This is a genomic window from Pseudocalidococcus azoricus BACA0444 (genome assembly GCF_031729055.1).
Taxonomy (GTDB): domain Bacteria; phylum Cyanobacteriota; class Cyanobacteriia; order Thermosynechococcales; family Thermosynechococcaceae; genus Pseudocalidococcus; species Pseudocalidococcus azoricus.
On record NZ_JAVMIP010000005.1, the window covers coordinates 57,672 to 115,342 of the forward strand.

The following is a 57,671-nucleotide window of genomic DNA, read 5'->3' on the forward strand; positions in this document are numbered from 1 at the left end:
AAGCTACCCGAGTCCAAAATGCCCGAATTGAACAAGCTGTAACCATCGCCCAAGGGGAAATTGATGATATTGGGGTCAAGATTGCCTTGGGGAAAGCCCAGTTTACGTCGGAGTCAGCATTTACGGCGGTACTTCCTCCTGTCTCGACCGCATCTAGCCTTAATTCTCAAGCACCTCCAACCACGACCCAAACCTGTAGCATTATGCCCACCTCAGCCACAGTGGGTTGTATTCGCACCCTCGGTAGTCAAGAATATGTGGTGCAACAATTCCGCACGGCTGGAACGGCAACAAGAGACTTTAGTAACTTTAATATGCAGGTTCGGGTTTATAGCCGCCGGATTTTCCAAACAGGAGGAGTTGGGGCAGCAACCACAAACCCTGGTACCCCGATGAAAGCAACCTTTACTGCCTATCCCGATGCGTCTGGCCGCCCCCTAGTAACCCTGACTACTACCCAAATTCAAGGGAGTTATTGCAACGACAGTTCTTCGAGTACCGCCTGCTTGCTTCAATAACCTATCACAAACTAATTTTAACCATCATCCCTGTAATATGACTAATTATCAGCCAAACCGTTTTAATAAGATTTCTTTCTATCTGGTTATGCGGAGTAAATCTGGCTTCACCCTTGTGGAGTTGTTGGTGGCAATTGTGATTGGTTTATTGATAACCGCAACATTGGGATCTATTTTAGTTAATATTCTCAGTTCAGATAGTAGCCAAACTGCAAGGTCAGAAGTGGAGCAGGATGTTCAGTCAACCGTTAGCTTTATTATGTCGGACTTGAGCCAGGCCAGTTATGTGTATGATGGCAACTGTATGCAGGGGCAGGGTAGTGCGTCCAGTTCTAACTCGACTAATTTTTGTCCAGGCCTGGTCAATCATATCCCCAGCCTTGGGACTGGCATTACACCCGTTTTAGCCATGTGGATTTTGGAGCCAGTTCCCTATTACGGCACAACCACGCAAATTCCAACAAGCTGCTCGGGCCTGGGGGCATTACAGCAAGATTGTTCCAGCCTACAAAGCTCTCGACGCGCCTATAGCTTAATTGTCTATTACTTAGACACAACAACTAATTCTCAATTTGGTGGCTTGGCTCGCTTACGGAGATATGTTTTACGCAAATATACAACTCTCACTAGCAGTTCAATGTCAATTACAACAGGTTACGTTGATCCATTCCCCAACGATTCCAAAATTGCTCTCTTTCGCCGCTGGCCCTATGATGGTGCTGACAGTGCAACTAATCAACAATCTTCTTTGCCATCGAATAATTTGAGTCTCGCTCCTGTTGTAGCTGATTATATTGATGCGAATTGGACAGGGGTTGCTGCGACCCCTATTGCCTGCCGGACTAATCCTGACTATATTCGTACTCCCTTAACCTCCTCTGCCAATAGTTTTTATGCCTGTGTATTAAACAAATCTGATAGTACAACTGGTACTCAGTCTCCCGGTAAAAATACATCTACATTTGTTTATCTTCGGGGTAATACCCAGGGTAAATCAGGTTTTACAATTAGTACTGGAACCCAGGTTCGTCCGGTTGTGACTGCCATTGTCTTAAGTAAAGGGGTTTCAGATAATGATCCCTACTAAACTAGCACCACTTTAAGCGTTTTGGGGTATTGACGATCAATCTAGCTTCTAGGGTATTGAAGGTCATTTTAGTGGTTCATCCAGTTATAAATAAGGCATAGGTTCTGATGCGCAAGCTTAACTCTCAAAACTCTGGCTTTTCTGTTGCTGAGATATTTGTAATTGCTGCAATTATTGCGGTTCTCGTTGCAATCGGAGTTCCTAGTTGGTTAAGCTTCTTAAATGGACAAAGAATGCGAGTTGCCCAGGTTGATGCTGCCTCTGCTTTACGTCTTGCCCAGGCCGGGGCGCGCCGGGAAAATCTTCAATGGATTGCGGCATTTCGGACTAATAATAATCGAGTTCAGTGGAGTGTGAATCGGTCTAGTACGCCAACAAGTCAATGGAGCTGGGTTGATTTGGCAGGGAATAGTGCTGATCAGATTCAAATTAGTTCTACAGCCACAAACTTTACGACCAGCAGTGGTATTTACCAATTTTCCTTTGATTATGATGGCCGGGTGAGTGCTTCTAATTCGATTCCAGCCCGTATCACGTTTCAGCCTCGTAATATTACAACAGCCGCCCAGCAGCGTTGTGTTCGCATTTTAACTCTTTTGGGAGCATTAAACTTAGATAAGGGATCCTCCTGTAACAGTTAGATACTTAACAACTTCTCGTGAGACTACTATTTGTAAAGTATCACTATAGTTTTATTGTTAACCTATTACTTACAGAACATGAATGATCAAGAGCTTTTTACTGCCTTTATTCAAGCCCTACTTCAAGGAGAATCTACCCTTATATCCAATCCTAGTTATCGGGTTGAATCGGCCTTTGGGACACTGCAATTAGTGGATAATAAGTCTGGTGTGATTGCCACGGTAAAGCTTGGGGAAAACCCAATTAAACTATCGGTTAAACGCCATATTAATTGTTGGGACGAACTCCGGCAAACCTTGGGACAATTCTCGTTCTTTCCCGATGTCAAGGCCCTGAAGACTCCCTTAGTTCCCTTCATCCAAATTGCGATTCCGGAGGGAGATCAGTTGTATGAATCTCTAGCCAGTGAAGTTTGGCGGAGTTGGCGGCGGGGGGCAGTCAAAGCGGTCAAGATTTTAGTAGAGGGGCAATGGCACACTGTCCAAGATATTACCTGTAGCAGTGGCGTGGTTTTTTTTATTCTTGATGCCGGGCCTGGGGAAGTGCAGACAACAGGGAATACTCAACTGGCCTGGTTGGGGCAAGCCACTGAATCATAGAGGCCGAGGTGAAGACTGATCAGCTATTCTATGGGACTTTTCTATTCCAGACTTGTTTGATTAGGGAATTGATAGCTGGCCTGGCAGATGATTGTGTTTTGAGTCCAGCGCGCCCATTGTCAAAGAATCGGAATATCCCACTGATGGAATATCTAGTTTGGCAGTGATGCTCCAGAATTGCCGTTGGTATTTATTTCACTAACCTGCTGGGACTAGATCCTTAATTAGTTGACAATACCAGGCCCCCAAATCCGCCAAGGCCCGATCTCGATAGGCTCCATAGCGTTCCTGTTTAGCGCGAATTCGTTTTTCTAAGGGTGGCATAATCCCAAAATTCGGCGGCATCGGTTGGAAATGTTTAACATCGGCCGTACTAATGTAGTGAATTAAGGCCCCGCTCATCGTGGTTTCCGGTAGGGTCACAGGTTCAAGATTTTGGGCCAACCGCACAGCATTGGCTCCCGCCAACCAGCCTCCTGCCACCGCTGCCGTATAACCCTCGGTTCCCACTAATTGCCCCGCCGCGAGCCAATGGGGTTGATCTTGAAATTGCAGGGTTGCCGTTAGGAGTTTCGGCGCATTCAAGAACGTATTCCGGTGCATCACCCCCAAGCGGACAAATTCAGCATTCTCCAGGCCTGGAATCAGCCGAAACACTCGTTGCTGCTCACCCCAACGTAAATTGGTTTGAAAGCCAACTAAATTCCAGAGTTGCCCGGCTTTATCTTCTTGCCGCAGTTGTGCCACGGCGTAGGGCCTGGGTTGTTCAGGATAGCGAGGATCACTCAAGCCCACTGGTTTTAAGGGGCCAAAGGTCAAGGTTTCCATCCCCCGGCGGGCTTGTTCTTCAATAGGTAAGCAGGCTTCAAAAAACTTGGCTGTCTCGCGATCAAAATCCTTTAAGGGGGCCTGTTCCGCAGAGTTTAGGGCTTCCCAAAAAGCTTGATACTCGGCCTGGGTCATTGGACAGTTCAAATAGGCAGCTTCCCCCTTGTCATAGCGAGAGGCCAAAAACGCAATCTCCCGGTTAATGGTTTCCCCCACCACAATCGGACTAGCCGCATCAAAGAAACTGAGGTAGTCCAGGCCTGTGAACCGTTGTAAATCTGCTGCCAACGCCGGACTAGTCAAGGGGCCGGTACACAAAACCACAATCCCAGCGCGGGGAATTTCGGGAAGTTCTTCACGACGCAATTCAATTAAGGGATGTTCAGCTAAAGTTGCCGTTAAATCCTGACTAAACTGCCCCCGATCCACTGCCAACGCGCCCCCAGCCGGAACTTGATGTTGATCCGCCTTGGCAATCACCACCGAACCCAGTTGCCGTAATTCCTGATGCAATAACCCCGCCGCCCGATCACTGGCCATCGCCCCAAAGGAGTTACTACAGACCAGTTCCGCCAGATGTTCGCTGTGGTGGGCCGGGGTTTGCTGAGTTGGGCGCATTTCCCATAAGATCACCGGCCATCCTGCACGGGCAATTTGCCAGGCCGCCTCAGTCCCCGCTAACCCCCCGCCGATCACATGAATGGGTTGTTGTGTTGACATAATCAATTAATTTTTAACCATCCAAAAACTTGTTGGGCTGTGAGTTCTAAATCTACTTCTTCTAATACTGGCAACTTACACCCTTCCCGGCAAACAGTAGGTTCTTGGTGGGGGGTAAAGATGAGGACAGAGTAATCATCCGGATCAAGCATCCACCCCAACCGACAGCCATACTTTAGGCAATGTAACAGGTTATCAATAACACGATTCGCCTTCTGAGCCGGTGACAGGATTTCGATTGACCAATCAGGGGCTGCCATAAAATTATCTTCTGGCTCTCCAACCTCGTTGACTTGAATTTGACTCCAAGGGATGACGGCAATATCAGGCACAACAGAACGTCCAGCAAATGTACAGCGTAGCTCTGGCAAGGCGGTGTGAGTTTCACTATGACGATTAATCTCAGTCAGCAGGCGCATCTGGAGAAGCAAGTGTCGAGTTTTTGGCATTGGCTTTTGAATCGCCACCCCATCAATGTATTCCCAGGCCGGAGATTCTTCGATATATGGAAGTTCAAGAAATTCTTCAATCGTTAGAACTCGAGCGAGAGAGGCAGTCATGGTTTTAATAAAGGGCTGAGCTTTTGCTATCAGTATAGGAGATTGCTCTGGTTGTCTCATCGTTGAGTGGAAAGCATTAGCTCATCACTCATCTTTCGATTCACCTTTGAAGCCAGCACTTGACTTCCACCTCTTCAACTAATACTATAGTATTCAAATTCAAGAAGACAGATGTTCTACTACTACGGCAGAAAAAAGCAAATAGCCAAGCACTACCCCGCTCCTAATTTTGAAGCTATCATTGAGCCGTTTGCAGGTTCAGCTTCTTATTAACTACACGGAGAAAATTGGAAAAAAATATCTTCTTGGTGGAGAGAGACGAGCGTGTCTCCGCAATTTGGAAATGGTTAGTTGATGAAGCAACGCCACTTGTAATCAAGAATTTACCCGACTTAGCGATCGGCGAAAAAAGCTCCGAATTTCTTCACATTATTCATGCTGCCACGAAAATGGCATTTCACTATAAAACTATTAAAGTGACTCCTGTTCTTGCTAGAAACTGGGAGATTAGTAAACAATATATGTCTGAAAATTTATTTAAGATTAAACACTGGAACATTATCTGTGGAGATTACACGTTAGCCCCCGATATAGAAGCCACTTGGTTTATCGATCCACCCTATAAAGAGGATGCTGGAAAAGGTTATCGCTATGGAAGCAAACTTATTGACTACAGAAAATTAGCACAATGGTCGAGGAAAAGGAAGGGAGAAGTGATATTTTGTGAAGGTCATTATGGTGATTATTTGCCATTCAGATCATTGCTAGATTTAAAGGGTGTAGCAGGAAAAACCAGCAAGGAATTTATCTACTACCAATCCGATAGAGCCAATAAGCAACTTGAACTTTTTCAATTTTTAACTAAATAGGGAATTTCATGATCTTCTGATAAGTCTGTTTGTACAAATGAACATTAATTAAAGCTACCCAGCCTTTTCCCATCTTCTCTTTACCACTTACTTTCATGCCTGTCACTTTAGTATTCCGACCTTCTGTTCCACTAATATTCCCCCAATCACTTGTAATCAGACTATTTGCGTAGAAAATAGCTGTGACTTTGGGATTGTTAAATTCATGTTCACTTTTTACAAAATCCCAGACTAATCCCAACAATTCTTTGACTTCTTGATGATAGGACTGCCAAGTAATTCCTTCTAAAGCATTAATTCTTGGTTCTCCTGCTCTGAGATTTGTACCTTTAGTGATATTTCCAACCGTACATTTAATCTCTAGACCGACAGGATAATTACGCAATTCTTCCTCCGATGAGTTTTCACCTCCCTTGGGGATAACATCAGGATGACCTTTCTCTATGGGGTTAACTATTGCTTCTGTCACTCCTGCTATAGAATGGCAAAACATTGAGCCAACAATCGAACTTGTAGTTTTATAATCAATATTTTTGTAAACAGTCGGAGGAATAGTTTCTAGAAATTCATTTGTTTGATTTAGTGGAGACTCTATATGTTTAGTATTCACTTCAAATCCGCAAAAAATATTAAAATTAGGATTAATAATGTATGTCATTTAATGCCTGCTCAACTTCAGCTATCAAAATACTGGCAGTAGTGTTTAGAGATGTTGAGACCTGAAACAAGACGGACAACGTGGGCGATTTTAAGCCACGTTCTATCTGACTGACATAGGTACGATGTATACCTGCTCTGTCAGCAAGCTCTTCTTGCGAAATCTTCGTTAGTGTTCTGTATTTAATCAGAACCTGCCCAAGAGCCTTATTAATGTCTGTCATTTAAAAATCGTCTCAGAAAAAGAGACCCTGAGTCTACAGACAATAGTATTCGAGAAGTTCTGAAGCCTGAATAAAGCTTCCTGAATAGAGTAAATTTGCTCCTGGGCTAGATACTTGTGAGTACGTCTAAGCTATTGAATAAACAGGAAACACAAAAAACAACAGCAAGTGAGCTTAGAAGTTTTGCTGATGCCGTACCAAGTTGAGAAATTCTTCGCGGGTTTTTTGGTCTTCCCGGAATACACCCAACATCGAACTTGTCACCGTCCACGACCCAGGCTTTTGCACCCCTCGCATCACCATACACATATGGGAGGCTTCCATGACCACAGCCACACCTTGGGGTTCGAGGACTTCATTCACCGCTTCGGCAATTTGGCGAGTTAGGCGTTCTTGGACTTGGAGGCGGCGGGCATACATCTCGACAATCCGAGCCAATTTACTCAGCCCGATCACCCGTTGATTGGGAATATAGGCCACATGAACTTTGCCAATAAAGGGCAGCATATGGTGTTCACAAAGGCTAAAGGCACTAATATCGCGCACCAGTACCATCTCATCATGGCCTTCATCAAATACCGCCCCGTTGACCAATTCTTCTAGGGATTGTGAGTATCCGCCTGTGAGAAACTGCATTGCCTCGGCCACCCGTTTGGGGGTTTTTAGCAGGCCTTCCCGCTCCGGATCCTCCCCCACACTCAGAAGCATGGTTTTGACAGCGGCCATCATTTCATCCTTGGCCACATCAACCGGTGGGGCTTGAATGAGGGGTTCTTTGCCTTGATGGGTATTCCGGTCGGGGAGGATGGGAGCCGTAGTCGGGCGTTTTCCGTTGGCAGGGGGATCGGGCAAATTAAGCGTGTTGGTAGAAATCGTCATGGCGATGAAATTAGTGAAAGGAATAGGTTAAACAATCAACAAGCGCGGTCAAAGCTTTATCCGTCCGAGGGGACAGTCAGAGGGTTCCGCCCAAGGGCATTAAGACGAGTTCTTCCACAAGGGCCTGGGGCGGGAGTTGAATGGCATAGAGAATAGACTGGGCTACGCTTTCCGGCGACAACATGGACGTGCGGTCAAAGTTTCCGACAATCGTTCCTTGATCCCAGATGGGAGTATCCACAGCACCCGGACAAAGGGCAATGACCCGAATTCCATGTTGGCGTTCTTCAGCGGCTAAGGTTTTTGTGAATCCCATCAGGGCAAATTTACTAGTGCAGTAGGCTCCCCAGTTGGAAAACACCTGTTGCCCGGCAATAGAAACCACGTTTATTATCGTACCGCACCGCTGGGATCGCAGGGAGGGGATGAGGGCCTGGGTACATTGCCAAATGCTGGTGACATTCAGGTTAATAATGGCTTGCCAGTCTTCTAAGGACATTTCTGCAAGGGGGGCGGTTTGAGCAATGCCAGCACTATTAATCAGAATTTGCACCGGCCCCACCTGATCTAGAACCTTTGTGATTTCAGCTTTGACATTGGGGATGTCCGCTAAATCAAGGCTAAAGGTGGGGGCTTTGACACCGAGGGCGATGGCCTTTGCCGCTACCTGGGCCAACTTTTCTTGATTACGCCCTACGAGAACTAAGTTAATCCCGGCCTGGGCCAGGGCTAGGGCAGTGGCAGCACCAATTCCACTACTGGCTCCAGTAATGAGGGCGCGTTGGGGTGAGGAGGGTAACATAAACTGGGGGATTGTAGTGAATGAATGGGGTAGTTTAGCTGGCCTGGGTAAAGACTCCCATGCGGCGGAATTTTTGATAGCGTAATTCGCGGCGTTCGGCTCCACTCATGGCCTGGAGTTCGTTTAAGTGGCGCAGAATGGCTGTTTTGAGACTGTCAGCGGCCTGGACGGGATCACTGTGGGTGGCACCAACGGGTTCAGCCAGAATTTCATCAATAATTCCCAACCGTTGCAAATCCGTAGCCGTAATTTTCAAACTTTCTGCGGCCTGGGGCGCTTTTTGGGCATCTCGCCAGAGAATAGCTGCACAGGCCTCAGGGGGAGCAACACTATAGACGGAGTGCTCAAACATTAAGACCCGATCCCCAACCCCGATGCCCAAGGCTCCACCAGACCCCCCTTCCCCGATGACCGTACAAATAATTGGCACATTCAGGCGAAACATTTCCCGCAAATTACAGGCGATCGCCTCTCCCTGGCCAAATTTCTCCGCATCGACTCCAGCCCAGGCCGCGGGGGTGTCAATAAAGGTCAAGATGGGCATCCCAAACCGGTCGGCATGATCCATTAACCGCATTGCTTTCCGATAACCACCGGGGGAGGCCATGCCAAAGTTCCGCAAGACATTATCTTTGGTGTCCCGGCCTTTTTGATGGCCTAACAACACTACGGGCTGTCCATCCACACGACCAACCCCCCCCACAATGGCTGGATCATCGGTACCCCGCCGATCGCCGTGAAGTTCCATCCATTCATCGCTGATGGCCTGGATATAGTCGAGGGTGCTGGGGCGGCGGGGATGGCGCGCGACTTGGAGCTTCTGGCCTGGCGTGAGTTGGCTAAAAATTTCTCGCCGGACTTGGGCGGCCCGTTGCTCCAGTTGCCGGACTTGCTCGGCCACATCTACCCCTAACTCAGAGGATTTGTCGCGGACTTGTTGAATTTGGGCTTCGAGTTCGACCAAGGGTTTTTCAAACTCCAATAAGAGGCGGCGTTCAGGGGTAGCCATGTCTTGAGTTTCCTTAGAATTTATATATTAGTCATAACAATCGGTCTGATAGAGTCAGTTCTCAACACTATTGGGGGTAAAGCGGCCAAAACTTCCCAACCACAAACCAGGCCCTGCGCCTAAATCCCTAACAACAGCGGTACGAATCCATGTTTTTGAGAAACGTCACCAATTTTCTGCATCGCCTCGACCGTAATTTGATTCCGTCCCCAAGAAAAATTAGTGTGCCAACCTTCAAATTCTAAGAGCATCGCTTCAGCAAAACAGGCAAACATCTGCCGGGATGGAACATCCATATTCACAATGGACATAATGCGCCAATCAATATCTAAGCTGTGCTCAACGATGCCGCCATTAAGGACATAGACCCCAGGCCGTTGGAGTTTTGTCCCTAGATTTTTCGGGTAGCCACCATCAATCATCAAACAGGTTTCCTTGAGGGTCTCGGCTTGAATTTCTACACCCTTGGGCATACTGGCGACCCAGACTACAATATCGGCTAGGGGTAAGGCTTCTTCTAGGGGTAAGACTTTGCCGCGACCGAGTTCATCTTGGAGGGACTGAAGGCGTTCGGAGTTGCGGGCCACTAACAGCAGATCAGCCACATCTAACTGACTATCTAACCAGCGACAGACGGCACTACCGATATCCCCCGTTGCCCCACAAACCGCCACTGTGGCCTGGGATAGGTCAATACCCAGTTGGGCCGAGGCTTGTTCAACCTGTCGGCAGATGACATAGGCGGTGTGGGTATTGCCTGTGGTGAATTTGCTGAAGTCGAGTTCAACATTGCGAACTTGAGGCATCTTCTCGAGGTTGAAATTCTCAAAGATAATCGAGGAAAATCCCCCTAAGGCTGTGATGTCAATTCCATGTTTTTGGGCGTGGGCCATGGCGTTAATAATTTTACGGGTTGCAGCTTTCATCCGTTGTTGGGCCAGCATTTCCGGCAAGAAGCAGGATTCGACATATTTTCCCTGAATGGTTTTGCCCGTGATGCTGGTCACCGTAATCTCATCCACAATCTGGGGCGGGGCCATACACCAAAATTCCAGGCCTTGATCTGCATATTCGGGATAACCTAAGTCTCGGGCAACAGATTGAGCATGATCGAGGCTGGTGAGATGACCAATAAGTCCAAACATGGGCAGTTGATGAGGGGAATATAAAGGAAGATAAAGAAAACTATCAGAACAAAATATATGGCTGATACGTTAGAGTCTAACTTAGTCCTTGCAGTTTTGAACCAGACCGGGGCAAGTTGGGGATCAATCTCTGGCGGATCGGGGTTAGAGGGGAAGGGATAAACTAGAGGAGTAGGGCTGTTGAAGCCAAGCTAAGTTTGCCAAGTTATATGGATAGGTTGGGCCATTCATGACCGTTTCCCCGACTCTTAAGCCTAAACTCAATCAACTGAAAACCCTGTTTGCGGAAATGGGCCGGGCCCTGGTTGCCTATTCCGGCGGGATTGATAGCTCTTTGGTGGCCAAGGTGGCCTGGGATGTTCTTGGAACCGAAGCCTTAGCGGTGACCGCAGTTTCCCCCTCCTTACTGCCGGAAGAATTAGTCGAAGCAGAAGATCATGCCTTAGACATTGGCATTACCCATAAATTAGTGGAAACCCAAGAATTAGCCCGGCCCGGCTATGCGGCTAATCCCGTCAATCGGTGCTATTTCTGCAAAAGTGAACTCCACGACACCTTAAAACCCTTGGCTCAAGCCCTTGGCTATGACTATGTGGTGGATGGGGTGAATGCCGATGACCGCCAAGATTATCGTCCGGGGATTCAGGCGGCCAAAGAACGGGGGGTGCGTTCGCCTTTGGCAGAAGTGGGAATTTCCAAGTTAGAGGTGCGGCAGTTAGCCAAAGAACTCGGCCTGGCCTGGTGGGATAAGCCGGCCCAACCCTGCTTAAGTTCCCGGTTTCCCTATGGCGAAGAAATTACCCTGGAAAAATTGCAACGGGTGGGGCGGGCCGAACAATACCTCCGCAAATTAGGCTGGCGAGAATTACGGGTGCGCTCCCAGGCCACCACGGCCCGCATTGAACTCCCCCCTGGACAAATTAAGCAATTTATTGCCGAAACAGATTTAGAAGCCCTCGTCCAGGCCTGGCAAGAATTGGGCTTTACCTATGTGACGTTGGACTTAGAAGGCTTTCGCAGCGGCAAATTGAACCAAGAATTACCCTTGGCAGCCCAGGTTTCTTAACGGGGGTTTACCGTCCTTTGGGGCGAATTTGCTGGCACTCAGCCTTGGTTAAGGGTCGCCATTGGCCTGGGGTGAGTCCCGCTATGGATAGGTTCTCAATTTGGCAGCGGATTAAGCGCAAGGTTGGCAAACCCACGGCTGCGGTCATCCGTCTGACTTGGCGATTGCGACCTTCTCTAAGGGTTAACTCTAGCCAGGCCGTTGGAATTTTGGCTCGATGGCGAATCGGGGGATCACGCTCTGGTAAATCGGGAGAAACTGGAAGATGGTGAACCAGGGCTGGACGAGTAAAATAATTTTGAATTTTTAAGCCCCCTTGGCGCAGTTGTTGCAGTTGAGCCGCGGTGGGTTGCCCTTCAACTTGGACCCAATAGGTGCGGCGGTGCCCGTAGCGGGGATCACTGAGAAAGTGTTGCAATCGCCCATCATCGGTCAGGAGTAACAAGCCTTCGCTATCGTGATCTAAACGCCCGACTGGATAGACATCCGGGATGGGAATAAACTCCTTCAGGGTGGGGTGGGAAGCCCCTGGTTCTGGGCTAAATTGGCTGAGCACCCCATAGGGTTTGTAGAAAATTAGATAATGCTGGGGCAAGGCTATCCCTGATTGATTCCGGCAAGCACGGTATTATCCTACTGTGTCCAAAGTTATCTATGCTGGAAGGTAGCGATTGGATACGTTCATGACCCGCCTGGCACTTCTCAGCACCTCCGATAAATCTGGCCTGGTTGATTTGGCTCAAACCCTAGTTGCAGAATTTGGGTTCCAACTCCTCAGCAGTGGTGGGACAGCTGCAACCTTAGCCGCTGCCAATATCCCGGTCACGAAAGTTTCAGACTATACCCAATCTCCAGAAATTCTGGGGGGGCGGGTCAAAACTCTCCATCCGAAAATTCATGGCGGCATTTTAGCTCGGCGAGACTTAGAGGCGGATTTAGCAGACCTAGCTGCCCAGGCCATGGAACCCATTGATTTGGTGGTGGTCAATCTTTATCCCTTTCAGGCCACCATTGCCAAAGCCGATGTCTCCTTTGGGGATGCGATTGAAAATATTGATATTGGTGGGCCAACGTTAATCCGCGCCGCCGCTAAAAATCATGCCCATGTCACGGTTCTCTCCAATCCCAGTCAATACGCTGCCTATCTCCAGCAGTTGCGGTCAGCAGGAGCCAGACCTACTCCAGAATTTCGCTTGCAATGTGCCCAGGCCGCCTTTGCCCACACCGCCGAATATGACCAGGCCATTGCCAATTATCTCCTGACCGCCGCTGACTCGAACCCAGATCAACCGTTGCCGGCGACGTTTACCTTGAGTGGTGTAATTCAGCAAACCCTACGCTATGGTGAAAACCCCCATCAAGCCGCGGCCTGGTATCGGACTGGGACAACTCCTACGGGTTGGGCCGCTGCCGATCTCCTCCAGGGCAAGGAACTCAGCTATAACAATCTCCTAGATTTGGAAGCGGCCCGCTCCTTAGTGGCGGAATTTTCCGATCAACCCACCGCCGTCATTGTTAAGCACACAAATCCCTGTGGGGTTGCCACTGCTTCAACGCTCAAGTCAGCCTATGAGCGCGCCTTTGCCGCCGATAGTGTCTCCGCCTTTGGGGGCATTGTGGCTCTGAATCGCCCCTTGGATGCAGAAACTAGCGAACTATTAACCCAAACCTTTTTAGAATGTGTGGTTGTCCCAGGTTGTGAACCCGCCGCCGTGGCCCAGTTAGCCCATAAGCCCAAAGTCCGAGTTTTAGTGGCTCCAGATTTGACTGTCGGCCCCCCCTTGCCCATTCGCACGATTGCTGGGGGTTTTTTGGCCCAAGCCGCTAGTGAACAAGCCCCCAGCCCAGATCAATGGGAAATTGTCACCCAGTCCCAGCCCACTCCAGAGCAGTGGCAAGATTTAATCTTTGCCTGGAAAGTCGTGAAGCACGTCAAGTCCAATGCCATTGTGGTTGCTAAAGAGTTACAAACCCTCGGCATTGGGGCTGGGCAAATGAATCGGGTTGGTTCGGTGCAAATTGCCTTGGCCGATGCTGCTGCGGCTGCCCAAGGGGCTGTTTTAGCCAGTGATGGCTTTTTCCCCTTTGCAGATTCTGTCCAAACCGCCGCCGCCGCCGGAGTTAAGGCCATTGTTCAACCAGGGGGCAGTTTGCGAGATCAAGAGTCCATCCAAGCGGCTAATGAGCTTGGCCTGGTGATGGTCTTCACGAATCGTCGCTATTTCCGGCATTAGAGCCTCGGTGGCCATCATGGTGCGTTTTGGCATTATTAGTGATCCCCATATTGCCCTACCGGAAACCCTGCCCGAGCCGAGTCGCCGCTTTCCCCTCGTGGAATTTAGTATTCCGGCTTTTGAAGTTGCCTTGGCTGATTTAACCCAGTTAGGGATTGATTTTCTCCTATTACCCGGCGATCTAACCCAGCATGGAGAGCCAGAAAATCATCGCTGGTTGGGGGAGCGTCTCCAAAAACTCCCTTTCCCCACCTATGTCATCCCCGGAAATCATGATTTGCCCGTGCCGGAACCGGATGGTCGCTCCATTGGCTTTGCTGAGTTTCCCCTGTTTTATCCCCAGGCCGGCTATGTGGATCCCCATCAGCATTACTATTGTTGCTACCCGGCCCCAGGCTTACGCTTAATTGCCCTCAATTCCAACACTTTTAATGACCAGGGGAAGCAAATTGGCTATCTGGAGTCAGCACAATGGGCCTGGCTAGAGGAAATCTTAGGGAATTCTGTCCCGGAGCCGACCCTGACGATGGTGATGATCCACCACAATGTGATTCCCCATTTACCTGATCAGGCCGAGCATATCCTCAGTCGGCGTTATATTTTGGCCAATGCGGCTCCTTTGCGACAACTCCTGAAACAGCACCAAGTGCCTTTATTAATTACCGGACACCTCCATGTGCAGAATATTGCCTATGCCGAGGGATTGTATGAAATTACCACTGGTTCCCTAGCTAGTTATCCCCATCCCTATCGCCGCGTTGAAATCCCCCAGTTAGACGCTCTCGAACCGGAAGTCAAAATCACCACCCACTATGTCCAAGCCGTCCCCACGGCCCCAGATTTACAGGCCCATTCTCGCCAGTGGTTAGTTAATCGCAGCTTGGGGTTTATGGCCTGGTATTTGACATTGCCGCCCTTAAGTTTGGATCAAGTCCAGGCAGATCGTCTTGCCCCCCAACTGCAAGAGGTTTGGGCCCAGGTTTCGGCGGGGGATGCGAGAGTGGAACTACCGGACTTACCTCAACCTGTGCGGGCCTATTTTGAGAATTTTAGCCACGTCTCCCCGACAGGCTGCCCAGAACTCAGGGATAACAACACGCAGTTTCGCCTTCAGGCCCGCTCTCTTGCCGCCAGCAAGGTTGACCCCCATGGCCTCCGATAAAATATATCCTCCGACTTCAGGACGGGGAGTGTCAATGCCCTTAGCAACCCTTTGTCAAACAACCAATGCCCAACAACTTCTGGAAATAATTGCCACTGAACTTCAGCAAATCCCCACTCCAACTGGGCGAGCACAACTGATGGCCTGCTGTGATGTCTTGGCTGGGCTACGATTTGAGAAAGACCTGATTCATGCCATCTTTCGGGAGGAGGTTATGCAGGAATCCGTCACATATCAGGATATTTTGCAAAAGGGAGTCACCCAAGGGATTCAACAGGGGGTACAGCAGGGAGAAGTAACGGTGGTCTTGCGTCTCCTCCAGCGTCGTTTTGGTGAGGTTGCCCCAGAGTTATTAGGAAAAGTCAGGGCCTTGTCTGTGACCGAATTGGAGGCCTTGGCTGATGCGTTGCTGGATTTTGCTGATCTTGCCGCCTTCCCGGCCTGGTTGGGGTAGAGGATTTTTGTTTACATCCTGGAGGAAGATTTCATGAAAACAGTGGCCGTGATTGATTACGACATGGGCAATTTACACTCGGTTTGTAAGGGACTGGAGTTTGCCGGAGTGGAGCCAATCGTCACGGATCAGGCCAAGGATATTCTGGATGCCGCAGCGGTCGTGTTACCCGGGGTGGGGGCCTTTGATCCAGCCATGGCCCATCTCCACAAGCGAAACTTAGGCGAACTCCTGCCCCAAGTGATTGCCCAAGGAAAGCCATTTTTAGGCATTTGCCTCGGCTTGCAGATTTTATTTGAAAAAAGCGAGGAAGGACAGTCCCCCGGCCTGGGTATTTTTGCCGGCACCGTCAATCGCTTCCAGGCCGAACCCGACTTAACCATTCCCCACATGGGCTGGAACCAACTTCACCTCAGTCAACCCCAACACCCCCTTTGGCAGGGCTTGGAACCAGAACCTTGGCTCTATTTTGTCCACTCCTTTTATGTTGCGCCTACCCATCCTGACCTGACTGCCGCCACTGTCACCCATGGCCAACAGACCGTCACTGCCGCCATTGCCCAAGATAACCTGATGGCCGTTCAGTTCCACCCGGAGAAATCCGCAACCACTGGCTTAACCATTCTCAAAAACTTTGCCAGCCTCTTCTAAAGAGGAAAGTCTATGGGTAGGATATTCATGATGCAGGGAAAAGATCGTGCCGTTTTCTGATTTACCAAACGCTGCCGAGATTTGGCAAAATACCTTGGCCTGGCAACCGAATGAACAACAACAGCAAAAATTTGCCGCCTTTTACCAGGCCATGCTGACGGCCAACTCCCAATTCAACCTGACCCGCATCACCGATGCCAAGGACTTCTGGGAAAAACATCTTTGGGATGCCCTCAGTGGGATACAACCTTGGTTAACGGATCTGGCCCTAAATCCGGGCGCATTGGTGGTGGATATTGGCAGTGGGGCTGGTGTGCCGGGCATCCCCGTGGCCCTGGCCCGACCTGATTGGCAGGTTACGCTCCTAGAGGCACGCCGCAAAAAGGTCAGTTTTTTGGAATCCTTGCCCCAACTCTTAGGTCTGACCAATGTGAACGCGGTTTGGAGTCGGGCCGAAGACTATCACCCCCAGGCCAGTTTTGATTTCGCTTTGGTACGAGCGGTGGGGAATATTCAGCAATGTTTGCATTTCGCCCTACCCTTAGTTAAACCTGGGGGCTTAGTCATCCTTTATCGGGGCCAATTTCAAGCGAGTGATAACCATGATCTGGAAAAAGAACTCAGTCATGGGCAGGCAACTTTAGAACAGGTTCTGGCTTGGCAAACCCCCTTGACTGGTGGCACTCGCCATTGCCTGTTGATTCGCCGCCCTGGCCATGCCCCCCGCCCCCATTGAATTTAACGAGTGAAAGAGCTTATCTTACCCAGAGATGGCCAGTCTCAACTCGAGTGATCCCCCGACATAAAGGGGTATCTCCACTGGCCTGGTTCAATTTTGTGAGTCATGTCTCATGTTTGGTTTAGCCTTGCCCCTCCCTTGCCCGTTGGCCATGCATATTCCCGATGGCTATCTCTCTTGGCCGGTGAGTTTAGTGAATTGGGTCATTGCCTTGGGCTTGATTGCAGTTTCACTGCGGCAGGTCAAGGAGAGCTACCAAGACCGGACTGTTCCCCTGATGGGAGTGGTGGCGGCGTTCATCTTTGCCGTTCAGATGATTAATTTTCCGATTCCCGGTGGCACCTCTGGGCATTTGCTGGGGGGGACCTTAGCGGGGGTACTGGTGGGCCCTTGGGCCGGGACATTGGTGATGACGGTGGTCTTTATTGTTCAAAGCGTGTTTTTCCAAGATGGGGGGCTGACGGTTTTGGGTGCCAACATTGTCAACATGGGCTTAATTGGTACCTTCGGTGGCTATTATGTGTATTTAATTTTACGGCGAATGTTTGGCTTCCAACGCTGGCGGGGGATGGCCATTGGGGCGGCGGTGGCGGGTTGGCTGAGTGTGGTGGTGGCGGCCTTAGTGGTGGCTTTGGAGCTGGCCCTATCGGGAACGGTGCAATTACAGGTGGCCCTGGTGGCGATGCTGGGGTGGCATATCGTGATTGGGATTGGAGAAGCCATTATTACGGTCATGGCCCTGAGCTACATCTGGAAAACTCGTCCGGATCTCTTCTTTGATCCCCCCCATCGCCCCAAAAAAGCCTTGCAGTATGAATAATTTCTGTAATTTCCGGGGAAATTTTCTGGGGCTTTCTAAGCTATTCTTACGGCCTCCGGTCAATCCAGCTATCGCCAGCCCCATCCTGCCATCTCAAAAATCAGCCCGCAAAAACTGATCAATCGTTAGGTCTTAGGTTTCTATTTGTTCAGGACAGTTTGTGTAACGCCCTATGACTCCATCTGATCCTCCGCCTAAAAATCGTCTCGTCTGGTTAACCGGCCTGGGGACGGCTTTGGTCATTGCTGTGTTTATTTCTCCCTTGGCCAGTGGAGATCCCGATGGCTTAGATCGGGTGGCCCAGGATTTGAAGTTTGATCGCCAGGCCCATGAAAACCCGCCCGCCCGTCAGTTACCCTTTGCCCAAGTCTTTGATGAATATGCCCTACAGGGTGTCCCCACAGGCCTAGCAACGCCCTTAGCCGGTTTAATTGGGACTCTTATTACCTTTGGCTTGGCTTGGGGCCTGGGAAAACTGGTGATTCCGAGTCAAAAATCTCCCGCTGACCCTCCTGAAAGCTAAACTGTTCTGGCTGTCGCCCATGCTCCTCCACATTCATTCGGTTTTACCAATCCAGGCCGCCGTAAATTCAACCCCCTGGCAAACCTTAACGCCTCCTGGTCGGATTTTATGTGCTGGATTGGGTGTATTTGCCATTGCCTTGACCCCCAATGGCCAATGGCTGACTTGGTTAGTGTACGGTTTGGCTGTCCTTGGCCTGGTGATCTTGAGCCAGATTAACCTGGGGGAGTTGGGGAAGCGGCTGGTGGTGGAGTTGTTATTTTTGAATGTGATTATCCTCGGGACGCTCTTTCGCAGTGGCGGGGATGTGGTTTGGAGTTATGGGCTAATTCGCATTACCAGCCAAGGCCTGGTGATTATGGGCAGTGTGGCCGCCAAGATGCTTTTATCCCTGATACTTTTGAATATTTTGACCCTGACAACTTCCGTCAGTGATTTAATCCACGGCCTGGCCCGCCTCAAGGTTCCCCCCTTGCTGATTGGAGTTTTAGGGGCGATGTATCGCTATCTGGGATTGCTAATTTCAGAATTTCAAGCGACCCATCGCGCCGCCCAGGCCCGGAACTTAATGACAACTCCTGGAACAATCCGTTTAGTAATCAGCCATAGCATTGGAAGTTTGTTTATTCGTACCTATGAACGGGGAGAACGGATTTACCAGGCCATGGCCGCCCGCGGGTCTGGAATAGCCCATAATTTTGCAGTTTCCCCCTATGATCCGACTGATTCCCGCCCAGATTGTTACGCCCTGATGGTCACAGTCCTGATTGCCGTTGCGGGGCAAGTATCTCATTATCTCTAGGCTGAGGCTCAGTTTATGAGTCCGTCAATGTCCCCAAATGGCTTGCCCTATCCCCGATACACCGGCAACGTAAACTGAAAATTACTGCCTTGTCCAGTTGAATCAACCCAAATTTGCCCATAGTGGGCCCGAATAATTTCCCGACATAGGGATAAACCAATGCCATAGCCATCAACTTCCGGGTTGGCATGGAGGCGATACTGTTCCTCAAAAACCTTCTCCTGCTGTTCTCGGGGGATTCCAGGCCCGGTATCGGAGATACTAACTTGTACTTTTTGAGTGGTGCGATGGAGCGCGCTGAGGTGAATCTGCCCCCCTTCCGGCGTGTATTTATGGGCATTATCTAGAATATTGACTAACACCTGGCGCACCCGATCCCGATCCGCATGGACTGGGGGAATATCACTGGGGAGGTCGGTGGTGATTTTCTGTTTCTTTTGGATGAAACTATCCCGTAAATCTGCTAGCACGTCCCGACAGAGATGATTGAGATCTAGTTTGCGGGGATGAATATGCAAGGTTGAGCTACTGCCACGGGCGGCCAAGAGTAGATCTGTGATCATGTGTTCAATCACCGTGGTCTGATAGCGGGCATGGTGGAGCAGTCGATCCAGGGTGGCTGGTTCCATTTTGCTGGCGACGGTTTCTGACTCTGGATGCCAATAGTTATCTAAGGTTTCCAGGGCTAAACTCACCGCAGTTAAGGGATTTCGCAATTCATGGGCCAACAGACTAATAATCCGATCCTTAAACTTAAGGTGATCCCGGAGGCTTTCAATGTCCTGGGTAAGTTGGAAAATTTCATCGGCCATCCGCATAAATTCAGTGGTGTAGCTCAAGGACGCGGCTATCGCGCCTGTTTCCGCACGGCCTCGATTAGCCTGGCTCTCTAGTTCCTGTTGCCAGCGGGGCCACCAATGATCGACTTTTTGCAGGAGTTTTTGCCCTGCTAGGGTTTGCCGGGGTTCTGGGCTAATTTTTACCAAGGCGGGGGTGGCAATTAACTTGAAATGTTCAACCAAGTAGGGATGCTCACAGACTGAGATCACCTTGAGGTCAAAGCCATAGGGGGAGAGCAAAGAATGGAGGTGGGCTTGAATTTCTTGCACCCGCTCCTTCATTCCTGGCCGTTGATCGACAAACAACAACAACTTAAGGGGAGATTCAGCCCCATCGACAGCAGCAGAAAACAAGTCAGGCGAGGACAAAACTCTAACCTAAAGACGACTAGCTAAAGATGCCGAGGAGTAACAATCGCCTTAGCCATCCTAATGGAGAACAGGGGACAATCAGCCAGGTTTGAGATTTCCCTCTCCCATAAGTCTCATTGCGAATATGAAACGGGATCAGGGTCAGAGGATGGACTGAGTCTTTGATTCACAGTTAACTCAGTTTATCTCTGACCTGGCCCCTATCACAACGACCCGATACACCCCTTAACTCCAGAGTAATCGGCAGGGCTATCCCTCTCCAGAAGCCAATGGGCCAGTGTAGTCAGTAAACAAGTCAGTGATGTCTCCCTAAACCTGGGTCGGCACATCCACAGGGGCGGCGGTTAAAGCGGCGGGAACTGGTTGACTGAGGGCGGCGGCTAGTTCTGGAGGTGGGGCTTGGCGACTGGCGGCATTGAGATATTCCCCAGTTAAAATTGGGGCAACGGCTTTCATTTCGTGCTTAACCGTAAATAGACGTTGGGCCTGTTGGAAATTTCCCCGCTCGTTGAGATGCTCGTTGGCAATTTTTTTCCGCAGTTTGACAATAGCATCCATAATTGCCTCTGGGCGGGGGGGGCAACCAGGCAAATACACATCCACGGGAATCAGCTTATCAACGCCCCGCACGGCCGAGTAGGAATCCGAGCTAAACATCCCCCCAGTAATGGTGCAAGCTCCCATGGCAATCACATATTTGGGTTCAGGCATTTGGTCATAGAGGCGGACAAGGGCTGGGGCCATCTTCATGGTGATCGTCCCGGAGGTAATGATTAGGTCGGCCTGGCGGGGACTGGATCGGGGAACTAAGCCAAAGCGGTCAAAGTCGAACCGAGAGCCAATCATGGCGGCAAATTCAATAAAACAGCAGGCTGTGCCATAGAGGAGGGGCCATAAACTAGAAAGCCTGGCCCAGTCATAAACATCATTCAAGGAGGTGAGGATGATATTCTCCCCTAGCTCTTGGGGAATTTCCGGGCGAGAGATCGGATTCTGAATGGTTGGCACAGGGGTATTGGTCATGGGTGTTCACTCAGCTAAGGAAAGGGAGAGGCAGAAATGAAGTCAGAGGCTAATCACAGAATATAACGTTACAGAGACTGTTCTAAGACCAGAGACCGGGTATGACGATTGCCGATATGCCGCGAGGAGGGGCCATACCACCAACTCAATTCTAGAACGACCCTGAAACAGCCTTAAACGAGCTGGTGCTATCCAGTGAAGTCATTTTCGGCCGAGATCATCTCTAGGGGCTGTTCTCTTCAAGGGGGATGGGGACAATTCTCCGACATCTACGGAGATGAGCGTTCCCCAGGCCTGGAATCGTTTGCCCAGAGCCATAGTAACAAATCTATTTGACCTGACTTCATGTTTGAGATTGATAAATCTTTGGCCTGGGTTTAGGGGGACTTATGTCCAGATCAAATAGAGGTAGATTATGGTAAAAACTACTATAATTAAAAACAGCTAATTTTACCCACCCCCACTCCTGTGTTTGCAACCCTTGCTCCCCCCAGGCCAACCCTCGATCCCCCGGCCTTAGTTGCGGCGATCCAGGCCCTGAAGACAGAACTCAATGCGGTGATTTTGGCCCACTACTACCAGGAGCCAGGCATTCAGGATGTGGCGGATTACATCGGGGATTCTTTGGGGTTATCCCAACAGGCTGCCCAAACCTCAGCTCAGGTGATTGTCTTTGCCGGGGTACACTTCATGGCTGAGACGGCCAAAATTTTGAATCCTGATAAACAGGTGTTACTTCCCGATTTAGATGCCGGTTGTTCTCTGGCGGATAGTTGTCCGGCGGCAGAATTTGCGGCCTTTAAGGCGGCCCACCCCAATCACCTAGTCATTTCCTATATCAATTGCACGGCAGAGGTGAAAGCCCTCAGTGATATTATCTGCACCAGTGCCAACGCCGTTAAAATCGTCCAGCAGATTCCCACGGATCAACCGATTATTTTTGCCCCTGACCGTAATTTAGGCCGCTATGTGATGGCCCAAACCGGGCGAGAGTTGCTGCTTTGGGAGGGCAGTTGTATTGTCCATGAAACTTTTTCCGAAAAACGGATTATTGCACTGGGCCTGGACTATCCTGATGCCAAACTGATTGCCCACCCTGAATGTGAACCCGCCATTCTGCGCCATGCGGACTATATTGGCTCAACGACTGCTCTGCTGCACTATACCCAAACTAGCCCGGAACAGACCTTTATTGTCGCCACTGAGTCAGGCATTATTCATCAAATGCAGCGGGCTAACCCTGAGAAAACCTATATTCCGGCCCCATCCATTAGTAATTGCAATTGTAATGAATGTCCCTATATGCGGCTGAATACCCTGGAAAAGCTCTATTACTGTATGGCGAACCAGTCTCCAGAAGTTACCGTTCCCCCAAACATTGCCGCGGCGGCCCGCAAACCGATTCAGCGTATGTTAGAACTGAGTCGCACTTGATGCCCGGAATCTAAACGTTTGTGGCCATAACATCTCGAGATCGGTTAAATCAACTTGACCTGTTGCAATTGGAGAGGTGGGCAGAATCCGTTCAAGGTAAAAAACTTTCCGGAAAAATACTCGAACGCTTACCCAGTGATCCCCAAGAAGCCACTGTTGCCGTCGCCAGCCTCGATGATCATCACTTGGCCTGGGGCACTACTGGGGCAACCTTTCCGCTGATGAGTGTGGTCAAGCCATTTTTATTACTCTACTTACTGGAAACCTTAGGGGCTGAAGTCGTTTTTCAAAAAGTTGGGATGCAGCCCTCAGACCGGCCCTATAACTCGGTGGTGGAATTGGAAATTGATCAGGGCTGGCCCCGTAATCCGATGATTAACAGTGGAGCTATTTGTCTGGCGAGTTTATTGCCGGGGGAGTCCGCAACTGCCAGATGTGAAGCCTTCAGGCAATGGCTAAATCAGGTCTCTGGGGCCCAACTCGTCCTTGATCAGCAGGTTTTAGCCCAAGTCAATGCCCATCCCAACTGGCAAAATCGGGGAATTACTCACCTGTTAAATTTGGCGGGTCATTTTGAGCATCCCCAGTTAGTCTTGGATAGTTACAATCAAATTTGCTGTTTACGGACAACGGTAACCGATTTAGCGGCCCTTGGCCTGGTTCTGGCGGGAAAAAATCCCCAGATTGGCCCCAAACATCGGCAGTTAGTGAATGGGATTATGCTCACCTGCGGACTGTACGAAGACTCGGCCCAAATGATGGCCCAAATTGGCCTACCCATGAAGTCAGGGGTGAGTGGAGCCATGGTTGCTATTATTCCCCAGGCCGGTGCCATAGCTGTGTATAGTCCTCTCTTGGATGAGACGGGTAATTCTGTCTGGAGCTTGGCCCTATTGGAAGAAATCTCACAGAGCTTGGAGTTGAGTATTTTAGGCTAACTTCCCCGATGATTTTCTGGTTAAGGCATGGATTCAAGCAGCCTATTTTTCTCTCTCAGGAATTCACCAATCAAATAAAGAGACCCCGTTAAAACGAGGGGCTGGGGTGTGGGGTGTGGGGTGTGGGTGGCCTGGAGGGCAGTGGCTAAATCAGGATGGGTCATCACCACGGGCAAATCATGGCCAATCGTTTCGGCTAGGGTTTTTAACTCCATTGGGTTGAAGGCATCATGGCCTGGGATGGGAACGAGATGAAGATGATCCTGGGGGCGTAAGAGGGCGGTGAGAAGGGCTTGGGCATCTTTGCTGGCGAGAATTCCGATCATCCAGGTGACGGGAGCGAGGCCCTGTTGATCTAAATATTGCCGGAGTAGGTGGGCGGCTGGTTCGTTGTGGGCCCCGTCTAGGAGGATTTGTCGTCCCCGCCAGACCAGCCATTGTAACCGTCCTGGCCAGCGAGTTTTGGCCATCCCCGTGGTGACGGCCTGGTCAGAAATCTGCCAACCTTGAGACTTTAAGCAGTCAATCGTGGCTAGGGCTAAGGCCGCATTCACCAGTTGCACATCACCCGCTAAGGGGAGGGGGAACCGATAGTCGCGCCACATTCCCCAGGCCTGTTGCGTAAAAATCCCACTCAGATATTCGGCTGGTGCAGGGGTGAGGATCGGACAATGGAGGGCCTGGGCGCGTTCGAGGATCACACTTTGGGCCACAGTCGGCATGGGGCCAATGATGGCAGGGCGGTGGGGCTTAAGAATGCCAGCTTTTTCTGTCGCAATTTCCGCCAAGGTATGGCCTAAACGCTGCCAATGATCCCGACCGATCGAAGTAATTACAGTCACAAGGGGCAAATCACACACATTGGTCGCATCTAACCGCCCCCCTAGTCCCACTTCAATGACAGCAATATCTACCTTTTGGCGGGCAAAATACAGCCAGGCCACAGCCGTAATGATTTCAAACTGGGTCGGACTTTCCTCTAAGGCAGTGGTAGCAGCAATTACATCCTCCAAGAGCGTGACCAAATCCTTGGAAGCAATGGCCGCTTGATTCAGGCTGATCCGTTCTGTCCAATCCACCAAATGGGGGGAGGTATAACAACCCACGCGATAACCGGCTGCGGTCAACATGGCCGATAGATAGGCACAAACCGACCCTTTGCCATTTGTACCCGCAACATGAATGATCGGCACATGGGCCTGGGGATTGCCAAGTTCCTTGAGGAGGGCCTGGATGGTTTCTAACCCCAAGCGCACCCCAAACCGCCCATAGTTGCCCAGCAATTGATCAACAATTTTTTGGCTCACAAATATATCCGCACCTTGGGTGATTAATGTGATCGTAAGCTAGGATGCACAACCGATTAAGTCCCAACCCATTCATGGCTCCTATTTCCAAAGCTGTTACTGCTGCTGATATCCTCCAGGCCAGTCATCGCCTCCAATCCATTGCCCATCACACCCCTGTCATCACCTCCCAAACCGTTGATACCCTGACCCAAGCCCAAGTTTTCTTTAAGTGTGAAAATTTTCAACGGACAGGTTCCTTCAAATTCCGAGGAGCTTACAACGCCCTTTGTCAACTGACTGACAGCCAACAACAACAGGGAGTTTTAACCTACTCATCTGGAAACCATGCTCAGGCCCTTGCCCTTGCCGGAAAACTCTTAGGAATCCCCATCACCATTGTCATGCCTACCGATGCCCCTGCTGTCAAATTAGCTGCAACTCAGCAATATGGAGCCGAAATTATTCTCTATGACCGCAACCAGACCACCCGTGAAAGCCTTGGACAACAATTGGCTAGGGAACGCAACCTGACCATCATTCCGCCCTACGATCATCCCCATGTCATTGCGGGACAAGGAACCACGGCCCTAGAGCTTTTGCAATCCGTTGATGCTTTAGATGTAGTTTTAATCTGTTGTGGGGGTGGCGGACTCCTGTCTGGCTGTGCCATTGCCTTAAAGGAGTTTGTCCCAACCTGTCGCGTGATTGGCGTAGAACCCAAATTGGCTGATGACGCGACCCGTTCCTTCTATAGTGGTCAACTTCAAACCGTGTTGAATCCCCCCACAATTGCCGATGGAGCCAGAACCCCTAGCTTAGGAACCTATACCTTTCCCATTGTTTTAGAAACCGTGGATCAGATGTTAACCGTATCAGAAGCGGTCATTGTCCAGGCCTGGCGCTTTCTGGGAACCTATCTGAAACTGGTTGTTGAACCCACCGGAGCCTTAGCCACCGCTGCCCTCCTAGAACTCGCTACATCTGGGGCCTGGGCTGGACAACGAATTGGAGTCATTTTAAGCGGTGGTAATGTAGATTTATCCGACTGGTTCGGTCGTAACTCCCTGTCCTAACGTTGCAGCAGTTGACTATGGCCAGACTTCTCCTTGGTGAACCCGCCCCCTGGTTTACCTTACCCAGTTCCGTTAATCCCCAATACAACATTGATACAGTGGGCGGTCATCGGACAATTTTGCTGTTCTTAGGTCATTGCAGTGCGCCAACCATCAAGCGGGTTTTAGAAGGGTTTCTGACTCTCCAAACCGAACTAGCCACCGAGCGCATCCCTCTTTTTATCATCAGTATTGACCCCCATGATCAGCCCCTCCAGTCCCTGGTTGATCCTAATGGCTATTGCAAATTTCTTTGGGATTTTGAGCAAGATGTGAGCCGCCTATATGGGGTGATTCAAACCGATAAAAAAGGGCAAGACCAATATCATCCTCAAGCTTTTATCCTGAGTCAACGGCTGCAAATTGTCGGAATTTTTCCCATCCAAGGCCAAGCCAATTTTCCAGCCCAAATTGTTGATCTTGCCCGGAAACTCCCCCCAGACCCGCCCTTAACTATTGCCACGCCCCAGGCCCCAGTTTTATTTGTCCCCCATGTTCTTGAACCTAGCCTTTGTCAAAAACTAATTGCCCTCTATGAAGCGGATGGCGGTCGGCCCTCTGGATTTATGCGACAAGTGGATGGCAAAACTGTAGAAATTATGGATGATGGCTTTAAGCGGCGACGAGATTTACTGATTACGGATGAACAATTGCTGGCCCACCTCAATGCCTTAATGGCCCGCCGTCTGCGCCCGGAAATTCGCAAAGCCTTTCAGTTTGACATAACCCGCTTTGAACGATACCTGGTGGCCTGTTATGAGGAGGAAAGCCAGGGATTTTTTAATCGCCATCGAGATGATACTACCAAAGGCACCGCTCACCGCCGTTTTGCCATGACCCTCAATCTGAACACGGGTGACTATGAAGGGGGGTATCTGCGGTTTCCCGAATTTGGGCCTCACCTCTATCGGCCTGGCGTTGGTGAAGCTGTGATTTTTTCCTGTTCCCTCCTCCACGAAGCTACCCCTGTCACCCAAGGCCGCCGCTATGTCCTCCTCAACTTTTTCTATGATGAACCTGCTGCCCAAATCCGTTCACAAAATCTTGAGTTTGTTCTACTTTCCGATTTACCTCCTTCCCCAGCCACTAAGCCAGAACAATAAGAAAACAGATGTAAAACTAGAAACTTAATCGATTCCCATCTGTCTGTAGGGCTGGTCAAAATGGGGATAGCAGTTGTTTGAATTGCAACAGGGCAAAGCACCACTATGAAACGCCGTATTGATACGCTCTCGTCCAAAGCAGGACTAGGGTATAAGTTTTCTAGGGGTTAACCGTAACCGTTGTAATTTGAGCAATGATGTCATCAAAGTCCTGATCACCACCACCAGGCAAATCCTCAAAGCCAAACACGCCACTTCCCAATAGACGAATGTGGTCTATTCCATCCTGATTAAGACTTAGGAAGGGGATGTACATATTGCTGAAGTCAGCGTTAGGTGTTGTGCCATTGGAAATGATAAAGGGCAGAATCAGGTTGCCAAAGGCAAGATTTTGGAGACTAATGTCCAGCTTGCTCTCGTTAAGGGGCGCATTGAAACTAGCAACGGCATTATCAAAAGCAGCCTGAGCATAAGCAAGAGGATCGCCTGTGGGAAGAACTCCATTAACCGCACCCGTAACAGCATCCGCAATATAAAAGCCAATCAAGTTATCGTAAGCAGCTTCTCGATAAAACGTTAGCCCAACATTAGCTGTTCGACCAGTCAGGTCATCTGCGATGCCATCTCCATTGGTATCAAAGTTCAAGTTCACTAAATCGATTGCCTCAATAGTTGCACCATTGATAGCCACGTTACGACCTACTCGATCAGCTTCATTCGCTAGATTGATCGTGTTATCAAAGTTGGAGGTGCTGACATTAAAGATGAGGTCATTAGAGCTACTACCACCTTCACCAAATACCAGGGAAAATTCGTTGTTGCTCAGGTCAGTTAATTGCGCCTCATCTTGGGTAGAGAGGAGAACATCCCGATCCTTCCCTGCCCTCAGATCATCCAAAGTGCCACCAACCACCAGCATAAAACCGAGTCTGGCGGCAGAGTCAAGCAAGAGTTCACTGCTCAAACCCTCCAAATTCCCAAACGCACTGAGGAAGTCATTGGGTAAATCATCTGAACTGTTGAGGGATGAAAGGACAACCCTGGTCGTGTTGGCATTGAGAATAGCTGCTAAATAGTTTCCCTGATCATCAGGACTAACGATACTGCCATCACCGTTGGCAACCCGACCTTGACTATCCTCAACCTTGAAGACCACTAGTTCATTCACAAAGGATGTGTTGGTCGTAATTGCTTGGAAGCTCAGGAGTAAAGGACTGGTGAGAGCAATGACTCCCTTCTCTTCATTGCTATTTTCCAAATCAATTTCCGCAGTTCCCTCGAATACCGTATCTGCCCGGAAGTTGAGGTTTTGAATCCGATCGTCTAACTCAGGGCCAACATCTGCTTGATCAAAGGCCGTGTCAACCGTAGCAAAGTTGTCCAGCAGGTATTCTGCCAGGGCATCTTGTTCCGTACCATCAATAGCGAAGGTGGCGTTACCTGTTTTGATTCCTGCGGCATCCAGTTCCACCAAGTTAACCCGTTCAATCACAGCAGGATCGCCAAGAGCACCCTTAGTCGGGTCAGTGTTCAAGTTTGGGAAGGGGTAGCTATCCCCGCCGCCGATAAAGTTGCCATTGCTATCAAAGTTAGAGGCCGCAAGGAAGCCTAGGGTGACAATACGGAAAGTTTCCTCCGGATCACCGACCAGTAGTCCATCTCGCAGCAGTTCAGCCACCAGGTTATCTTCATCGTCAAAGATACCTGCATTCTGAATCTGATTTCCTTGCTCTTGATCGGGGTCAAAGGAGAACTTCACACCAGCGATTTGGGGAAAGCGACCGTTAGCACTCGGCAGCGCAGCGACACCATGCTCTAGTATGGCGAGTAACTCTGTTTTGGTCAGGGTCAGCAGCACTAGGTCATTATTGAAGGCCAGGGCAGACTGTACATCCGTTTGACTGATACCGCCTTCGGGCTTGATAACATTGCCTTCACTATCCACTAGTTCTGTGTTGGGGCCACGCACAGCAGCAGTTCCACCGGGAGGAACAATAATTTCACCAATTGAGTCCCGAATCCCACCCCCGTTCTTGATGGAAACAATAACTGTCGGATCGGTTTTCTTCGCTTCTGCTAAATTAGCATCGGCGGTCAAATTTCCTAGGTTGGTTTCTTGGGTACGAATCCCGTCCGGATCAGTGCTGGTGCCAGTACCGGAGCGATTACCGTTGAGGAACACATCCGCAATTCCGAGAGTGTTAGATTCGGTGGTGATGATCTGGGCTTCAATCGCTTCGACAATTGCTTGAATCTCCGGATCAACCAGATCTTCAGCATTAAGAGCAGCTACCCCTTCTGCATCTGTGGCATAAGCACCAGAAACCGTGGGGTCATAGCTTGTAGGGATGATGTTACCCGCAGCATCAAATTCAATGACTAAACGGCCTACATACTTATAGCTGCCATCGGTGTTGACTACAGCGGTTTGAGTGCCGCCCGCATTAGCAATGAAGCGAGGATACTCACCTTGGTGGCTATCTCCAGGCCGGATGCGATCATTCTCATCAAATAGACGGGTATTAGACCCACCCGCCACAATAATGTCCACGTTCTCTAGGAGTTGAGCCAGACGAAATTCAATCTCGATCTGCTGCATGTGGGATAACAGCACAATCTTGTTCAGTCTGGGATTCGCTTCCAGTAGGGTATCCACTTCAAGCTGAATCTCTGCGGCCAGAGCAGCAATTTGCTCATCTGTGGGTGTGGAGTTAAACGGACTGGGTGTAATAGTGAGACCGCCCGGAGAAGAGATGCTAGCTAGGGTAGGGGTAGTAGCTCCGATCACCCCAATATTTTCTCCATTGACATCAATGATCACTGAGGACGTGACTGTATTGGCCTGGGGAGCTTGCCCACCTGGTACGACCAAAGGCGCAAGGCTAGGGTCGGTAGAAAAATCGAGGTTGCTAGAGAGGTAGGGGAAGTTTGTCCCGGTAAAGTCAGCCCCAAAAAGACTACCCGGTGTAGAACCGCTGATCAGGCCAGCAATCGCTGCGGTACCAAAGTCAAATTCGTGGTTCCCAAAAGCAATTGCGTGAAAACCCAGTTCATTTTGAATCTGAATATCGGCAATCCCACGCGAGCCGAAGACGGGGCCGGAAGCATCATAGAACAGTCCCGGAATGATGGCATCACCGGAAGAGAGGCGTAGGGTGTTGGTATAGTCCGCCGCACCATTTCCATCTGCATCCTGATTTTCCAGAGCATTAAGGACTGCTGACAGATTGGTGATATTCGAGTTAGGGGTTGTTGCCTCCTGATCCGTGACGTGGAGCAGTTGCAGGGTAAACGGAGACGGAGGAGGGTTGAACTCCATTACACTCACCGTCTTACTAACTTCATTGGTGACGACTAATAGGTTTTCACCATTGGGACTGTCCGCAGCAGGAATGAACAATAATCCTTCCGGGCCGGAGTCGGTCGCACCGGATTCAGGGTCTGCTGTAAAGTCTCGATTGTTGAGATACTGCACAAATATAGGGGCGGTAGGATCGGTTACGTCATAGACCATGACCCCGCCAATCCGTTCCAAGCCAATGAAGGCATAGTTACGTCCACCGACCGCTCCGACTGTAACTCCTTCGGGTTCTGGCCCTTTGTTGTCACTCCGATTATCGAGGGTGTTGTTGCTATTGCTCGCGTTGAAGAAGTCAGGGAAAGCAGCAGCCGTAATTTGTTCAAAGTCATCACCACTGTCAAACACCAGGTTTCCATTACTGTCCCAGATCGAGAAGGAACGGGCACCGTAGGAATAGAGTTGGTCAAAGTCTCCATCCCCATCGATATCGCCTTGGGTGTTGGTAATGTTAATGCGCCCTAAGTTGATATTTCCCTGTAGGGTCTCGGCGTTGGGGAAAGCTGTAGGGTCAAGGGTTACATCACGCACTCTAATTTCTTCGTTGAAAATATCCCCTTCTTCCAGACCTAATAAGTCGAGGGCTGCTTCATTATCTGTCGGGCGAATCCGGGCATCTCCTTCGTTAGCGGTGACATAGTAGGTTTGCCCGCCCAGGGTATAGGACGCGATTGCATCGGGTTGATACATTCCCAAAAGGGGCCAATTTTGGATATTGATCTTTCCCCCCGCCCCACTACTGCCATCCACATCCCGATCGCTGGCATCCAGGCCATTGCCCGGTAAACTATGGTCTTTAAAACCTAGGGGGATAATCTGCTCTACGGTTGCCGTGACAATATCCACTACAGCAAAGGCATTGTTTTCCTGCAACGTTACCCAAGCCTTAGTGCCATCTCCATTGAAGGTGATGTATTCCGACTCTACATCTTCTGCAACTGTAGAGTCACGGACTACTTCGCCTGCATCATTAAAAATCTGCCCAAAAATACGAATCCCGGCGGCTTCTAGGCTGGCCTGTTGGGCATTAAAGGCCATGAAGGTTGCATTTTGTACGGTAGCTGTTGCGATGCCACCAGAAATGTCAATAATGCTAACGGAACCTTCGGGATCGCTGGTGTAGGTTTCGTTCGGTTCTCCTTCATTGGCAGTTAACACCCTAGTACCATCGGGGGTGAAGGTCACCATATCAGGCAAATATCCTACGGACTCCTTGCCCAAGAAACTCCCATCTGACGCTCGGAAGAACTGTACTTCTCCGGCCTGTTGGTTATTCAGGGTATCCCGGACTGCCAGGGCAACCGCCACAATTCCTGCGCTGATAGTGCCCACTTTACCCACCGCGACACTGTTGGGAACAAGGTTAAATCCGCTGGGTAATGTGCTGGTATCTAGAGCTAAATCAGTAGTTTTGCTGGGATTGGTGGGATCCGCCAGGTTAATAATTTCCACCCCGTCCCCAGCTACCACAAAAAGACGATCGCTGCCCGGATCAAAGGCGGCAATTTCGGCCCCACTGCTGCTAACATAGCCGCCAATTTTCGTTAAAGCGTCTGCCATAACCTGAGGTATCTCCTATAAATATCCGAGGTCAAAACCAAGGGAAACTAAAGAAAATTCTATTTCCCCATTGCAAAGGATAAGTTTAGAATTTTGGCCAGCGAAAGCATCTAAATCCCTATCAAGCAAGATTCTTTCTAGATTTCTCTGGCAAATAGCTTAAATACAGTTAAAGCCAACCTTGAGAAATATTGCCACTTAAAGACCCTACAGGATTTCAACTGATCTTTGGTTCAAGATATGGTTAGGATTAGGTTAAGTTTAGGAACAACTTGAAACTTAGCTGAAATAATTAAATTGGGTGTTGGGAAAAGGCCTGGCCAGTAAATTCTACACGTGTAAACCTAGCCGTAGAGTTTGATGCTTTTACTGATGACGCAAAAGACAGGAATCACCTTCAATTTTCAATTGCACTGCTACTTGCTCTATGCTCATAAGTATTGAAAGTGAGTTAAGAAGATTAAGAAATAGCAAAGGTTTCATACCCTAACTGATTAAAGACTCTTTACAGCACTTTCGGCATCTATTTGGTACATTCAAGCCTTGAATCTAATTCAAAACAGGGGTGTAGCACCTTAAGCTGTACCAGTCCAATATCGAATCCGCTGTATGACTTGATTTTCCCTGATCCCAAACTTAGGTTACCTAGGCCGTATCGAAAGTTGAGAAAGATTAAAAGACTCCATCCTTGCAAGATTAGCTATAGGGTTATGGATGAAAATCACTCGGATAAAACCAGAGATCTGATCATGATAGAATTCTTAAAAAGTGAATATGAATCTAATATTAACTATGACAAGATTGATCTTATAAACTGCTGGAAATATATTTCATGATTATGATCCTAAGAAATGGTTAAAAAACCCCGTGATTGGAAGATTTCTTTAAGTTTTAGATGCAGATTTCCTCTCTAGGGTATAACCAAAAAGAGGTAGGTGTGATGATTAGTTAGTTTCATTGCTATTTCTCCTCTGGTTTAGTCCCTTGTTCCTCACTTAGGCTGGTAGTTTTATGACCTCACTCATTCCTGAAGGTTGCCCCATCGTTGCCGTTGAGGATGATCGGACTGGGACAAGCTTGGAAACTCTCAAACGGGCAATTATGGATAACTTGTTTTATCTCCAGGCCCGCTTTCCCTCGGTTGCCTCCCGCAATGATTTTTATATGGCCTTGTCTTACACCGTGCGGGATCGCCTGCTTCAACGCTGGATTTCTACGGCGGAAACCTATTTACAGCAGGGGAGTCGCACTGTTTGCTATTTCTCGGCCGAATTTCTCCTCGGGCCCCATTTAGGCAATAACCTGATCAATCTCGGGATCCGTCAGGAGGTGGAAGAAGCTGTCAATGAACTGGGCCTAGATATTGAAGAACTGTTAAACCAGGAAGAAGAACCCGGCCTGGGGAATGGAGGCTTAGGACGGCTAGCCGCTTGCTATTTGGATTCGATGGCTACCCTCGAAATTCCCAGTTTTGGCTATGGGATTCGCTATGAGTTTGGCATTTTTGATCAAGAAATTCGCGATGGCTGGCAGGTGGAGGTTACAGATCGTTGGTTACGCTATGGCAATCCTTGGGAAATTCCCCGTCCAGAAGTGCGGATGCCGGTGAAATTTGGTGGACATACCCGTAGCTACACAGACAGCGATGGCCATTACCGGGTGATTTGGGATGCCCATCATGTGGTGGAAGGGGTCGCTTACGATACGCCAATCTTGGGTTACCGGGTCAATACGGCCAATACGCTCCGGCTATGGCGGGCCGAGGCGGTTGAGTCCTTTGATTTCCAGGCCTTTAACACAGGCAACTACTATGGGGCGGTTCGGGATAAAATCACCTCGGAAAATATTACTAAAGTCCTCTATCCCAACGATGAACCTCTACAGGGGAAAGAACTGCGGCTGTCCCAACAATACTTTTTTTCCTCCTCTTCGTTGCAGGATATGATTCGGATTTATCTCCAACACAATCCAGATTTATCGAAGTTCCATCAAAAATTCACGGTGCAGCTAAACGATACCCATCCAGCTATTTCTGTCGCCGAGTTAATGCGGCTGTTAGTGGATGATCATCATCTGGATTGGAATACTGCTTGGAATGTAACCCAACACACCTTTGCCTATACCAATCACACCCTGTTACCGGAAGCTTTGGAAAAATGGCCCATTGCTCTGTTTCAGTATTTATTACCGCGACATCTAGAAATTATTTTTGAGATTAATCAGCGTTTCTTGGATCAAGTCCGGCTGCATTACCCTGGCCAAAGTGATCCCCTCGCTCGGCTGTCCATCATTGATGAATCAGGAGAACGCTATGTGCGGATGGCCAACTTGGCCTGTGTCGGCAGTTATGCAATTAATGGCGTGGCCGCTCTGCACACAGAATTACTGAAAGCCACGGTTTTACATGACTTTTACCAACTTTATCCCGAACGCTTTAGTAATAAAACCAATGGGGTAACGCCGCGACGGTGGGTTGTCCTCAGTAATCCAGGCCTGACTGGGTTGATTTCGGAGCAGATTGGGGATGGCTGGATTAAGGACTTAGATCAACTGGGGCAACTAGAACCCCTCGCCAATGATCATCATTTTCGCGCCTGCTGGGGTAAGACCAAACATGACAACAAAGTAGCTCTTGCCGAACATATCCAGGCCAAAACGGGGATTATCGTTGATCCCAACTCCCTCTTTGATATTCAAGTCAAGCGCATCCATGAGTATAAGCGGCAACACTTAAATGTTCTGCATATTATTACGCTCTATCAACAGATTAAAGACAATCCCCACTTGGATATCACCCCGCGGACTTTTATTTTTGGCGGCAAAGCAGCACCCGGCTATTTCACGGCCAAGTTAATGATTAAGCTGATTACGGCGGTGGGGGATGTGGTTAATCGGGATCCGGATGTGGCTGGACGATTAAAGGTTGTCTTTTTGCCCGACTATAACGTCACCTTTGGGCAACGGGTTTATCCAGCTGCAGATCTATCGGAGCAAATTTCTACGGCTGGCCTGGAGGCATCAGGAACAGGGAACATGAAATTCTCCATGAATGGGGCCTTAACCATTGGGACACTGGATGGGGCGAACGTGGAAATTCGGGAAGAGGTGGGGGCCGAAAACTTTTTCCTCTTTGGTTTAACGACCCCAGAAGTCCAGGCCTTGGGGGCAAAGGGTTATCAACCTTGGGACTATATTCAGAGTAATCCGCAACTAAAACGAGTCTTGGATTTAATTGCCAGCGGTCACTTTTCCCATGGGGATACTAATCTCTTTCAACCCCTCCTGAGTGGACTGTGGAATCAAGATAAATATTATCTGATGGCAGATTATCAGAGTTATATCGATTGCCAGCAGCAAGTCAGCCAGGCCTATCAAAACCGTGAACAGTGGTTAGCCATGTCTATTTTGAACACGGCCCGGATGGGTAAATTTTCCTCGGATCGCTCCATTCAAGACTACTGCCGGGATATTTGGCACGTCAGTCCAGTCATCATTAAGCTCAATGGTGGGTATCAGTAGTCCTGAGGTTGCTTGTGTTAATCTCTCACATCTGCTAGGAAGCCAAAGGAGTCTTAAACTGTTGCGCTGTTACTATCTGATTTCGCCCTTGACGTTTAGCTTGATAGAGAGCCTGATCAGTTGCGTTAAAGAGGACGAGGGGAGATTCTTGGGGAGCCGGTAGTAGGGCAGCAATTCCAAAACTGAGGGTGAGATAGGGTTTAACTAAAGAGGCTTGGTGGGGAATTTGCTCGGTGTAGATGATCTGACGAATATTCTCAGCAATTAACGCCGCCCCTTGAATATCAGTGTTGGGTAGAACAATCACAAACTCTTCCCCACCATAGCGAGCCACCAAGTCTCGGGGCCGATGGACAGCCTCTTGAATAACCCGCGCGACCCGTTGCAAACAGATATCTCCAGCATGATGTCCATACTGATCGTTGTAGAGCTTGAAAAAGTCCACATCAGCCAAAATCATGGCCAAGGATGTTTTTTCCCGAATTGCACTTAACCATTCTTGACTGAGGACGGCATCAAAATGGCGGCGATTGGCTAAATCCGTCAAGCTATCAGTAATAGACAAGCGCATGAGTTCCTGATTCGCCCGTTCCAATTCTGCTGTACGCGCCGCAATAATTTCCGATTGTTCCTCAACCAGTCGCTTGAGTTCTTGGTTAGCTTGGGCTAGTTCTTGGTTGAGTTGCATCAAGCGATAGTTCTGCTCATCAATCTTGCGATCCTGCAAGTAACTATGGACAGCATCTAAAACCGTTAATTTTAAGTCCTCTGGATTCCACGGTTTAGAAATATAGCGATAGAGTTTTGAGAGTTTAAGGGCATTACTCACTGCTTCTAAATTGGCCTGTCCCGTGAGCATGATTTTTAAGGTATTGGGGGACATCTGATGAATCCGGCCGAGTAACTCATCGCCCTTCAAATCCGGCATGATGTAGTCGGAGAGCACTAGGGCAATCTCACAGTCATCCTGACGCAGTTCTTCCATTAAAGACAACGCGTCTTCGGCCCCTTCCGCGGTTTCAATCACACACTCATCCCCCAAAGCTCGCCGGAGTTCAATCCGCAAACTTTCTAAAACCGCTGGCTCATCATCAACACAGATGACAACTGGCTTTGGGGTGTGGGGGTGTGGGGCAGACAAGGGTAAGTTCCAATGGGACAAAAAACTAAAGGCTCAGTCTATCCAACATCTTAGGGGCTAGTCTATCAAACGACTACCGCAGATTTACCGAAAATACCGCCCTCAAAACGGCTGTGGTCCCAGGCCCGAAATAATCGTCTCTACCAACTCCTCACTATGCCAGGGTTTACTTAAACAACGGTGAAGATTAGCTTGCTCAAGGGCCCGTTGGACTGCACTTTCATCGGCCTGGCCCGTCAGCATTACCTTCACAACTTTAGGAAACTTTTGATGCACTTGGATCAAAAATTCATCTCCCCGCACCCGCGGCATCAGCCAATCGGAAACAATCACAATCACATCGGAATTTTCATCTTGGAGTTCATCAATCAGTTCCATGGCTTCATCGGCACTCTCGGCAGTTTCATAGAGATATTTATCGCCAAATGCGTTTTTGAGTTGGGTGCGTAAACTTTCCAAAATCACCCGTTCATCATCCACACATAAAATTACTGGCTTAGGCATGGCCCACAGACTCCTGAACAGGTAGGGTAATGGTAAAGGTCGTTTCCCCAGGCCGGGAGTTGACGTTAATTGTTCCCTGGTGTTTATCAACAATTTTGCGGACAATATCTAAACCCAGGCCATTGCCCTCCCCAATTGGCTTTGTGGTAAAAAAGGGTTCAAAAATCCGCGGCATAACTGCATCGGGAATTCCCGGCCCACTATCGGTAATTTGAATTGCAATGGCCTGGGGTTGGTTTTTAACCTGGATTTGGAGGCGACCCCGTTCGTCCATGGCCTGGAGGGCATTGTGTACCAAATTCGTCCACACCTGGGTTAATTCATCGGGATAACAGGGAATCAAGGGGACTGGCTCATACTCCCGAATTACCTCGACTCCATGTTTCAGTTTGTTGTGGTACAGGGTTAAGACCGTCTCAATTCCATCCGTCACCTGCGCCACCACTTTTTGACCACTCTGATCAAAACGGGCATAGGTTTTCAAGGCAAAAACGACTTTGGCGGCCCGTTCAATTGCGGTGGTAATCGTGTGGGTGCTGCGTTCTAATAGGGCTAATTGATGAGCTAGCTCGATGACCTCTAACCCAGTTGGGGCCTGGAGCAAAGGTAAAAACGGGGTTAAATCTCCCAGGACTCCAATATCAATCAGGGTATCTGCCCAACCATCAGCATTTTCCAGGCCCAGTTCATCGAGAATGGGAGTCATGCGCCGTTTATGTTGCCGTCGCTCGCGACTGGAGAGTTGCAATGTATCCTGGAGGCAAGACTGTCTTAGGGATGTAAAGGCCGCAAACAATTCGGGGGAGAGGTTCCGCAGTACATCTGGCAAAGTTGGGAGGGTGCGCTGAGCAAATAAATCAATGGTCTCAATGGAGGAGCGAATGGCCCCCAAGGGCGTATTAATTTCATGGGCCACCCCCGCCACTAACTGCCCCAAAGCCGCCATCTTCTCGGAATGAACGAGTTCCCGCTGCGTGTTTTGGAGTTGGCTTAAGGCTTCAGCAAGTTCTTGATTTCGTTGTTGGAGACGGGCTTCCGTGGACTTGAGTTGATCCATCGCCAAGCGTTGTTGAGTAATATCGCGCACAAAACCTTCATAATATTGGACTTGTCCCTGTTGATCCCGCACCACCCGACAGGTTTCAGAAATCCAAATAATGCTCCGATCCCGCCGATAAATTGCCGATTCAAAATCAGTCAGGGTATCCTGCTCGGCCATCAAGGTAATAAACTCTTGCCGTCGCTGGGGTTCCACATACAAACCGGCCTTAGCATTGGGTTGATCTTGAATTAAAGCCTCTGGGGACTCATAACCATAAATTTTTGCCAACGAATAGTTAGCTCGAATATAGCGTCCAGCCAAATCCGTCTGGAAAATCCCTTCGGCAGCATTCTCGAAAATACTCCGAAATGCTAACTCTGATGAACTTAAGTCTCTAACCCCAGTGTGGCTTTCAAACATGGTAGTCAGTGTTTTCCTCAGGCGATTGACCGACCCAAAGCATGGCCCAGGTGAATGATTGCAGTATATCGAAGTCTTATTCCTTAAAGACATCTGTCCTCAAGTCTCCTGGGTACAACTTCCGAGAACTTGACCTTGTATCAAGCCCTTGTCTAAATAAATTCACCCATCAAGACCCTAGTTCGGGAAGCCGTACTCAAGATGTGATTGCTATGAATAGGGGTTTCTCGGTAAGTTAGCAGTCAGAGGTGAAGAGTGCTAAATCTCGACTGATGCTCTTAATGAAGCTTTGGGACTTGGCAGTTAATTTTCCATCCTAACGAGTTTGGGGCCGCTGATGTGCATCAGTTTCCTAAACTTGTTCATCACCCTCCTTTTACTCAATCAACTCTAATTGTTGGGAGACATAGTCCGTATGGCAGCAGTATCTTTGAGTGTTTCAACGGTAAAACCCCTCGGTGACCGGATTTTTATCAAGGTCAGTGAAGCCGAAGCTAAAACCGCGGGTGGGATTCTTTTACCCGATAATGCCCAAGAAAAACCTCAAGTGGGAGAAGTCACCGCCGTGGGGCCTGGGAAACGTAGTGATGACGGCACTCGCCAAGAACTCGATGTCAAAGTTGGCGATAAAGTTCTTTACTCCAAATACGCCGGCACCGAAGTTAAGTTGGCGGGTGAAGAATATATTCTCTTGTCCGAAAAAGACATCCTGGCAGTTGTGGCCTAAGTTTGCTCCCGTGAGCACCTCACACATCTTTTTGCATCAATCAAACCATTGTTGAATTGTTGAAACAGGAATAAACCTATGGCTAAGCGGATCATTTACAACGAAAACGCCCGGCGCGCCCTGGAAAAAGGGATGGATATTTTGGCCGAATCAGTCGCCGTCACCCTCGGGCCCAAAGGTCGGAACGTCGTTTTGGAGAAAAAATTTGGTGCCCCCCAAATCGTCAATGACGGTGTCACCATTGCCAAAGAAATCGAACTTGAAGATCACATTGAAAACACCGGTGTGGCCTTAATTCGGCAAGCAGCTTCTAAAACCAACGATGCCGCTGGCGACGGTACTACCACTGCCACTGTGTTGGCCCATGCCATGGTCAAAGAAGGCCTGCGGAACGTTGCGGCCGGGGCTAACCCGATCTCCTTAAAGCGTGGGATTGATAAAGCCACCCAATACCTCGTGGACAAAATCGCGGCCCATGCCCGGCAAGTGGAAGATTCTAAGTCCATTGCCCAAGTCGCTGCCATCTCCGCTGGGAACGATGAAGAAGTCGGTCAAATGATCGCCTCGGCTATGGATAAAGTCGGTAAGGAAGGGGTTATCTCCCTGGAAGAAGGCAAATCCATGACGACCGAATTGGAAGTTACCGAAGGGATGCGCTTTGACAAAGGCTATATCTCTCCCTACTTCGCCACCGACACCGAGCGGATGGAAGCGGTTTTAGATGAGCCATTTATCTTGATCACCGACAAGAAAATCACCCTTGTCCAAGATTTAGTCCCGATTCTGGAGCAAGTCGCCCGCTCTGGTCGTCCCTTGGTAATCATTGCTGAAGACATCGAAAAAGAAGCCTTGGCTACCTTGGTCGTGAACCGGCTCCGGGGTGTCTTGAATGTGGCCGCTGTGAAAGCCCCTGGATTTGGCGATCGCCGCAAAGCCATGCTCGAAGATATTGCTGTCCTGACTGGTGGTCAAGTGATTACTGAAGATGCTGGCTTGAAACTCGACGCTGCCAAGTTGGAAATGTTGGGGAAAGCTCGCCGGATCACGATCACCAAAGACACCACCACCTTGGTTGCGGAAGGCAACGAGAAAGCCGTTAAAGCCCGCTGTGAGCAAATCCGTCGGCAAATGGAAGAAACCGATTCTTCCTACGACAAAGAGAAGCTGCAAGAACGCTTGGCTAAACTGGCCGGTGGTGTGGCCGTGATCAAAGTCGGGGCTGCTACCGAAACCGAAATGAAGGATCGCAAACTCCGCTTGGAAGATGCCATCAACGCCACCAAAGCTGCGGTGGAAGAAGGGATTGTTCCTGGTGGTGGGACGACTTTGGCGCACTTAGGTCCTGATTTGGGTGCTTGGGCTGCTGCCAACTTGACCGCTGAGGAATTGATCGGGGCTGGGATTGTGGAGCGGGCCTTAACTGCACCTCTGCGCCGGATTGCTGAGAATGCCGGTCAAAATGGCGCGATCATCTCGGAGCGGGTGAAAGAGAAAGACTTCAATGTTGGCTATGATGCGGCCATCAATGAGTTTGTCGATATGTTCACCGCTGGGATTGTTGACCCTGCTAAAGTTACTCGGTCGGCCTTGCAAAATGCGGCTTCTATCGCTGGCATGGTTTTGACTACTGAGTGCATCATCGTTGACAAACCCGAACCCAAAGACGCTGCTCCTGCTGGGGCCGGTGCGGGCATGGGTGGAGACTTTGACTACTAAGACCCTAACTGGGACTTTTAGTTAACGTTAAAACTCAACGATCCAAAATGAGTTAATCAACTTGAAGGCGGAGGTATTCACTTCCGTCTTTTTGTTTTGGAGTTGAAGTACATCTTCAGAAGCCGATACAGTCAACCGAGAAAATGTTGAACTGGTATTATAGTGTTACGCAGACTGTTCTGAGAGAGTGGAAATGTCAAAAGACTGCTCATAAAGGATTTTCTGACTTGTCCCCATCTCACCCTCAATGAGTAACGCTATATTTTCAAGCAAGCTGGGTAAGACGATGATCGCCATCCAGGCCAAGCATGACTACCCGATCATCTTCCTAGTACTTTCCATGCCTTAGAAGTCTCGGTCTAATCCTAGGCAGCAGATTGAGCCGCAACAGGAGTCGCGAGGGATTGGGGTTGTTGGGCCAGGTATGCCGCAAGTTGGGCTTCAATTTCTCCCCGTACCCGCTGACGATAGTCAATAAAGTGTTCGGCCTGGGCGCAAACGGATAAATAACTGACGACCACTATGGGATACTGCCAGGCCAAGCTGATTAAATTTAACCAAAATTGCCAACGGGTGGAGCGGAGAATCCCTTGTCGCCAAATCAGGATAAGCAAGGCGCGAATGGCCACCCAATCAATGGCCCATTTTTCTCGGGCCTGGGGCCGTTTGGCATAGTTTCGCTTCCGGGCTGCTCCTAAGATGAGGAAGTGGCGATAGGTGCGGTTTAAAAAGGTCAGGGGTTCATACAGTTGCCAAAAGCCATCAATGTACTCTTGGGCAATTTCTTCGATGGGGCGAGTTGGGGTAAAGTTCATCAACGTGACTTGGTTGCCTGTCCCCTCCCCAGCGGCGCGTAGACGACCTTCCCGGTTGAGGCGATGCCAGAGCGCAGTGTCAGGGAGGGCCTGGAGCATACTAAACATGGCTGTGGGAATGGTAGTTTCCTCGACAAATTTGACCACCCGTTGTCCGGCCCCAGATTTTTCACCATCAAAGCCAATAATAAAACCAGCCATGACCCGTAACCCGGCCTGGCTAATGGACAACACAGATTCCACCAGGGGATCCCGATTGTTCTGGAATTTTTTTGTTAAGGCCAAACTATCACTATCGGGGGTCTCAATCCCTAAAAACACCGTGCCAAAATTAGCCTCCACCATCAGTTGCATTAACTCAGCATCTTGGGCCAAGTCTACAGAGGCTTCTGTGCCAAAGGAAAATGGATAGGCCCGCTCAGCTAGCCAAGGTTTGAGTGCTTTGAGCAACAGTTTGACGTTTCGCTTATTGCCGATGAAGTTATCATCCACAACAAAAATACTTTTGCGCCACCCTAAGTCGTAAAGAGATTGCAATTCAGCCAGGAGTTGCTCTGGGGTTTTTGTCCGGGGTTTACGGCCGTAAAGGACGATAATGTCGCAAAATTCACATTGAAAGGGGCAACCGCGGGAAAACTGGACAGACATCTCCGCATAGGCTGATAAATCCAGTAAATCAAACCGCGGAATTGGGGTGGCCGTCACATCGGGGCGTTCACCATTGGCTCGAAAAATCCCGCTCGTTTCCCCTTTTTCTAAGGCCTCCACAAACATCGGCAGGGTAATTTCCCCTTCATCCAAAATCAGGAAATCCGCCCCCGCAGCTAGGCTTTCTTCGGGCAAGGCGGTTGCATAGGGGCCACCCACCGCAACTAATTTTCCCTCGGCCTTAGCGGCTTGAATCTGGGCAGCAAAATCAGCTTTTTGGACAATCATCGCCGATAAAATCACCACATCTGCCCAGGCCCATTCGGCGGTGGTTACGTCTCGGACATTGCGATCCACCAACTTGAAATTCCAGGCCTGGGGCAGTAATGCCGCGACCGTAATCATCCCTAAGGGGGGCAATTGAGCCTTGAGATTGACAAGTTCTAAGGTTTTTTCAAAGGACCAGAAGCTCTGGGGGAACTGGGGATAAATTAAAAGAATGTTCATTTAGAAAAAACCGAAAATTAAGAGCCTAAAGTAAAAATACTTATTGCCTGCATCATAACCTGTCCCTCCCGAAAACCCTAATTAATAGCCATCAAAATCCTAATTATGTTCATAGAAATAGATCCAGGCCGAGGGGAGAGACCGGCACAAGCCTGTGATGTAGATGGAGAAGACAGCCTTGCCCATGGCCGGCTAAACCTGTGATGAGTCCAAATCCGCTGGTATCCCTATCCTAACCAACCCTCAACCCCTTCACCCGATTCTGGAGCTTGCGGGGAGTTACCCCCCGTTCCGTTGGACAAGCGACTTTAGTAAGTGACTAGGGTTTTAATGGGCACATCCGGGAGTAATTTCCGCCCCCCTAAATCTTCTAACTCGACAATAAAGGCAAAGCCAGCCAGTTCCCCCTGGGCCTGGTCAACCAGTTGGGCGGCGGCGGCGGCGGTTCCTCCGGTGGCCATCAGATCATCCACAATCAGCACGCGACTCCCTGGTTGAACGGCATCTTGGTGAATTTGGAGTTTATCGGTGCCATACTCCAAGCTGTATTCGACACTATACACGGCCTGGCAAAGCTTACCAGGTTTACGAATTGGGATAAATCCGGCTCCTAGGCGATAGGCTAAGGGCGCGCCGAAGATAAACCCCCGCGACTCGATCCCAGCAATATAGTCAATTCCCGCATCAACATGGTGATCATGGAGTTGGTCAATCACATAGCGCAGGCCCGCTTCATTTTGCAGGAGGGTGGTGATATCCCGAAATAAAATTCCAGGCTTAGGAAAATCAGGCACATCACGGATTAACGATTTTAAGTCCATAGGGTTAACTCCTCAGTTCCGCCCCAAATCCTAACTGATTATCGGGATAGTTAAGCAAAAAATAACCGTTGATGGCTAACCAATTGCCCCAGACCCACCAGGCCCCGATACAGTCCCGCTTGGGCAGAAATCCCTAGGGATAATGTTTCTAAGCGAGAAAACTCTGGGGGCCGATTCAACCAAATTTGGGGTGAGCGTATCCGTTGGCTGAGGGTTAAACATTCTCGGTAAGATTCACTGGCAACGGCACAAACCGGACCGCGACCATACTGATTGATCCAAGTAATTCCAGCTTCCAAATTGGGTACGGCTTCAAAGGCGACAATTTTCTTGAGATAAGCGCCTTGCCATTCCTCTGCATCCACTATCTTGAATTGCCCAAATTCGGCTTTTAATGCCGTTCCCAACCGGATCTCAAAGCCCTGTTGTCCCAAACTATCCCAGAGCCAGGCCAGGAGAGAGCGATTTAACTCCGGTGGGACTAGAACTTTTTCAATGGCGACTACTGCATCCGGCTCGGCCTGGTGACTCCGGTAAATCATTTCTAAGACCAGTTCCGGCTGGCCGGATGTCCCCCAAAATAGATAGTTATTTCCAATCGCAATGGGAAGGGTTTGGCCACTAGTTTGCTGCTGGACTTGCCAGACAAAACTGGGACGGCCATAGGGAATGAGCAAATTCAGACCGGATGGAGTTGCCGTAATATCCTTCAGCGGGACTTCAGGGGCAAGGGATTGAATGGTGGTGATCGGGAGGTTAGCTTTGGCCAAGGCTGTATGGATTAAATCCAGCAAGGCCTGGTTGGTGTAGCTCGTTTCTGGTGAGGGGCGCACAATTAAGGCATTACCAGTTTTAAGACATAGACTGGCCGTTAGCAATGACATCAAGGGAAACCCTTCATAGACCAGGCCAACTAGACCAATAGGAATGGGAAACATATGCCCAGCCATGCCTTGAGAAACTGCCAGTGGATCCGGGGCCGATAACAGTCGCTCTAACCAGGCCCCACCCATCTTTACGCGTTCGTGGGTCAGCCGTAACCAGGCCAAAATGGTTGGGGACGTTGCTAAATCGCGGCTGGATTCTAGGTCAAGGGTATTGGCTTCTAAAATGGCTGAGGTATTCTCCCGTAATTGTTGTCCAAGAAGATACAGAACCTGATTACGGACAGCGGCCGAACAAGTGGCAATCACTGGCTGGGCCTGGTGGGCAGCAGTAAAACATTCGGCAACGGACAGAGGTACGGGGCAGGAATGGGTCATTCTGTCATTATCGACTAGTGGCGGGAGAGCGCAACCCAGATCAGCAGGGCCGGGAAGAGCGTCATTGCAATGGACAGAACGACCCAAATCATGATTTCCAGTTTTAGTGAGGCTTGGAACAGGAGCGGCACCCAGAGCAAAATGGGCAAAAGTAAGAAGATCAGTAGCCCCAAGGTATAAAGCCAAGGCTGATCTCCCAGACCCCGCCGGAGGGCTTGCCACTGTAAGCCTGTCCAATACCAAATCCGCTTGTAAGGATAGGTGACGACTAATTGTTCAATGGAATAGCCATCGGGACGGACAACAAAAATTTGCTGGCAGCGTTGACACCCCAAAGCCTCGGTTAAGACGATTGGGATTAATTCCCCATTTTGGCGACAGGGACAAGGGTAGTGAGCAGCGGGGTCAACCTTGTGGGCGTTCGGGAGCGTCACGGGATAGTTTGCAAACACTTAAGTTAAAAATTCACCGGACAATTTTGCCGAAAAGCAGGCCCCTCTAGCATACAAACTGCATTCAGAAATATGCCAGGCCCAGAAACCATTTGCAACATTTTTCTCCTAAGGTTTAAGCCTTCCCAGGCCGGTATCCGCTGCTCCTAACGTAAAATCTGGCCCATAAAATCTCCCCAAATTGCCGCTGCATCCCCACTACTGCCCTGAGTTGGACTATTGTTATCATTGCCAAGCCAGACCCCAGTTAAGACATTCCGGCTGGGGACATAGCCAATAAACCATAAATCTCGATAGTCGTTGGTGGTTCCCGTTTTACCCGCCGCCCTTAGGCCAATGGCCGCCGCCCGTCCCGTTCCTGCTCGAACAACTGCCGTTAGGGCCTGGGTCATGGTTGCAGCCACATCAGCCGGCACAACAGGTTCCCCCCCTAAGTCTTGGGCATCCCGCTCAAAAATGATCCGACAGGTCTGGAAATCATCGGGGTTAGAGCAATCTCCACCATCTTGAACACGACTAATCGTTATGGGAGGCAAGTAACGGCCTTGATTCGCTAAAACGGACAGCGCGCTACACATTTCTAGAAGAGTGGTCTCATTTTGCCCCAAAACCAGGCCTGGGACAGCTTGCAATGGACTTTTAATTCCCATTCGGTGAGCTAAATCCACCACTCGCTGTAAACCAACGTCTTGGGCCAGACGCAGAGCAATGGGGTTTTCAGAAAGGGCAAGACCCCGGTATAAATCCATCGCCCCACTGCCATGCCGACAGCCTGCAAACTGCTGCCCTTGCCAGAAAAACGGCCCGCAGGAGTAGGTTTGCCCCAGGGAAATTCCCCGCATTAAGGCGGCCGTAAATAAAATCACCTTAAAGGTTGAACCCGGTTGTCGCTGGGCCTGGGTAGCCCGATTAAATTGGCTTTGGCCATAGTCTTTCCCCCCCACTAAAGCTGCAATCAGTCCCGTTTCCGGATGGATAGTTAGGATTGCCCCTTGCCCAATCCCGGCAGAATTGCCCCATTTTTGCAAGTTGTCCTTCAGGGTTTTTTCCGCTCGCTTCTGCCAGTCCAGGTTTAACCCGGTCGTGACAATTAAATTACCTTCCTGGGCTAAGTCCTTTCCCAACAAATGGGCTAAATCGGCATACACCTGATCCGTGTAGTAGGCGGCCGGTTGGATAGCTAGGGCTTTTTCAGCCTCTGGACTGACTTCAATGCGTGAGCGGCGGGCCCGATCTGCTTCTGCAACGGAAATATAGCCCTGTTCAGCCATCCGACTGATGACCCGATTGCGATAATCAATGGCCGCGTCATAGTCCCGAATCGGATTAAAGCTATTGGGGGCCGGCAAAATTCCCACTAGGGTCGCCGCTTCAGCCAGGGTTAGCTCCTTAGGTGGCTTATTGAAATAAAACCTCGCTGCATCGGCAAAACCATTATTTCCCAGGCCCAGATAGACCCGATTTAAATAGGCCAGTAACAACTCATCTTTGCTGTAGGTGGCTTCTAACTTAAGGGCGACGACCATTTCCCGGAGTTTGCGCCCTAAGGAATCTTCACTACCCACATAATTGCGATAGAGCGTCCGGGCCACCTGTTGCGTCAGAGTACTGGCCCCTTCCCGCAGTTCACCCCCGCTGAGATTAGTCAGGCCTGCCCGGAAAATGCCAATCGGATCTACCCCAAAATGCCAGTAGTAACGACTATCTTCCGAGGCCATGACTCCCTTGGCCAGGTAAGGCGAATAGTCGGAAAGTTGGCGGAGTTCCACATGGGGATGTTGCTCCACAGGGGCGAGGGGTTTGCCATCGGCTGACAAAATAATCACTGGCCCTTGGGTCATTGCAGGTAAAGGGCGCACCGGAATTTTGATCCATTCAACTCCCAACCAGACCAGACCCAGACCGACTAAAGCGGCGGTTCCACCCAGGCCCCAGATGAAAATTTTGACGGGTAAGGGGGGCGGATTTAAAAAAGTCAGTTGGACAGCTCGGGCCTCATCTGGGGGGCCTAAGGTCAATGTATCGCCATCATGTAATTCGCCCACTTCTATTCGGCGGCGACCGCGAAAAATACCATTACTAGAATCTAAATCCTCAATCTGAAAAACAGAACTACCCGGCCCTAACCGAGTTAACTGGGCATGAACGCCACTGACAATAGAGCTATCAATTTTAATATCCGCCTTGGTCTGACTGCGGCCGAGAATGTAGCGATCTCCTAAGAGAGGGTAAGGTTGGGCCTGGCCAGATTCGGGATCAAAGACCTCAAGGGTCGGAACGTGAGCCTGCTGTTTAAGATGAATCCGACTCCAATCAAATTGGGCCTGGGCAGCTTGCAGGGCCTGGGTGACGGTTTGGGTGAAGTTTTTCAGCAAGGGAGTCGCAGAAAATCGGCTTGTCATTCCAGCATATCGAGTCACAGAGCTTCTGAAAAAAGTTAAATTCCTACTAGAAAGAAGAAATATAGCGGATCATTTCAGCCAATGCAGACGTAATGAGTCCATCTAATGCTGCTAACTTGAGTTTTGCCCCAGGCCATTGATTGACTCTTAGCAACTAACGGCAGGGAGTGGCAACTTGTAGGCTACCCTAGACCTTAGGCCTCTCACGTCAAAGAAGTTATGCCCTAATGGAACCGACTCCGGCCAATATTCAGCCCCGTATTCTCTTGATCAGTAGTAACTCGACTCTGGCCCAGTCCATGGGGCATGACTTACAAGTAGCTGGCTATGATCCGGTGGTGGCTACATCAGGAGTGGAGTGTGGATTGGCCCTTGATCACTGGCAGCCGTCTTTAATTGTCATTGATACGATTGTTGGCAAAACTAGCGGATTGGATCTCTGCCAGGATTTACGTCAACAGGGAGTTACTCTACCCTTGTTGATTATCACCCATCGGGATGGAGTGGAGGAACGAGTTGCTTCTCTGGTTGCGGGTGCCGATGACTATATCCTCATGCCCTATAACCCCCAAAGTTTTCTCGTTTTGGTGGAGTTTTATCTACAACCAGCCCAAGAAAGTAATGAACTGTTGCGGTTTGATAATTTAACCCTTGACTTAGCCACACGCCGGGCTGAACGGAATGGGCGGATGATTGAGTTAACCATGAAGGAATACGAACTGCTGAAATACCTCATGGAACATCCGCGACAGGTTCTCAGTCGGGAGCAGATATTAGAAAATGTCTGGGGCTACGACTTCATGGGCGAATCCAATGTGATTGAAGTATATGTCCGCTACTTACGGATCAAAATTGAAGACGAAAGTGATAAACGGCTTATTCATACAGTCCGAGGGGTGGGGTATGTTCTCCGGGAAGCGTAACGGGTGGATTGGGGGAGTCTGCCTATTGGCTCTTTTAGCCTTAACAATCTTCAGTCCCATATTGCTCGTGAACTCCCAGGCTACCCCCAATGGGTTAATGGTTAAGGCCCAAACCTTACCGATTACCGCCCAGGCCGTGATTGGTAATGCTGTCATTAATCTGGAAGTCGCCCGCACCTTACCGGAACAAAGCAAAGGCCTGATGTATCGCACAGAACTAGCCCCGGATCGGGGGATGCTATTTCCCTTTAGTCCACCGCAACCCGTCAGCTTTTGGATGAAAAACTGTTTGATCCCCCTGGATATGATTTTTTTACGCCAAGGCCAGGTCATTGGAATTACGGCCCATGTTCCCCCCTGCCAAGAAAATCCTTGTCCTGTTTATCCATCTCCAGGCCCCGTTGATGCGGTTTTAGAAATTGGGGCCGGACAAGCAGGGATATTGGGGGTGCAAGTCGGCGACAGAATTCAGATTAAAAAAGTAAGTTCATTAGTATCCCTGGCTTAACCCAAATATTTAGGGGCAGGAATTCCAGCGTTTCACTGCCACGGCTAGACGCTGCCCAAACTGGTGAGCCGTAATTGTATCTCCTGGATCGAGTGTAGCCGCTGTCCCGCCAGGGCCCATTGGACTTTGGCCCATTACCCCTAGAAATGACCCCAAACGGTTAACGCCATCATCCTTGCCGATGTAGTGACTTGGTAAATCCCCAGCTCCGACCCAAATCATGCTGTGTTGGGCCGCATTAATTGCCAGATAAAGCAATGTTCCCTGTTTATCGCCACTGAGAGAACTGGAATGGGTAAACCCAGCCGCAATTTTATCTTTCCACTGTTGAGAAAACCAGGCCTCGCTAGATGCATCAATAAATGCCTTAAACTGGGCTGCGACACCCCCCATATAGGTTGGGCTGCCAAAAACGATACCTTGGGCTTGGTTCAGCTTGGCCATGATTTGTGGCTCTTGCCAGCGACCATTGACAATCTGCTCACCCGTAATTCTCAGTAATTCTACTGGCACACCACTTCCCTCAACTCCGACGGCAATAGCTTCCGCCAATAGGTGAGTATGTCCCCCTCCAGAGAAATAGACAATAGCAATACTTGACATGAAGACCTCGCTAGCAATCGCTGTATAGAGACTATCTGATTCTAAGAAAGAACACTTACTAAAGTAAAGTAGATACTATAAAGTAACTAAGAATGTTGTTGGTAACTAGAGGAATTGAGCGGGTGAGACAAGGAGCTTCTGAAGACCAGGTTTGCCCATTGAGTCGCCTAATGACTGTTCTGTCTGGCCCCTGGACACTGTATTTGATTTGGGTGCTGTCTCAGCAGGGAGCAACTCGCTTTGGTGTCTTGAGGCAAGAGATTTCCGGAATTTCAACAAAGATGCTAACCGAACGATTGCGGATGCTGGAGCGAGAAGGGATAATTCAACGACATTACCAGGCCACCATTCCACCTCAGGTGAGTTATGATCTGACGGACAAGGGAGCAGAACTAATTGCTATTCTGGGAGATTTATATAGCTTGGCTGAACGTTGGTATGGTGAATCTTCAGAGGCAGCCCATTGCCTTAATTAATTTTGAGAAATAATTATTATGTCCCAGTTATTGAAGAGCTTGGTCAAGAGTAACGGGTAGTCTGCTTAACATTGGGTTATTATCCATTGACTTATCTCCCATGCTCAAAAGGTTCTGAGAGTTGAGCCTATTCTGGTCATGCCTTATTCCCATGTCTACTCCCAAGCTACCAGGTACACACCTGCGTTATGCCAGAGTGAGCGACTCAGGATATGGACTTAGTTGTAGCTGTATTTTGCGACAGTCTGCCATCTTCCATGTAAATGATTCGATCAGCAACATCGAGAATCCGGTTATCGTGAGTCACAATCAAAATCGTACAGCCCTGTTCTTTGGCAAGGGTTTGCATGAGTTCCACCACATCCCGACCGGATTTTTTATCTAAAGCAGCGGTGGGTTCATCAGCGAGGACAATTTTGGGGCGACTGGCTAAGGCTCTGGCAATGGCGACCCGTTGTTTTTGCCCACCCGATAAATCATGGGGAAAATAATCCACCCGATGCTCCAGGCCAACTGCTTCTAACATAGAAACCGCTTGCTGATCCAAATCCCCATTGAGATAGTGCTCATGAAGTTCGAGGGACATGCGGACATTTTGTTTTGCCGTTAAAAAAGACATCAAGTTATGGGCCTGGAAAATATAGCCAATGTTGCTCCGGAGTTTCGTCAGTTGTGGTTTAGTTGCCCCGTTTATTTCCTGTTGTAAAATCTGCAAGCTCCCCGATTGGGCCGACCGCAACCCTCCCATTAATGTTAGCAGCGTTGTTTTTCCAGAACCCGATGGCCCCGTCATAATCACAATTTCCCCGGCCTGGATTTCTAAGTTGATGTCAAACAGCACTTGTTTGCGGGTGTTATCGCTACCAAAGAAATGATCTAAGTTGTGGATTTTGATCACTGGGGCTTGAGTTGTCGTCATAACCTACAACTCCATGAAACAAGAATTTACGGTAGGAATTTGGCAAGAAGGGAATTGGTATGTTGCTCAGTGTTTAGAAATTGATCTGGCCAGCCAAGGGAGAACGGAATCAGAAGCCTTAGCCAATATCCAAGAAGCCATTGAACTGTTTTTAGAACCTCCCACACCTGAGATCAAACCCTATCCCGATCTGTTTTTAGAAAATATCGGCCGGATCTGCCGCTTGGAGTTTTCGCATGGCAATCACGCCGGAGATAAAACACATGAAAACCGTTAAAACAAACACATTCACCGCCCGCTCTGTTTTCATGAAAATGGGCAGCATCGTGGCGGCATAGGTAACTTGATAGAGGCCCGTTGCTAAAGCCAAACTTGGAATAAATCCTAAGACTGCCAAAATCAGAGCTTCTTGCATTAATACGCCGAGTAAATAGTTATCGCCATAGCCCATTGCTTTTAAGGTGGCATACTCGGGTAAGTGGTCGGAAACATCAGAATAAAGAATTTGATAAACAATCACAATTCCGACAATAAAGCCCATGATTACCCCCAGGCCAAAGATGAAGCCAATCCCGGTTCCTTCTGCCCAATAGGTGCGCTCAATCTTGGCAAATTCTTCGATGGTTAAAACATTGATATTGCTCGGTAAATGCTGGCGTAACTCCTTTTGAACTTCTAATAAGTCTGCACCCGGTTGAAGATGAATTAACCCGACTTCAATTTGCTCTGGATTGCGATTGAATAGGTGTAAAAATGTCGAATCACTGGCAATCACATTTCCATCGGCGGCAAAAGAGGCTCCCATCGTAAACAGGCCGGCGACTTGAATCCGTTTCGTGCCAATTTCGGTTTCTAAGGGCTTTCCCGATTGATAGAGTTGGGCGATATTGCCAAATTCGGGGCGGCCGGCCTGGTCATAGATCACCTGTCCCAAGGGTTTAATCTGGTCGAGGTTACTGTTGACATCGGGTAAATTAAACGGTGATTGGGCCGGATCAATGCCCCAGACTAAGATATTTCGACTGAGGCGAGTTTCGGGATTGCGCCATTGCCCCGTGGAAAAGTAGAGCGGACTGACTGACTTGACATCAGGAATGGCTAAGGCTTGGTAAAGATGCTCGCGGGCAAAACTTTGGACAGAAAAGAGGGTTTGTAGTTGCGGGTTAACCAGGACTAAATCGGCATTCAGGGCCATGTGGGGCTTGACCGCGGCATCCATTAAGGCTCCTTCAAACCCCATTTGGATAAAAATCAACATATCGGCAAAGGCAATCCCGGCAAGGGCGACGAAAAAGCGACTTTTCTGCCGAGTCAGTTGCAACCAGGCCAGGGGAGTTTTTTTCCAGAATTTGCGAAACATCTACAGAAGCCTCAGAGGGGTTGGGGTTGGCGAATCATGGTCCAAAAGGGAATATCAGTCTGACCTAAACATTCCTGGCGTTGAATCCGAAAGCCGAGTTTTTCATAGAAATTGACCGCCGCCTGGGTTCCGGTTTCTAGATAACAAGCCCGCTCGGTTTGGTCGGCCTGGGTGAGGATCGGTTGCAGGAGTTGTCGGGCAATCCCTTGACCTTGAAATGCTGGGGCCACGCCCAAAATCATCAAATACCAATGGGGATCGGGCAAATCTTGATGGCGATATTTCTCGAATTGCATCAAATGGTTTAACCGTTGCCAGCCTGGCCAACCCAGTAAAAACGGCATTTTGTAATACCCGGCCTGTAAAAACCGCCACCAATGAATGTTTGTTTCGCCGGGGGGAATCCAGGCCGCCACGCCTTTGATCTCATCGGGAGTCGTATAGGTTTGGCGATAGGGCAGGGCATAGTTGACGGTGGTGGCACAAAATTGACGAATTAAGGACTCTTGGCGTGATTCATTGGCCCCGGGGATGAGATATTGCAAAAATGGGTAGTCAGCAAAGGCCTGGGTGAGGGCATCAATGGCTTGAGGCAGATCGGTGCGGGTTAAATGGGCTGTGGTCGTGGCCTGGTTGAGATAGGGGTAAACGATGGTCATAATTTCTCCTAAAAGTTGAATAAAATTACAAAAACCACCAGGGTAAATCATCCAAAAAGGCGTAAATTTCCAGATAATTGAGCAACCCCAATGCATAGAGCAGTCGAGCTTTTTCCTGATGGATGGCAGTTTGATCTTCAAGCCAGATGAGCTTACCGATTGCGGATACGAGGATGAACCAAGGCGAGAGATATTGCTTCAGGGCTTGATGCAGGGGCATGGTGTCATACCTGTTAAATCGAATGTTCGTTATGCTTCAGGTCAAAGCAAGGCGTTACGTTGGGTTGAATCAAGATGAGACTGACGGATTAACAAAAATAGGGGTAAACCCAGGGAAACACCGACCGTGACGCTGGCCACTAAAGGCAACCAAAGGGAGGAGAGATTTAATCGCCTGCCTTCAACTAAGATCAAAGCCCAGAGAGCAACAAGAGAGACTCCCACATCAAAGCCAAACATACTGGCGGCTGGGTTAGCGAAAACCTGTTGGAAAAATAGGACTACATCCAGGCCATAATCCTTAATAAAGCGTACAAGTTGGACAACTGGCAAAACAGTTCCGAGTAAACATAAGCAGAGATAGGTCAATTGAAGTTTAGTCTGGGGCCAAGAGATCATCATTACCTCACCTCGATTGAATTAGTTGGGAAACTGGTTCTGAAACTTGAATCGCGGTCTGGACTTGGAGATTACTGAAACGAGCGGCGATGGGACTAGATTCGGGAGAGAGTTGGATTTTGACTTCCACAACCCGCCGATCTAGGTTTTCCCCCGGTTGATTGCTGAAAATGGCCTGCCGTTCCACCTGTTGCCCAATTTCAACTACCGTACCCGTGAGTTGATCCGCAAAGGCTTGGCCGGTAATCGTGGCCGTTTGTCCAGGCCGGACGCGAGCAATATCCGTTTGATAGACTTCGGCCACGACCATCATTTGTTGGGTGGTGCCTAAACTGACGATGCCATCATCCCCCAAGGATTCCCCCGGCCGGACATGGACTTTTAAGACGGTGCCATTGATCGGGGAGCGAATATAGGCCTGTTCCAATTGGGTTTGCAGTTGGCGTTGATTGGCAATGGCGCGTTCGACTTCGGCCTGGGCGACTTGAATATCCACCGGCCGCACTTCCGCAATCTGGTTTAAGGTGGCGTTGGCTTCCCGTTGTTGGGCCGCCAGGGTATTCATGGAACGACTGAGGGCGGCTTGGGCTTCCTTGAGTTGGGCCTGGGCCATTTCTAAATCCAAACGCTTCGCATCTAATTGGGAGGTGGAAATGGCTCCCTCTTGGTAGATGGCATAAAAGCGTTCATATTCTGACTGAGCAATCCGAACTTGGGACTGCCAGCGGGCAATGGTGGCTTTTTGGGTAGCAATGGTTCCCTCCAGATCGGCATTGACGCGAGTGATCGTGGCTTGCTGGGCTTGAATTGCCCCGGATTTGGCTCCGGCTTTAACTTGGGCAAGGCGGGCCTGGGCCACTTTAACGTCCTGCTGGGCCTGGTTGAGCGCGGCCTGGAGTCGCTGGGCAGAATCTAGCACTGCAATCACTTGCCCGGTTTTGACCTGATCTCCCCGTTTGACCCGTAATTCCGCCACTCGATCCCCATCCAAGGCCAAGGGAGCGGCAACTTGTATCACTTCTGAGAGAGGTTCTAGGCGGCCAAGGGCAGTAACTTGGGGGGGTGGGCTGGGGGTTAGGGGGATTTCACTCTCGCGCTTGGCCTGGGAAAATTGAGCAACTTGGTTCATGCCATAGGCAATAATTCCGCCAGTCACAACTAAAAGACTGCCCACTAAAAGGGGGACTTTCCAACCCTTAGGCTTCCATTTAACCAACATCACCCTGACTCCTTACCTGCTGGTGGTCGAGATAGGTCGTAATCACATGGCGCATTAAGGCTAATTGTTCGGTCATCGAAACGGCTTCTCCCTCAAACATTCGGTGCATTAAAAGGCCATCCACAAAACACATCAGTAAGCGAATCAGCCGCCGATCCTCCAGTTTGAGCACATCCACCAAGGCCTGTTCCACATGGTCTGAAACTTGCTTTAAGGCGGCATTTTGTTGGACTTTATCGGCCCCCTGCTGCTGATAAAACTCAATTGAAATTAACGTTTGTTGCCGACAGCGGGCCTCGTTGCGCTCCAGAAATCCAAAAGCAGCCTCAAGACGTTCGCCAAAGGTGGGGAGTTTTTCAAGTTCAGCGGCAAAGCTGTAAATGTCCTGCTCAACCATGTCTGCTACCAGTTGCTCGAATAAATCCTCCTTACTAGAAAAATAGTGATAGAGCGTACCCGTGGAAACCCCCAAGGCCTGGGCAATTTGGCGCATGGTCAAGGCGGCGTACCCCTGCTCGGCAAATAAGTCAAAGCATTGATTCAACAACTCACGGCGGTATTGGTCATGGTCAACAATCTTGGGCATTGGGGTAATTCTAGGAACAGTTTTTTATTATCTCGAACGTTCGTTATTTAACAAAATTTAAGCATTGTGTAAAAATCTTGTCAAGAGCCAGAAAATGTGATTTTTTTATAGCGTTCAACACATTTTATTTAACCAATGGAACCCTTTAATACCTTGCTGATCAGGCTTTTTGGGCTTGCCTATTTTTATTTCTTAATCGGCAATACTAGCCGGCTCAAAATAATCACCTAAGATCCAGTCTTATAATGTGCCGCGAAATAACCCTTGGGGGCGGACAAGCAGGACTAACATCATTAAAACTAGAGCTACGGCTAACTTATACTCAGTCGGGATAAACAATGTACTCAATTCCTGAGCAACCCCAATAATTAAGGCCCCCGCAATTGCGCCATAGGGGTTGCCAATGCCACCGAGAATCACGGCTGCAAACATCGGCAAGATTAAAAACCAGCCCATATTGGGACGAATTGCCGTAATCAGGCCATAGAGACCCCCACTGACCCCTGTTAGCACCCCCGTAATCCCCCAAGTCCAGAGGACAACTCGCTCCACATCAATTCCGGTCACCCGAGCTAGATCTAGATCATCCGCCACAGCCCGCATTGCCTTGCCAACTTTGGTGCGTTGCAATAATAGGTGAATGCCAATAATTGCTAAGACTGCCAGGCCCATGACAATTAGGTTGTAATAGACAACTTTAATGCCACCGAGATCAATGGCTGGGACAATCGGCAGTCGGAGGGATTTATTTTCCCCACCCCAAATCAGAATCACCCCATTGCGAATAAACAGAGACAGGCCGATGGAAATAATTACCAGGGTTGTGGATGTAGCCCGTCGGGTTCGCATCGGGGCCCAAATTAGTTTTTCGCAGATCACCATCCCTAAAGCTGTTAAAGCTGCCCCAATCCCAATGGCTGGCCAAATGGATAATCCGGCTCCGTTAGCGACCAAAATGAAATAAGCTCCCAAGGTCATAAAGTCACCGTGGGCAAAGTTCGGTAGGCGTAAAATTCCAAAGGTCAAGCTAAGACCAATGGCCGCTAAAGCAATAATCGAACCCAGGGCCAGGCCATTAACGAACAGTTGTGCAATCGTTTGTGTCATGTATTTATAGAAGGATTGGGAAGCGAGAAGTGAGTTAACGTCTTTTGTGCGGCGATCTACTATGTTCTCGTTCCTCTTTTCTCCCGTTAGTTTAGCAGTAGGGGGTGATATCCTCTTGACACTCATCCGCCAGATAACTCAAGGCCCGAAACCGCAGCCCCACTAATTGGTCATAGAGAGGATTAAGTTTGCACAGGGGTGGGATATGGACAATTTTGCGACCAAAGAGTTTTATATCTCGTTCAAAAGGACATTGGGGCGGAATCAGCCGACAGAGGAATTTGGCCACTTTCGGATCATGAACTTGCATCCCATCTAGCCAATGCCGCATCGGATCTAGGGGGTGAATGCCATCTTGGGAAATAAGGTCTTCGTGCTGACCATCAAGAGTAAGGCGGAGATTTTCGAGGGCCGGGATTTTTAAGCCGAGGGCCTGGCAGTAGGTTTGAACCACATCATCCTCGGCCTGGGAATACACGCCATTGGCTAACCCAACCATGACGGCGGTACGCAAAAAATTTTCCGCCAGACTACCATCGGCTCCTAAGGCGGTTTTCAGTTCTGTGGGAGTCAAGGGTTGAACGTGATCTAAATCCAGGCCGGGGGTAATTTGCTCCTGCATCAGATTGGCAATCAGGTCTTTTTCTTCCGGGTCAAAATGCCCATCGGCCCAGGCCACGCTGAGGAGCCCCCGTAACC

General features: G+C 49.4%; 56 protein-coding genes (2 of these 56 cut by a window edge). 25 read left to right on the plus strand and 31 right to left on the minus strand.

Going from position 1 to position 57,671, the window contains the following annotated elements:
- The 4 genes from RIF25_RS07300 to RIF25_RS07315 form a co-directional block, all read left to right on the plus strand.
- A protein-coding gene (locus RIF25_RS07300; RefSeq protein WP_322877892.1) for a hypothetical protein crosses the window boundary here: on the plus strand, positions 1-518 show its 3' portion. Its footprint begins 136 nt before the window's first position; 518 of the gene's 654 nt are visible here — the last part of the coding sequence; its start codon lies beyond the left edge, outside the window; it ends in the stop codon at positions 516-518.
- Between the two features lie 88 nt (positions 519-606).
- Entirely contained in the window at positions 607-1,605 is a 999-nt protein-coding gene (locus tag RIF25_RS07305) for a prepilin-type N-terminal cleavage/methylation domain-containing protein (protein ID WP_322877893.1), read from the plus strand.
- 107 nt (positions 1,606-1,712) lie between these two features.
- Positions 1,713-2,246, plus strand: coding sequence for a hypothetical protein (locus tag RIF25_RS07310; protein ID WP_322877894.1), 534 nt, complete (start codon positions 1,713-1,715; stop codon positions 2,244-2,246).
- 78 nt (positions 2,247-2,324) lie between these two features.
- The gene (locus RIF25_RS07315; RefSeq protein ID WP_322877895.1) at positions 2,325-2,846 is read left to right on the plus strand and encodes a hypothetical protein; all 522 of its coding nucleotides are present in this window, start codon (positions 2,325-2,327) and stop codon (positions 2,844-2,846) included.
- A 198-nt stretch (positions 2,847-3,044) separates the two neighbouring features.
- Here the strand turns inward: RIF25_RS07315 and trmFO are convergent, their stop codons facing one another.
- Complete coding sequence (gene trmFO / locus RIF25_RS07320) at positions 3,045-4,394, minus strand: FADH(2)-oxidizing methylenetetrahydrofolate--tRNA-(uracil(54)-C(5))-methyltransferase TrmFO (RefSeq protein WP_322877896.1); 1,350 nt, start codon at positions 4,392-4,394, stop codon at positions 3,045-3,047.
- Positions 4,395-4,396: 2 nt separating this feature from the next.
- Positions 4,397-4,954: a Uma2 family endonuclease gene (locus RIF25_RS07325; protein WP_322877897.1), complete on the minus strand. Its 558-nt coding sequence runs from the start codon at positions 4,952-4,954 to the stop codon at positions 4,397-4,399.
- 287 nt (positions 4,955-5,241) lie between these two features.
- On the opposite strand from RIF25_RS07325, the gene RIF25_RS07330 reads away from it, so the two are divergent.
- Positions 5,242-5,823, plus strand: coding sequence for a hypothetical protein (locus RIF25_RS07330; RefSeq protein WP_322877898.1), 582 nt, complete (start codon positions 5,242-5,244; stop codon positions 5,821-5,823).
- On the opposite strand, the gene RIF25_RS07335 is transcribed toward RIF25_RS07330, so the two are convergent.
- The 6 genes from RIF25_RS07335 to RIF25_RS07355 form a co-directional block, all read right to left on the minus strand.
- Entirely contained in the window at positions 5,816-6,481 is a 666-nt protein-coding gene (locus tag RIF25_RS07335; protein ID WP_322877899.1) for a hypothetical protein, read from the minus strand. The two genes, RIF25_RS07330 and RIF25_RS07335, sit on opposite strands and share 8 nt — an antisense overlap.
- Positions 6,465-6,704 (minus strand): helix-turn-helix domain-containing protein, encoded by a 240-nt coding sequence (locus RIF25_RS17220; RefSeq protein ID WP_407682358.1) that lies wholly within the window; start codon positions 6,702-6,704, stop codon positions 6,465-6,467. The genes RIF25_RS07335 and RIF25_RS17220 overlap by 17 nt, the downstream gene beginning before the upstream one ends.
- 174 nt (positions 6,705-6,878) lie before the next feature.
- Complete coding sequence (folE, locus tag RIF25_RS07340) at positions 6,879-7,583, minus strand: GTP cyclohydrolase I FolE (protein ID WP_407682359.1); 705 nt, start codon at positions 7,581-7,583, stop codon at positions 6,879-6,881.
- Positions 7,584-7,659: 76 nt separating this feature from the next.
- Positions 7,660-8,385: an SDR family oxidoreductase gene (locus RIF25_RS07345; RefSeq protein WP_322877900.1), complete on the minus strand. Its 726-nt coding sequence runs from the start codon at positions 8,383-8,385 to the stop codon at positions 7,660-7,662.
- Between the two features lie 34 nt (positions 8,386-8,419).
- Positions 8,420-9,394 (minus strand): acetyl-CoA carboxylase carboxyltransferase subunit alpha, encoded by a 975-nt coding sequence (locus RIF25_RS07350; RefSeq protein ID WP_322877901.1) that lies wholly within the window; start codon positions 9,392-9,394, stop codon positions 8,420-8,422.
- 119 nt (positions 9,395-9,513) lie between these two features.
- Positions 9,514-10,539, minus strand: a complete 1,026-nt coding sequence (locus RIF25_RS07355; RefSeq protein ID WP_322877902.1) for a long-chain acyl-[acyl-carrier-protein] reductase — start codon at positions 10,537-10,539, stop codon at positions 9,514-9,516.
- 229 nt (positions 10,540-10,768) lie between these two features.
- Here RIF25_RS07355 and larE point away from each other — a divergent pair, with 229 nt between their 5' ends.
- Entirely contained in the window at positions 10,769-11,605 is an 837-nt protein-coding gene (gene larE / locus RIF25_RS07360) for an ATP-dependent sacrificial sulfur transferase LarE (RefSeq protein WP_322877903.1), read from the plus strand.
- Positions 11,606-11,612: 7 nt separating this feature from the next.
- On the opposite strand, the gene RIF25_RS07365 is transcribed toward larE, so the two are convergent.
- Positions 11,613-12,200 carry a pseudouridine synthase gene (locus RIF25_RS07365; RefSeq protein ID WP_322877904.1) on the minus strand — a complete coding sequence of 196 codons (588 nt, stop codon included), beginning with the start codon at positions 12,198-12,200 and terminating at the stop codon, positions 11,613-11,615.
- Between the two features lie 88 nt (positions 12,201-12,288).
- Here RIF25_RS07365 and purH point away from each other — a divergent pair, with 88 nt between their 5' ends.
- The 8 genes from purH to cbiQ all read left to right on the plus strand — a co-directional run bounded on the left by purH (position 12,289) and on the right by cbiQ (position 18,990).
- The gene (gene purH / locus RIF25_RS07370; protein WP_322877905.1) at positions 12,289-13,839 is read left to right on the plus strand and encodes a bifunctional phosphoribosylaminoimidazolecarboxamide formyltransferase/IMP cyclohydrolase; all 1,551 of its coding nucleotides are present in this window, start codon (positions 12,289-12,291) and stop codon (positions 13,837-13,839) included.
- 16 nt (positions 13,840-13,855) lie between these two features.
- Complete coding sequence (locus RIF25_RS07375; RefSeq protein ID WP_322877906.1) at positions 13,856-15,001, plus strand: metallophosphoesterase family protein; 1,146 nt, start codon at positions 13,856-13,858, stop codon at positions 14,999-15,001.
- 34 nt (positions 15,002-15,035) lie between these two features.
- On the plus strand, positions 15,036-15,455 hold the full coding sequence (locus tag RIF25_RS07380) for a DUF4351 domain-containing protein (protein WP_322877907.1): 420 nt from the start codon (positions 15,036-15,038) through the stop codon (positions 15,453-15,455).
- Between the two features lie 33 nt (positions 15,456-15,488).
- Positions 15,489-16,106: an imidazole glycerol phosphate synthase subunit HisH gene (gene hisH / locus RIF25_RS07385; RefSeq protein WP_322877908.1), complete on the plus strand. Its 618-nt coding sequence runs from the start codon at positions 15,489-15,491 to the stop codon at positions 16,104-16,106.
- A 46-nt stretch (positions 16,107-16,152) separates the two neighbouring features.
- The gene (gene rsmG / locus RIF25_RS07390) at positions 16,153-16,842 is read left to right on the plus strand and encodes a 16S rRNA (guanine(527)-N(7))-methyltransferase RsmG (protein WP_322877909.1); all 690 of its coding nucleotides are present in this window, start codon (positions 16,153-16,155) and stop codon (positions 16,840-16,842) included.
- A 115-nt stretch (positions 16,843-16,957) separates the two neighbouring features.
- Positions 16,958-17,665: a cobalt transporter CbiM gene (gene cbiM / locus RIF25_RS07395; RefSeq protein ID WP_322877910.1), complete on the plus strand. Its 708-nt coding sequence runs from the start codon at positions 16,958-16,960 to the stop codon at positions 17,663-17,665.
- A gap of 172 nt (positions 17,666-17,837) precedes the next feature.
- Positions 17,838-18,188: a PDGLE domain-containing protein gene (locus RIF25_RS07400; RefSeq protein WP_322877911.1), complete on the plus strand. Its 351-nt coding sequence runs from the start codon at positions 17,838-17,840 to the stop codon at positions 18,186-18,188.
- Between the two features lie 19 nt (positions 18,189-18,207).
- A complete protein-coding gene (gene cbiQ, locus RIF25_RS07405; protein WP_322877912.1) occupies positions 18,208-18,990 on the plus strand; it encodes a cobalt ECF transporter T component CbiQ in 783 nt (260 codons plus the stop codon).
- Between the two features lie 47 nt (positions 18,991-19,037).
- On the opposite strand, the gene RIF25_RS07410 is transcribed toward cbiQ, so the two are convergent.
- Together RIF25_RS07410 and ndhK are read right to left on the minus strand one after the other, a co-directional pair.
- Positions 19,038-20,198 carry a histidine kinase gene (locus tag RIF25_RS07410; RefSeq protein WP_322877913.1) on the minus strand — a complete coding sequence of 387 codons (1,161 nt, stop codon included), beginning with the start codon at positions 20,196-20,198 and terminating at the stop codon, positions 19,038-19,040.
- A 312-nt stretch (positions 20,199-20,510) separates the two neighbouring features.
- Positions 20,511-21,224, minus strand: a complete 714-nt coding sequence (gene ndhK, locus RIF25_RS07415) for a photosynthetic/respiratory NAD(P)H-quinone oxidoreductase subunit K (protein WP_322877914.1) — start codon at positions 21,222-21,224, stop codon at positions 20,511-20,513.
- A gap of 468 nt (positions 21,225-21,692) precedes the next feature.
- Here ndhK and nadA point away from each other — a divergent pair, with 468 nt between their 5' ends.
- Both nadA and RIF25_RS07425 read left to right on the plus strand, forming a co-directional pair.
- Complete coding sequence (gene nadA, locus RIF25_RS07420) at positions 21,693-22,658, plus strand: quinolinate synthase NadA (protein ID WP_322877915.1); 966 nt, start codon at positions 21,693-21,695, stop codon at positions 22,656-22,658.
- A gap of 20 nt (positions 22,659-22,678) precedes the next feature.
- Entirely contained in the window at positions 22,679-23,596 is a 918-nt protein-coding gene (locus RIF25_RS07425; RefSeq protein ID WP_322877916.1) for a glutaminase, read from the plus strand.
- A 20-nt stretch (positions 23,597-23,616) separates the two neighbouring features.
- Here the strand turns inward: RIF25_RS07425 and RIF25_RS07430 are convergent, their stop codons facing one another.
- On the minus strand, positions 23,617-24,903 hold the full coding sequence (locus RIF25_RS07430; RefSeq protein ID WP_322877917.1) for a bifunctional folylpolyglutamate synthase/dihydrofolate synthase: 1,287 nt from the start codon (positions 24,901-24,903) through the stop codon (positions 23,617-23,619).
- A gap of 44 nt (positions 24,904-24,947) precedes the next feature.
- Between RIF25_RS07430 and RIF25_RS07435 the strand changes: the two genes are divergently transcribed.
- Positions 24,948-25,958, plus strand: coding sequence for a threo-3-hydroxy-L-aspartate ammonia-lyase (locus RIF25_RS07435; protein WP_322877918.1), 1,011 nt, complete (start codon positions 24,948-24,950; stop codon positions 25,956-25,958).
- 17 nt (positions 25,959-25,975) lie between these two features.
- The gene (locus tag RIF25_RS07440; RefSeq protein WP_322877919.1) at positions 25,976-27,100 is read left to right on the plus strand and encodes a 2OG-Fe(II) oxygenase; all 1,125 of its coding nucleotides are present in this window, start codon (positions 25,976-25,978) and stop codon (positions 27,098-27,100) included.
- 160 nt (positions 27,101-27,260) lie between these two features.
- Here RIF25_RS07440 and RIF25_RS07445 read toward each other — a convergent pair whose 3' ends face one another.
- Positions 27,261-32,018: a choice-of-anchor I family protein gene (locus RIF25_RS07445; protein ID WP_322877920.1), complete on the minus strand. Its 4,758-nt coding sequence runs from the start codon at positions 32,016-32,018 to the stop codon at positions 27,261-27,263.
- 1,011 nt (positions 32,019-33,029) lie between these two features.
- Here RIF25_RS07445 and RIF25_RS07450 point away from each other — a divergent pair.
- Positions 33,030-35,537 (plus strand): glycogen/starch/alpha-glucan phosphorylase, encoded by a 2,508-nt coding sequence (locus RIF25_RS07450; protein WP_322877921.1) that lies wholly within the window; start codon positions 33,030-33,032, stop codon positions 35,535-35,537.
- Positions 35,538-35,571: 34 nt separating this feature from the next.
- Here the strand turns inward: RIF25_RS07450 and RIF25_RS07455 are convergent, their stop codons facing one another.
- The 3 genes from RIF25_RS07455 to RIF25_RS07465 form a co-directional block, all read right to left on the minus strand.
- Positions 35,572-36,678 (minus strand): diguanylate cyclase domain-containing protein, encoded by a 1,107-nt coding sequence (locus RIF25_RS07455; RefSeq protein ID WP_322877922.1) that lies wholly within the window; start codon positions 36,676-36,678, stop codon positions 35,572-35,574.
- A 102-nt stretch (positions 36,679-36,780) separates the two neighbouring features.
- Positions 36,781-37,182 (minus strand): response regulator, encoded by a 402-nt coding sequence (locus tag RIF25_RS07460; RefSeq protein WP_322877923.1) that lies wholly within the window; start codon positions 37,180-37,182, stop codon positions 36,781-36,783.
- Positions 37,175-38,644, minus strand: a complete 1,470-nt coding sequence (locus RIF25_RS07465) for a sensor histidine kinase (RefSeq protein WP_322877924.1) — start codon at positions 38,642-38,644, stop codon at positions 37,175-37,177. The genes RIF25_RS07460 and RIF25_RS07465 overlap by 8 nt, the downstream gene beginning before the upstream one ends.
- 415 nt (positions 38,645-39,059) lie before the next feature.
- On the opposite strand from RIF25_RS07465, the gene groES reads away from it, so the two are divergent.
- Both groES and groL read left to right on the plus strand, forming a co-directional pair.
- Entirely contained in the window at positions 39,060-39,371 is a 312-nt protein-coding gene (gene groES, locus RIF25_RS07470; RefSeq protein ID WP_015124241.1) for a co-chaperone GroES, read from the plus strand.
- Between the two features lie 78 nt (positions 39,372-39,449).
- Entirely contained in the window at positions 39,450-41,087 is a 1,638-nt protein-coding gene (gene groL / locus RIF25_RS07475) for a chaperonin GroEL (protein WP_322877925.1), read from the plus strand.
- A gap of 365 nt (positions 41,088-41,452) precedes the next feature.
- Here the strand turns inward: groL and RIF25_RS07480 are convergent, their stop codons facing one another.
- The 5 genes from RIF25_RS07480 to RIF25_RS07500 form a co-directional block, all read right to left on the minus strand.
- On the minus strand, positions 41,453-43,057 hold the full coding sequence (locus RIF25_RS07480) for a B12-binding domain-containing radical SAM protein (protein ID WP_322877926.1): 1,605 nt from the start codon (positions 43,055-43,057) through the stop codon (positions 41,453-41,455).
- Between the two features lie 308 nt (positions 43,058-43,365).
- Positions 43,366-43,878, minus strand: coding sequence for an adenine phosphoribosyltransferase (locus RIF25_RS07485; RefSeq protein ID WP_322877927.1), 513 nt, complete (start codon positions 43,876-43,878; stop codon positions 43,366-43,368).
- Positions 43,879-43,928: 50 nt separating this feature from the next.
- Positions 43,929-45,140: an aldehyde dehydrogenase family protein gene (locus RIF25_RS07490; protein ID WP_322877928.1), complete on the minus strand. Its 1,212-nt coding sequence runs from the start codon at positions 45,138-45,140 to the stop codon at positions 43,929-43,931.
- Positions 45,141-45,154: 14 nt separating this feature from the next.
- The gene (locus tag RIF25_RS07495) at positions 45,155-45,574 is read right to left on the minus strand and encodes a hypothetical protein (RefSeq protein WP_322877929.1); all 420 of its coding nucleotides are present in this window, start codon (positions 45,572-45,574) and stop codon (positions 45,155-45,157) included.
- 164 nt (positions 45,575-45,738) lie between these two features.
- Positions 45,739-47,994 carry a transglycosylase domain-containing protein gene (locus RIF25_RS07500; protein WP_407682361.1) on the minus strand — a complete coding sequence of 752 codons (2,256 nt, stop codon included), beginning with the start codon at positions 47,992-47,994 and terminating at the stop codon, positions 45,739-45,741.
- Positions 47,995-48,221: 227 nt separating this feature from the next.
- Between RIF25_RS07500 and nblR the strand changes: the two genes are divergently transcribed.
- Positions 48,222-48,917, plus strand: a complete 696-nt coding sequence (gene nblR, locus RIF25_RS07505) for a response regulator transcription factor NblR (protein ID WP_015124249.1) — start codon at positions 48,222-48,224, stop codon at positions 48,915-48,917.
- Positions 48,898-49,425, plus strand: coding sequence for a DUF192 domain-containing protein (locus RIF25_RS07510; RefSeq protein WP_322877931.1), 528 nt, complete (start codon positions 48,898-48,900; stop codon positions 49,423-49,425). Before nblR ends, RIF25_RS07510 begins: the two co-directional genes overlap by 20 nt.
- A 9-nt stretch (positions 49,426-49,434) precedes the next feature.
- Here RIF25_RS07510 and RIF25_RS07515 read toward each other — a convergent pair whose 3' ends face one another.
- Positions 49,435-50,028 (minus strand): flavodoxin family protein, encoded by a 594-nt coding sequence (locus RIF25_RS07515; RefSeq protein ID WP_322877932.1) that lies wholly within the window; start codon positions 50,026-50,028, stop codon positions 49,435-49,437.
- A gap of 170 nt (positions 50,029-50,198) precedes the next feature.
- On the opposite strand from RIF25_RS07515, the gene RIF25_RS07520 reads away from it, so the two are divergent.
- Positions 50,199-50,504, plus strand: coding sequence for a winged helix-turn-helix transcriptional regulator (locus RIF25_RS07520; RefSeq protein ID WP_322877933.1), 306 nt, complete (start codon positions 50,199-50,201; stop codon positions 50,502-50,504).
- Between the two features lie 205 nt (positions 50,505-50,709).
- On the opposite strand, the gene RIF25_RS07525 is transcribed toward RIF25_RS07520, so the two are convergent.
- Positions 50,710-51,423, minus strand: coding sequence for a DevA family ABC transporter ATP-binding protein (locus tag RIF25_RS07525; protein ID WP_322877934.1), 714 nt, complete (start codon positions 51,421-51,423; stop codon positions 50,710-50,712).
- A gap of 13 nt (positions 51,424-51,436) precedes the next feature.
- Between RIF25_RS07525 and RIF25_RS07530 the strand changes: the two genes are divergently transcribed.
- Positions 51,437-51,700 carry a type II toxin-antitoxin system HicB family antitoxin gene (locus RIF25_RS07530; RefSeq protein WP_322877935.1) on the plus strand — a complete coding sequence of 88 codons (264 nt, stop codon included), beginning with the start codon at positions 51,437-51,439 and terminating at the stop codon, positions 51,698-51,700.
- Here RIF25_RS07530 and devC read toward each other — a convergent pair.
- The 8 genes from devC to RIF25_RS07570 form a co-directional block, all read right to left on the minus strand.
- Positions 51,620-52,783, minus strand: coding sequence for an ABC transporter permease DevC (gene devC / locus RIF25_RS07535; protein WP_322877936.1), 1,164 nt, complete (start codon positions 52,781-52,783; stop codon positions 51,620-51,622). The genes RIF25_RS07530 and devC overlap by 81 nt on opposite strands.
- 11 nt (positions 52,784-52,794) lie before the next feature.
- Positions 52,795-53,442 (minus strand): GNAT family N-acetyltransferase, encoded by a 648-nt coding sequence (locus RIF25_RS07540; RefSeq protein ID WP_322877937.1) that lies wholly within the window; start codon positions 53,440-53,442, stop codon positions 52,795-52,797.
- 25 nt (positions 53,443-53,467) lie between these two features.
- Positions 53,468-53,662 (minus strand): hypothetical protein, encoded by a 195-nt coding sequence (locus RIF25_RS07545; RefSeq protein WP_322877938.1) that lies wholly within the window; start codon positions 53,660-53,662, stop codon positions 53,468-53,470.
- Between the two features lie 41 nt (positions 53,663-53,703).
- Positions 53,704-54,063, minus strand: coding sequence for a DUF2834 domain-containing protein (locus RIF25_RS07550; protein ID WP_322877939.1), 360 nt, complete (start codon positions 54,061-54,063; stop codon positions 53,704-53,706).
- Positions 54,064-54,067: 4 nt separating this feature from the next.
- Entirely contained in the window at positions 54,068-55,279 is a 1,212-nt protein-coding gene (locus tag RIF25_RS07555) for an ABC exporter membrane fusion protein (protein WP_322877940.1), read from the minus strand.
- Positions 55,269-55,865 (minus strand): TetR/AcrR family transcriptional regulator, encoded by a 597-nt coding sequence (locus tag RIF25_RS07560; RefSeq protein WP_322877941.1) that lies wholly within the window; start codon positions 55,863-55,865, stop codon positions 55,269-55,271. The genes RIF25_RS07555 and RIF25_RS07560 overlap by 11 nt, the downstream gene beginning before the upstream one ends.
- Positions 55,866-56,105: 240 nt before the next feature.
- Positions 56,106-56,972, minus strand: a complete 867-nt coding sequence (locus RIF25_RS07565) for a branched-chain amino acid ABC transporter permease (protein WP_322877942.1) — start codon at positions 56,970-56,972, stop codon at positions 56,106-56,108.
- Between the two features lie 91 nt (positions 56,973-57,063).
- On the minus strand, positions 57,064-57,671 hold the 3' portion of the coding sequence (locus tag RIF25_RS07570; protein ID WP_322877943.1) for a Mo-dependent nitrogenase C-terminal domain-containing protein. 52 nt of this gene lie beyond the right edge of the window; the window shows 608 of its 660 coding nt (coding positions 53-660); its start codon lies off the right edge, out of view — the gene reads right to left on this strand; it ends in the stop codon at positions 57,064-57,066.

Coding starts and splice junctions, on each gene's coding strand:
- RIF25_RS07560 (WP_322877941.1), bottom strand. CDS start 55,865: ATGCCCAAGATTGTTGACCATGACCAATACCGCCGTGAGTTGTTGAAT.
- groL (WP_322877925.1), top strand. CDS start 39,450: ATGGCTAAGCGGATCATTTACAACGAAAACGCCCGGCGCGCCCTGGAA.
- RIF25_RS07480 (WP_322877926.1), bottom strand. CDS start 43,057: ATGAACATTCTTTTAATTTATCCCCAGTTCCCCCAGAGCTTCTGGTCC.
- RIF25_RS07375 (WP_322877906.1), top strand. CDS start 13,856: ATGGTGCGTTTTGGCATTATTAGTGATCCCCATATTGCCCTACCGGAA.
- hisH (WP_322877908.1), top strand. CDS start 15,489: ATGAAAACAGTGGCCGTGATTGATTACGACATGGGCAATTTACACTCG.
- folE (WP_407682359.1), bottom strand. CDS start 7,583: ATGACGATTTCTACCAACACGCTTAATTTGCCCGATCCCCCTGCCAAC.
- RIF25_RS07465 (WP_322877924.1), bottom strand. CDS start 38,644: ATGTTTGAAAGCCACACTGGGGTTAGAGACTTAAGTTCATCAGAGTTA.
- RIF25_RS07485 (WP_322877927.1), bottom strand. CDS start 43,878: ATGGACTTAAAATCGTTAATCCGTGATGTGCCTGATTTTCCTAAGCCT.
- RIF25_RS07305 (WP_322877893.1), top strand. CDS start 607: ATGCGGAGTAAATCTGGCTTCACCCTTGTGGAGTTGTTGGTGGCAATT.
- RIF25_RS07545 (WP_322877938.1), bottom strand. CDS start 53,662: ATGCCCCTGCATCAAGCCCTGAAGCAATATCTCTCGCCTTGGTTCATC.
- RIF25_RS07450 (WP_322877921.1), top strand. CDS start 33,030: ATGACCTCACTCATTCCTGAAGGTTGCCCCATCGTTGCCGTTGAGGAT.
- RIF25_RS07500 (WP_407682361.1), bottom strand. CDS start 47,994: ATGACAAGCCGATTTTCTGCGACTCCCTTGCTGAAAAACTTCACCCAA.
- RIF25_RS07525 (WP_322877934.1), bottom strand. CDS start 51,423: ATGACGACAACTCAAGCCCCAGTGATCAAAATCCACAACTTAGATCAT.
- RIF25_RS07350 (WP_322877901.1), bottom strand. CDS start 9,394: ATGGCTACCCCTGAACGCCGCCTCTTATTGGAGTTTGAAAAACCCTTG.
- RIF25_RS07335 (WP_322877899.1), bottom strand. CDS start 6,481: ATGACATACATTATTAATCCTAATTTTAATATTTTTTGCGGATTTGAA.
- RIF25_RS07460 (WP_322877923.1), bottom strand. CDS start 37,182: ATGCCTAAGCCAGTAATTTTATGTGTGGATGATGAACGGGTGATTTTG.
- larE (WP_322877903.1), top strand. CDS start 10,769: ATGACCGTTTCCCCGACTCTTAAGCCTAAACTCAATCAACTGAAAACC.
- RIF25_RS07355 (WP_322877902.1), bottom strand. CDS start 10,539: ATGTTTGGACTTATTGGTCATCTCACCAGCCTCGATCATGCTCAATCT.
- RIF25_RS07310 (WP_322877894.1), top strand. CDS start 1,713: ATGCGCAAGCTTAACTCTCAAAACTCTGGCTTTTCTGTTGCTGAGATA.
- RIF25_RS07315 (WP_322877895.1), top strand. CDS start 2,325: ATGAATGATCAAGAGCTTTTTACTGCCTTTATTCAAGCCCTACTTCAA.
- nblR (WP_015124249.1), top strand. CDS start 48,222: ATGGAACCGACTCCGGCCAATATTCAGCCCCGTATTCTCTTGATCAGT.
- RIF25_RS07515 (WP_322877932.1), bottom strand. CDS start 50,028: ATGTCAAGTATTGCTATTGTCTATTTCTCTGGAGGGGGACATACTCAC.
- RIF25_RS07440 (WP_322877919.1), top strand. CDS start 25,976: ATGGCCAGACTTCTCCTTGGTGAACCCGCCCCCTGGTTTACCTTACCC.
- devC (WP_322877936.1), bottom strand. CDS start 52,783: ATGTTTCGCAAATTCTGGAAAAAAACTCCCCTGGCCTGGTTGCAACTG.
- cbiM (WP_322877910.1), top strand. CDS start 16,958: ATGTTTGGTTTAGCCTTGCCCCTCCCTTGCCCGTTGGCCATGCATATT.
- RIF25_RS07400 (WP_322877911.1), top strand. CDS start 17,838: ATGACTCCATCTGATCCTCCGCCTAAAAATCGTCTCGTCTGGTTAACC.
- groES (WP_015124241.1), top strand. CDS start 39,060: ATGGCAGCAGTATCTTTGAGTGTTTCAACGGTAAAACCCCTCGGTGAC.
- RIF25_RS07490 (WP_322877928.1), bottom strand. CDS start 45,140: ATGACCCATTCCTGCCCCGTACCTCTGTCCGTTGCCGAATGTTTTACT.
- cbiQ (WP_322877912.1), top strand. CDS start 18,208: ATGCTCCTCCACATTCATTCGGTTTTACCAATCCAGGCCGCCGTAAAT.
- trmFO (WP_322877896.1), bottom strand. CDS start 4,394: ATGTCAACACAACAACCCATTCATGTGATCGGCGGGGGGTTAGCGGGG.
- RIF25_RS07325 (WP_322877897.1), bottom strand. CDS start 4,954: ATGACTGCCTCTCTCGCTCGAGTTCTAACGATTGAAGAATTTCTTGAA.
- RIF25_RS07540 (WP_322877937.1), bottom strand. CDS start 53,442: ATGACCATCGTTTACCCCTATCTCAACCAGGCCACGACCACAGCCCAT.
- RIF25_RS07510 (WP_322877931.1), top strand. CDS start 48,898: ATGTTCTCCGGGAAGCGTAACGGGTGGATTGGGGGAGTCTGCCTATTG.
- RIF25_RS07435 (WP_322877918.1), top strand. CDS start 24,948: ATGCACAACCGATTAAGTCCCAACCCATTCATGGCTCCTATTTCCAAA.
- RIF25_RS07445 (WP_322877920.1), bottom strand. CDS start 32,018: ATGGCAGACGCTTTAACGAAAATTGGCGGCTATGTTAGCAGCAGTGGG.
- RIF25_RS07380 (WP_322877907.1), top strand. CDS start 15,036: ATGCCCTTAGCAACCCTTTGTCAAACAACCAATGCCCAACAACTTCTG.
- ndhK (WP_322877914.1), bottom strand. CDS start 21,224: ATGACCAATACCCCTGTGCCAACCATTCAGAATCCGATCTCTCGCCCG.
- RIF25_RS07530 (WP_322877935.1), top strand. CDS start 51,437: ATGAAACAAGAATTTACGGTAGGAATTTGGCAAGAAGGGAATTGGTAT.
- purH (WP_322877905.1), top strand. CDS start 12,289: ATGACCCGCCTGGCACTTCTCAGCACCTCCGATAAATCTGGCCTGGTT.
- RIF25_RS07565 (WP_322877942.1), bottom strand. CDS start 56,972: ATGACACAAACGATTGCACAACTGTTCGTTAATGGCCTGGCCCTGGGT.
- RIF25_RS07555 (WP_322877940.1), bottom strand. CDS start 55,279: ATGTTGGTTAAATGGAAGCCTAAGGGTTGGAAAGTCCCCCTTTTAGTG.
- RIF25_RS07520 (WP_322877933.1), top strand. CDS start 50,199: ATGACTGTTCTGTCTGGCCCCTGGACACTGTATTTGATTTGGGTGCTG.
- RIF25_RS17220 (WP_407682358.1), bottom strand. CDS start 6,704: ATGACAGACATTAATAAGGCTCTTGGGCAGGTTCTGATTAAATACAGA.
- RIF25_RS07345 (WP_322877900.1), bottom strand. CDS start 8,385: ATGTTACCCTCCTCACCCCAACGCGCCCTCATTACTGGAGCCAGTAGT.
- RIF25_RS07550 (WP_322877939.1), bottom strand. CDS start 54,063: ATGATGATCTCTTGGCCCCAGACTAAACTTCAATTGACCTATCTCTGC.